Raw genomic sequence first — 57,671 nt, 5'->3', positions numbered from 1 at the left:
TGAAACAGAGGTTAAAAAGGCAAATCGAAAAATGTGACTTACTTATTTTAGATGAATTAGGGTATGTTCCATTTCAAAAGGAAGGCTCAGAACTACTTTTTCACATTATAGCAGACTGTTATGAACGAAAAAGCGTAATTGTCACTTCAAATCTTGAATTTGGTCAGTGGAATCGTATATTTGGGGATAATCGTCTAACATCTGCGTTGGTGGACAGACTTGTTCACCACGCTCACGTAATAGCATTTACTGGGGAAAGCTATAGGCTGAAAAATGCCCTTTCTTCTGTAAAGTTACACAACGAAAATTAGATTAAAAGAGAGCTTGCAGGTCTCTGCATTTTTCGCTGCAATTCTCTGTATTTACTGCTTGCAAAAAACAACCATTGATTGTGACATTGCTTAACCCTGTAGGTGAGGGTTGTGTTAGAAAAGCGAATGCTGTTCCTGTCGCTGAATCAAATTGACCTGCTTTCAGTACATAATCTTCTAATGAAGAATCCCACTTAGAAGTAGCAGTAGAATAATTTACAGTTGGATTAGCACTTGAAACAAATGCGTCAGATGAATTAGTAACAGATGTTGTTGGATCGATATAAATAGGAAATACTCGATCTGTACTTTCTAACCAATCTTTATCCGCATTAACTGTTAGTTTATAACCATTTTCAATCTTTTCGATTTCAAACTTAACTTTATCAGAGGTGACTGTATCACCAGTCTGCTCATCAATCTTAGAATCTGACATATAAGGCTTTGGTAATTCAAATACCTTTTTCCCTTGTTCGTCTTTCATTTGGATATTACCATTTTCATCAATTGAAGCAGTTAAATCTGTTAAGAGTTTAAATATAAAAATATGATAACCATCATATTGGCTTATAACGATATCTTCTTTAATATTTTCATTAAAAGTGTGGTTTTGAAGATCGATGTGAGGAAAAATGTCTTTATGGACAATTTTATTTGTATTTTCAACAAACTCGGCATCAACATCATTTGCTTCTACTGTTGTTCTATTTTCTCCTGCTGCTTGCAATATTGATAATGACATCGAATGTCCTTCATATGTAAAATCAGCATATTTACCATTTGACATTTTTTTGAGGAATTCTGTATCAATAGCAGTATTTTCGGTTTTTACAATGTTTGATTGAGATTGTACTTCTGTTAACTCGGGAGAGATTTCTACATATTGTTCCTCTCCTTCTTCTTTTATATGGACAGGTTCAGAATAAATTTTTTCCGTATATTGTCCATTACCGTTATAAAACGTTTTCGTATTTTCTGTTCGTTTATCAATCAGTTCTCCCGTTTCCGGCTCAGATTCCATAGTAGACAATACTTGTCTATTTGTTGTTTTCTTTTTTACAGGAATCAAATCTGCATTTGCATCTTCTGCGGGAATAATTTCACTTGCTAAAATTTTCGAAGGAACTAAACTGAAAATAAGAAAAAGGACAAGTATCCTTATTAAAAAGCTTCTTAAAATATGCTTGCTCATGATATAGTCGACCCCTAAGTATTTAGTTATTCTTTAAAAGTTACCGGTCATTATTTTTTATTACACCTCCATTAAAATTTCATTACTTTTAAAGACTTTTATATTATAGTTTCGTTATAAAAATATTACAATTGTAAATTTTGTTAATTTTAATTATATTATTTTTATTTATTATTTTCCGATAAATCAAATTAATACGAATACAACTAATTAAGTCCGCAATAATTGCAAGTTTTATTTTGCCACTAGTTGTAGTGTAATTATTTATTATTTAATGAGAAATAATGGAAGATATTTTTACGAGTTATGCATAATCTGTTTTGCAAACTGTTCTCACAAAGGTACAAACAAAAGATTAGTAGCAAAAATATAAATAACTCTTTATCACCAGCCATAATAAATACAACGAATAAGCGACTAATGTGAAAAAAGCATAGTTAACTTAAAAAAGTCGGATTCTATCTAGTTGAATCTGATTTTTTTATAATATAGAAACCCTTATTAATAAATTTCAGTTAATTTGTCGGTAACAATGTTTAATTCTTTTGTAAGTTCGTAATGTTGGTTTGATAACACCATAAACTCAATATCTAGTTTATCTAGTTCGTTTTGTTCTTTAGATAATGACCTCAACATTACAGCCCTCTTTGTTGTTGTAAATCTACTAGTCTCTTTACTGATAACATTTCAAAATCAGTTAAATTTAAGGCACTGCAGCCATCTAAAATCCTAATTTCATAATGAAGTGTCAGTGGTAGCTCATTTCTTTCTAGCTTAGCCAATACCCCTTGGTCTATCTTGCATATAGCCCGAAATTGAGTCTGAGTTAAGTTCCTACACAATCGAATGTATCTAATCGCTTTGTAAGTAATTTTCTGTTGGTACGGTAGGCTAGTCACATCTACCCCTATCATTTGTTCCACCACTTTATTAAAGTTCATAATTTATGAAGTTAACGGTAAATAAAAGAGACGCAGCTTTTAAAAGCTACGCCTTAAAGAAAAGGGAATATTCCAATGTCAGTCATTACCGTAGAGAAGTTATTTACTTCCCCTATAGCTTGTAGTCTACAAAAAGGGTAGCTAGTACAGGCTATTCCTTAATAAATTATTGTCTTTTAAACAGTCGTGCCCAGAAAGATAACTTTAGCTTTTCAGCAGCAGCCACTTCAATACGTGCTTGTTTTTCATTCTAATAATTGGACCAAAATTGAAAATAAGTGATAATCCTAATTCCTGTAACAAACTACTTTGCGGTCTATGACAGTAACCCTGTCACTATGTCTTTTTGGAGGTAATGATTTGCCCTAGATTGAAGGGCACTCAGCAGATCCCCTAAATAAGAAATTTAGTTTTTTACGCGTTCAGATGATCTTTTATTTCACTTCTTAGCAGTTTACGGAATTTTAGAAAAGATACAATTCTCCAAGGTAAAACATACCCAATTACTACGGTAACAAATAATGCTCCTTCTGTTTCTGGGCCAAGCCATTTTAAATAATCACGAAGTAAGAATCGAATGATAAATACCACAAGAAAAGAAATAACAAAGCCTTTGTTTTTTTACGGCTTAAATATGCTTATCTGATCGTAGTTCGTAGTTTGTCGTCCTAATAAGTGGGACGGATAACAAAAATCCGAATGTAAATGCGCAGAACCATTCCCAACTAACAGCATTGACCTTTGGGTTCATGATCACAGGGAGACTAATGATTAACAAGTATAGTATTGGCAGGAGTAAACGAACTCCTTTTCCTTTGATTGGGCGATACATAGCTCTGGTCCTACGCCATAAAACCAACGCTGCAATTACAACGACAATCATGTAAAACAATGAAGAATTCATTTTCCCACCCATTAAATTGTTTTATTTTTACTATATAGAATTTAAGGATTTTGAATAGTGCTATTAGTTCTATAAGGAATCGAATTTGAGGATTTCTTTAACAAACAAGCATTTTATTGTTTTGGGTGACATTTTTTCTTAGCTTGATGGCTATGTGGCTGTACCCCTGTTTGAGGTGTGGTTTAGGGTAACTTAAAAAAATGATATCTTCAAAATTATTACTCCTTAACATATCAAATATATATTAGCACTTTTTATTCTATGATTATTAGATTAGAATAAACAGTATATTTTTCAGCTAAGAATAAACAATTGAAGAAATACGAAAATAGCACTCAGGAGGAATATTAATATGCCAACCTTAAAAACCTATGATTTATTTATCAGTCACGTATGGAGAAAGGAAGAAAATTCCGAATACTATCGTCTTGTTAACCTTCTTCAAAGTACTAACAATCTAAAGATGCGTAATTATTCCGTACCAGAGCACGATCCTTTAGGAACCAAAACGAATAAAGAACTCCTCGAAGCATTAAATAGACAAATTAAATCTGTGAACTGTGTACTGGTTGTGTCTGGTATGTATGTAAATCACCGTAGATGGATTCAAGAAGAAATTAAAATTGCTCAAAGTTATAACAAACCGATAATTGGAATTGTCCCATGGGGACAGGAAAGGATTCCGCAAGAGGTTCAAAATATTGCAAAAGAAATGGTTGGATGGCAAACGAGTTCTATTGTTGAAGCGATAAGAAAACATTCATTGTGATAGCTGTTACACGAAGGAAAAATTATTATGACACAACAATCTAATGAGGAAAATCAATTTAATTTATTAGCTGCTAATCGTGATAATTACGGAAACAGCTATGACAATCACTTTTTTGAACAATATAAGCTTTACGTTGAAATGGCCGATAGAATTAGCTTTCTAGGAGTAAATACTACTCTAATTACAGTACTCACAACGCTTGCTCCTAAATTTAAAATGGCAGCAATTTGGATTACGCCCCCTTTTATTGCAGTATTACTTTTTTGCTTTGTATGGTGGCGTATAGTGAAGTCATACCGTCAACTTAATTCAGGAAAATATAAAATAATTGGTGAGATAGAAAACTATCTACCTTTAAAACCATATGCTGCTGAATGGAAGGCATTAGGAGAGGGTTCAAACCCTAAACTTTATCAGCCTTTAACTCATGTAGAAAATTGGATACCTATTCTATTTGCTCTTCTTTATACGATTCTTTTAGTAATATTTTTGGGAGTTAAGTGTTTTAACTAAATAATAAAAAAGAAATTTAACAATTATCGGTAATGAAAAAAGCCCCTTTAATGAGGATGTTTTTTCATTGCCGATAATTGTTTTTATGTAAACTAGTTTTGCATATCAACTGAAAGTTCAAAATAGGCTTATTTTCAATATAATTACATATTGAAGAAATCATCAGCTTTGAATCGGCTACACTTTGTTAGACAATTAGTAGACTAGAGTTAAACTACTAGGTGAGATACATATAACCGGTAATGAAAACAGAAATATTAAATTTTTTTAATTTTTTCAACTTTATTTAACCCGCTATCCATTGATATTGGTGCTTTTACCTACTTCATTTACTCGGTAACACCTTTGGCAGCAAGGACTTTTTTTGAGAGGCGAACTTATCCAATTTTACCTAGCCTTGTATGAAGTTCTTGTTCCTTAGGTCGGAGTAAACGAACATATATAGAAAAAAATGCACTATCTATTTTGCAAATAAATACATAAACAATTACATAAAGGTACACCTAAACATATACAACAATATATACATCATCATGAGCAAACACATCTACAGACCTGTATATAGAATAATGTATGAAAAGGGAAATGAATTTGTGGTTGCAAAGGTAATTGTAATTTGAATCTAAAAAGATGGTTATAAGCGTAGGATAATAAATGAATTTTGTCACTCCCTCATGAAATTATTCCATTATTCCTTCTAAAGTTCCATGTAAGGACCATTACTCCGCTAAGAAGCTGATTAAAATTATTTGGAAATACTCAAACCTGTTACAAATTCTCTAAAACTATCATTGCTACCTTACTTAAAACATACCCAAGTTCCCATAAATATAATGCCTGCAACGGCAGATGTACCGAGAATAAAACCAGCATACCAAACTGCTGCCGTGATTTCTCCCATGGCAATGGCTAAAGGCGTAAATATATAATACATAGAGGAGCCAGCAATCATTTTAGTAATAACGCCCAATGTAATCCCCGAACCTATCATAGCTTTACTTGCAATAGAATAACGATAATATAGATTTTTCAAACTTTTACCTAATATCTTAAAACTAAACATCCCATATGTATCAATATTCATTACTGGGTTGTTATTAGCATATGTATATCGTTTTGACTAAGTGGTTCAATTGCATTGCCTGGATGCAGATCTAGCGCTTGGAAATTTCCGTTTTCTGGATTATAGTATCGTGCTTGTAAGTAATAATGGTTAGATTCAGTATCATAATAATATACTGCATATCGAATCGAGTTTTCTTGTGCAATAACTCCTGTCTCACTTAATACATTTCCATATGCATCATAGGTATATGAACCTATTTTATTCCCATTGTTATCTAATATAGATACTACGTCGCCTTTATGGTTTGTCAAAAAATGATAGACTTTTTCTTGCCAATTTCCACTTCCATCTTTATCACGTATAACCATGCCAAGCGGTGTTCCTGCAGAATCCCATTGGTAGTATCTGTACTGCTTAATACCATTCTCATCACGAATAATTTCTAATGAAAGATTATTAGATTCATAGAAATATTCATGTGTTTCATTTCCAATGATTTTCTTCGTACGTAAGTTGTTCTCGTCATATTCATAACGAGCGACTTCTACACCTTGGAGTGTCGTAATGCGAGTTTGTTGCCCAAGAACGTTGTATTCGTATTTGTAATTTTCATCTTGCGTTAGGTTTCCGTCTTTGTCATAGCTATACGCCGTTCCGTTTTTAGTTGAGATTTGGTTTGCGGCATTATAGGTAAAGTTGTCGGTTACCCCATTGCGAGTCTCAGACGTGCGATTTCCAACAGCGTCATAGCTGTAACTATTGGTAGTACCATCTGGCAAGGTCTCATTAGTTAACTGATTATTCTCATCGTACAGATACGAGGATGTTCCGTTTGACGTCGTTTCACTTTTAATATTTCGCTTTGCTTTTGTATCACTAATAGCGTTTACTTAATTATACTTTGTTTATAGCATGGAGCTGACAAGATTATTGATTATTTTGCAACAATAGTCAAAACAAACTTTAAGCTGAAGCTATTACAATATTTGCTAGTAAAGAACATGTAGTTGATATTTACTGCGAATGCGATGAGTATTCGGAACAGGAACTTTACTAGCATGGACAAATAGATTTAAGGTAATCTGAGACAAGAATATTATCCTATTAATTATAAAACTGTATTATTCTATTTTAACAACAAATAATAATCTAAACTGTATAAAAAACCTACGATTATAATTCGTTTGTAAGAATGAGTACTTACTAGTAAGAATTAATCGTAGGTAGAGTAAAACTATTTTATTTATTTTTTATCTAAGTTATTAATCACTTCAATTTTTCGAATCTCTAAATCATGAAATATTTTCTGCTCTTTTTTTGTCATTGCACTAATTTCTTTGTATTTAATAAATGAATCGTTATTTATATTGTACACCACATAATCCAAAGCTAAATAAAAAATTTGCGTTGATGTTTCCTTGAATGCAAATACTGGAGCGAGAACAATTTTATCTTCATGAGTATTCTTCAATTTAAAAATTTGGTCTGAAAAGTTTCCATTATAATCATACCCAATTATTAATTCAAATTTGTGTTTATTTTTCAAATAATTCATTATTTGAGAAAACATTGGTTGATCAAAACGCAACTTATTTTTTAAATAAATTACGTAAATTATTCCTAAAATACAAATATACATCCCTAATACTTCTGTAAGTGTTAAAATTTGAGGATATACTAGTCCTAATAATATAAGAATAATTAAAGCGATAAAGAAATGTGTAAAGATTCTTTTTAATGAAGCTTTAAAAAAAATGGTCATTAACCATTGATAAAAAAAACATCCTAATATTAATAAAGCATCTAAACTTTCCACAAGAATAACCTCTTTATTTAATTTTAAATTTTTTAAAAATTAATATTTAATCGTAATTTTTTTATCATATTTTCCGTCTACATAGTCTAATCCCATCGCCAACAAGTCTCCAATGGAACTTCCAGTAATCTCAAATACTATATTTACAACGGTACTAATTGTGGTTGCAGCAATTTTATAACCAATATGTTTTAAAGCATCCTTTAATGTAATCTCTAATTGACGTTTACCCATTTGCAACATTTTTTTCAATAATGCTCTTTCAGAATAAATAGCATAGTAAGGAGCGATTACAATTATTGCTATATTAAGAGCTGTTGCCATGTGTCCTCTTGTTATACTTATTGATGAAGCTCCTAATGGATCAAAATTTATCACAGGATTATTATTCGCATAAGTATATCCATTTTGAGTAAGAGGTTCATTATTTTTTCCCGAATAAGGATCCAGTGCTAAGAAATTACCATTCTCAGGATTATAATAACGTGCCTGTAAATAATAATGTTTCGTCTCATTATCATAATAATATCCTGCATAACGAATAGAATTATCTATCGCAATTTGTCCTGTTTCACTTAACACATTCCCATAGGCATCATATGAGTATGAACCTATATTATTCCCATTGTTATCTAAAATAGATACTACGTCGCCTCTATGGTTTGTCAAAAAATGATAGACTTTTTCTTGCCAATTTCCACTTCCATCTTTATCACGTATAACCATTCCAAGCGGTGTTCCTGCAGGTTCCCATTGGTAGTATCTGTACTGCTTAATACCATTCTCATCACGAATAATTTCTAATGAAAGATTATTAGATTCATAGTAATATTCATGTGTTTCATTTCCAATGATTTTCTTCGTACGTAAGTTGTTCTCATCATATTCATAACGAGCGACTTCTACACCTTGGAGTGTCGTAATGCGAGTCTGTTGTCCAAGAACGTTGTATTCGTATTTGTAATTTTCGTCTTTAGTCACATTTCCGTCACTGTCATAAGAATACGAAACACCATTTTTGGTCGCTATTTGGTTACCAGCATTATAAGTATAGGAATGTGTTACACCATTGTGAGTGTCAGATGTGCGATTTCCAACAGCGTCATAGCTATAACTATTAGTAGTGCCATCTGGTAGAGTTTCATCTGTCAACTGATTATTCTCATCGTATTGATATGAGGATGTTCCGTTTGACGTCGTTTCACTTTTAATATTACCGGCATTGTCATACAAATATGAGATACTTTGATTCACGGCACCTGCATATGTGATGGTGTCAAGTTTATTTACTGTATTTAGAGTGGATGTCCTCGAAAACAACTCACTGTTAGACGTTGGATTGACGCGAAGGATCGTCTTCTTATTCGCTATGTCATAACTGTAAGCATACGACATGAGCTGACTGAGCCCCGTTGTCGAAAGTGTCTTTAAATTACCATCTGAGTAATAACTCAATGTTTGTGCAAGGCTCCAATTTTCTGTACCTGAACCATTTTTATAGTCTATCGACTTGTTGGTTGCACTGTTTATATTTTTTGAATCATTGTACTGATAACCTAACGAGAAATTGTCCCCTTGCGTATTGGTATCAAGGTTTCCGGTACCGCTGTTAAAATCGAATGTCTTGCTAGAGATCACATTGCCAGATTGGTCTTTAAGCGTAATACCTGTGACATTGTTGCTACTATCATAATCGTTGTGCTGAGTTAGGCTGTTCCCTGAACCATTGCTTGTCACAATGTCTTGTACATTTTTATTGTCGTCGTACGTGTTAGTTTGTGTAATACCAGAGAACTTCGTCAACGTATCCAAAGATCGGTCACTATTATAATGGTAATGCATGGATCCAAGAACCGGCAAAGTGGCCGTAAACGGTTGATTATTCACATCATACGTATAGCTCTTCTCGCGACCAAGTGCATCCTTCGAGAATGTCAGATTGCCGTTATTGTCATATTCATATGATGTCGTTTTACCCTTAGCGTCTGTAATCGTAAGCAAGGTATCATTTAACGGATTGTACTCATATGAGGTTTTGTGCCCATTTGCATCTGTTTCATCCGCCGGATTGCCATAAATATCACTTGTTGTTGACGTTACTGAGATCGGTGTGGTGTCATTTAGATTTGCATATTTCTTTTGTACCGTAACTAAACCGTCAGGCTCATAGGTGTATTTTGATAAGTCCGGATTGATCACAGTTCTGACACGCCCCATGTCATCATAGGTATAGCTTGTGTTCTCTGAATCAGTTGTAGTTCCATTCTCTGTTGTTGTTGATTTTTTGGATGTGACATTTCCTTTGTTATCAATGTTTGTTGTGCTGAAAGTTACAATCCCATTTTTATCCTCATTACGAATTGATGAACCGTCATAATCTCCTAACGCGAAAAAGCCTAATTGGTCAATTCCATCATTAAAACCATAAGTATAATTAGTTGTATATTCGATCTCTGGCTCGCCCGGTACCCCATTTTCATATGTTATTGTTTGCTCTTGCTCTTCAGAAAGATAGTATGGAGAGTCAAATACCCTGGTAAGGATAGTTTGTCCAGTCGTAATGCCGTCGTTATCCTTTGTCGTTGTAGTTTCTGAAGTGCAATTTAAGTCATCATTATACTGGTATGATGTAATAGAGCCGTCACTGGTAACTATTGTATCGACCGGTCGTCTATAATCACTTGTATTTAGATAATAAGTGTCTGTTTTGTTTCCAGAAGTGACCGTCGTTGTGTCATCACTATAGTTATAAGCTGTTACTTTTCCGTCAGGATCCGTAACTTGGATGTTTCCATCTCCAAAAGTAAACTGAGTGGTATGACCATTAGGATCTGTAAAACTTTTTATTGAACCGTTAGCATCATAAGTATAATCAGTTGAATAGGTCAAGGTTTGTCCTGAACTTCGCTTGTACTGATAACTAACTTTTTTCAAGTAACCATTTAAGAAAGTGTAATCAATTGTAATATCACCGTATTTTACACTGGATACAGTCTGACCCTGATAAGAAAATATTATTGGTGTGCCTACTTGAGTTCCTGAAGAATTTTTTTCGTATATCTTTACTAATTTAGAACTATTATATTCGAATTGAATTTTATTGTGATTCAGGTCTTCATAAGAGTCTATATTATAAGTGTAACTACCGTATGAACCTACGAAATTCTTCTTTAATCCTGTAGAATCTGTTATTTGAAACTTCACCGTTTGTCCGTCAAAATCACTAATCGAAAATTTTAATTTAGAACCACTTAAATCAGTATAGTTATTACCATCCTCAGAATAAAACTGATGAAGCGCTCCGTTTTGATCATAATAATCTATACTTTGCTTATCCTCGTCTGTTTCAATTCTTTCACTACCAGTAAATGTCCACCCTTGTCCAAAGGGAGACCAAGACTCTGATCCAATTTCTGAACTATTAAGAGTTCTCACTAATTGGTAACTAAGTGAACCTTCCGTATGCATTTTAATATCCGGAATTTGGACGACTCCATTTTCCGCTTGAAGGTTAATATTTAAAGCACCATTACCAAGTTTCAGTGTGTCATATTTGTAGAAATTCTCAATTCCCTGGTAACCAAATTGTTTATAATACTCATCCCCAATTATGACACGATTTGAATCATAGCTTGTGTTCCCTGCTACGTCGGTTACCTTTAAATAGATCGTGTAAAATCCTTTCAAAACATTAGGTGTCCAATAACCTAAAACCCCATCATTTACTTGGTCTGTTGTAGTGCTAATGTCAACCGGATCCATATTAGTTTCATCTTGAACATATTGTAGTTGATAATGATCGAAATTGTTGTCGGTCGCTGTTCCACTTATCTCAAGATGACTAGTCGTATCCGTATTTAGGCTAATTGGTTCCAATTCTGCTTTTGGCATTGTTTCGTCTAAGTATATTGTCTTATAACCTAAATCACTAATATTTCCGAATTCTCCACGTATTCTTACATAAACATTTTTCAGACCGTCTCCAGGTGGAGTTCTCCATGTTAGACCTTCACTTGATAAGCCTACATATGGTTGGTAATTGATACCGTCAAAAGAAACGGATTCATAAATAGTACCACTATAGCCATTTGTAATGGTTGTTTCAATATGTATATCTCGAGAGTTAGTAAAACTAGCGCCATTATCTATTGTAAAATATCCAGTAGGAGCGACAGTTAATGGTGATACTGAAGGAGTGTCTGCGTTCTGAGTCGTTGTACTTGCATCATTATCTGTTTTTTTAACTGCAACTGCTTGTTCAGCATTTATACTGATTTTATCTGAATTTCTAACCATGTGCCACTTCGAAGTTTTGGTGGTCTCCTTTTTTCCAGAGTAAAATGGTAAATCGAACGTTTTCGATTCATTTGTCTTTATGAGATCACCACTATCTAATTGAATTTCGTCATTCCCAGTAAAATAATCTGTTTCGGAACTGGCTAGACGATATCCTTTTTCTTTTGTCCAACTTTCAAGACCATCGTTTTTAACTGTAATTGACGCGGTTTGATGGCTATCTATATCTATTGAATCAGGAATCTTACTTGATACAAGAGATGCGGAGTAAACTTTTCGAGCAAAAGCACTGTCAGTTGCAATTTCAGTTGATTCTCCTTGTTTATTAATACCAGAAATTGATAAGTAGTAAGTTAACAATGATGGAACAGACTTATAATACTTAAACTGACTAGTGTTTGATACTACAGTGTTAACAATCTCTGCCCCTCCCGGTTTAAGTCCAATTTTAATTCGATAGTTAGTAAATTCTGAATTTGGTGTCCAAGAGACAACCAGTTTATCAGCATTGAAATCGTTTGGATGTTCAGAATCATAACGTTGAATTTTTGCATTTTCAATTTGAACTGGTGATGCCGCTTTGACGATTCCAGTGAATTTCTGAAATGGAATCATACAGATTAATAGCGTAAAAGTAATTAAACATATCAAACTTTTTTGGATTAATGTATTTCTAAATAATTTCACTACTACTCTCCTTATTTATCAATAGATTTAATCATTACAAAAACTATAAAAAATGTGTGAAAATACTGTCCTATAAGACCGGTGCATTAATAATCACTCCAAATATATAGAAATAAGAAACAACAGTTAAATGTACTTGAACTCTTCTTAAAGGAACTGTTCATTATATAATACTAACTATGTTTAACCTATCTTATTTTGAAGAACACATTTTTTAAATTTTTATAAAATTATGACATTATAGATTTTATTGGTAATTTTACACATGGTCAATTGGGGGAATTTGATGAAAACAATGAAAAAAATTGCAGTTTATGATTTTCATTTGTTGAAAAACGTTACTATTTGGTAATTTAAATATCTCAATAATAAAATGGAACTCGGATCAATTATTCAGATTAATTAAATAAAAGAAGAGGAGAATAGTATTTTCTTACTTTCTTACTTACTTTCTTACTTACTTATGACCATTCCCCGTTTTTGATACTACGGAAATTACTAAACATATCAGCCTGTATAATTAAAAATTCTTTTAATTGCATCTTTTGAATAAAGATTCTTTGTTTCTCATTTTGAAAAATAGCTAATAGAAGCTGTTCTTTTTGTAAAAGGATTCATTTGCTTTAACCGACCGATTCCCTGAAAGTTTAGTCAGTCTATGTTGTAAAAAAATCTGAGAGTACTGTTAAACTTTCTCAATTTGAAAATTTATGCTACTTTTTTTGAGAAAAGGTTTTCTAATCGTTGAATTCAAACTCAATCTTACCATCTTGATTCAGTTTTAGATAAGCGTCAAACTCTTTCGATTTTCCTCTTAATCCTTTAATAAGTGCTGTCTTATTCCCCTTCAACAATTTTTGAGCAATTGAGGGACTAATAGATTTACCCAAAAATGTTCCAGAAATCGAAAATTTACAGCCATCTTTATATGTTGTGCAGCCATAGAATGTTTTTCGGTGAACAATTGAACCTTTTTTGAATTTAGGACATTGTCCAATCTGTTCAGCATTGTCAAGCCTTACAATACCTTTATTAATTGATTCAGAATTTAATTGACCTGGCACTTCATCAATTAAATTCGTTAGAAACTTTTCAATGTTTGATAAGAATACATATTGTGAACCTTCACCACTACCGATTTTATGTAGATACCTTTCCCATTTCGCAGTCATGGAGGGACTTGATAACAAATTCCCTTCAATTGATTGGCATAGAATTTTCCCTTTTTCGGTGACACTAACAATATTCTTTTTCACTTCAATATAACCATGTTTCTTGATTGTTTCGATGATCCCAGAACGAGTTGCTTCCGTTCCAAGCCCTTCCACTTCTTTTAAAATCTCCATTTCTTCTTCATTTTCAACTGATTTACCGCATGTTTTCATCATTGAAATCAATTGACCTTCTGTATAAGGTTTAGGTGCGGTTGTAGTTCCTTCTTTTAATTTCACAATACTTACTACTCTTTCGTTTATTTGAAATACTGGTAAGGCTTGTGAGCCTTCATTTTTCGTTTGATTCTCATTTTTTTCATTATTTTTAAATAATTCTTTCCAACCTTTACTTATTTCTGTGTTGCCAGTCGTCTGAAATTCAAGACCTTTGACATTTGTCACGACTTTTGTCTCCTCATAAATGTAATCCGAATGGAACATTGCAAGTGTTGTTCTTAATATTTCAAGGTATATATTCTTTTCGTCTCTTGTTAAGTCTTGTAAATTACTTTCAGAAGGAATAGTTTTAGTTGGAATGATGGCGTAATGCTCCTGGACTTTCGAACCGTCAACATAACGTTTGTTTGGTACTTTTGAATAATCAAATTGTTGTCCAACAATCTTTTGATAGTTTTCTACATTGGAGACCAGATAATTGTATTCATTCTCTGTGATGAGTTGCATATCCGTTCTAGGATAAGTGACTAATTTCTTTTCATATAAAGATTGCATTGTTTTTAGAACATTCGCAGTGCTCGTTTTCCACTTTTTATTCGCAGATGCTTGTAATGTTGAAAGTGAATGTAATTTTGGTGACTTAGTGCGCTTTTTATTTTTTGTGATAGACTTTACAAATCCTTCGTTTTGTCCTGAAATATGATGTTGATTTAATATTGCTTGTACTACTTCTTTTTTCTCACTTTTAATCTTTGCCTTTCCCCTATAATTACCGTTGGCAACGGTAAAATCCCCTTCAATCTCATAGAAAGGCTTTGGTTTGAAGTTATCTATTTCTAACTGTCGTTGATAGATTAGATATACTGTTGGACTTTGAACCCGTCCAATCGAAAAGCTATCTTTTAAACCTTTTTGTTGAAGTAATAACGTATATAAACGGCTGCCATTGATGCCAACCAACCAATCAGCAATTTGTCTTGTTTTTGCTTCATTGTATAGTAGTAGATCCTTTTGATTATCATGTAAATTCGCAAACCCTTTTCTTACTTCATCAACTTCTAATGAATTGATCCATAACCGTTTGATTTGTTTGTTTTTAACACCTGTTAAGTTAAAAATTGAATTGAAAATGTTTGCTCCTTCGCGGTCTATGTCGCAAGAATTTATGATAGTATCTGCTTCTTTAAATAACTTTTTAACGGCGTTGAATTGTTCTGATTTTCCGTAAGCTATTTTAAATTCATATTGTCCTGGAAGAATCGGTAAGGAGGATAAACACCACTTTTTCCACTCCTGGTTATATTCTTCAGGTTGTTTTAGCTCAACTAAATGTCCAATTCCCCATGTAATAGTTGCTCCGTTTGGAAATGTGCTGCATGAATTTAATTCGATGGATGTTTTCGTTCTATTTTTTACTGAAAAGGCCTCGGCGTAGGCTTTTGCTTGTGATGGTTTTTCGGCTAAAATGACCACTCTGCTCATTTATATTACCCCTTTTTTTATTAACCCTTACGGTACGTGATATTTTCTTCTAATAAGATAAAGAAAGACTAATTATAAAATGAAATCAGTCTTTCTATTTTCATCTTTCTAATACTAATTCGGTATTATTTTTCATGTTTAATTGCTTCATATTGGCTATTTTCATTTGCTTTTTTAATTGGTCATTCCAATCTTTCTCACTTGGAAGATCCACTTCAAGTACAGATGGCTTTACTAATTTCTTAATGGTTTCTATAAAGTTCCAACCAGCTTCATCATTATCAACCGCAAGTACCCATTTCTCAATGGCATGTCCTTCTTTTTTGGCATCAATATGCGATTGAACGATGGTTTTAGGCTTTAATCCATCCATACTCACTAATCGTACATTCGTTAAGTTGTTTTGTTTAATGGACCAATAGGACAAGAGGTCAATTGGGCTTTCAAACGCAATAACCTTTGTTGGTTTACCAATATCAATCGTAAATCCACTATGCTCTTTTCCATTCGGAAGTATTTGTTTGAAACTGCCTCTCCTATTATCCATTTTGATTGTTCCTTGACGGTTAGCCCCTACTACTTCGCCTTTACCACCCTGTTCTTTCCACTTAAAGACGACATTTTTCCGTTGATCCTGGACGATAAATTCATTCATTATTAACCAATCCACCAAGCGAGGATTGATTTTACGTTCATTTACTAAGTAGTTTTGTATTGCGTCTGTCTCTTTGACATCTAAAAAAGCAGGATACCGAAATGGTCCCTGCTTTTTGTTTAGTTCAATTTGACGTTGTTCTCTATTTTTTTCGTTATATTTTAGGTCATTAATTTCTTTCACTGCTTCTGGAAAGGTTAATCGATAATACATCATCGCAAAAGAGATAGCTCCTACGCCCTTTTCTTGCTTACTATTCCAATAATAGAGATTATCCTTAAAGACAAGCGAATCATGTTCCTGGTGGCGATAATAACTGGCTCCACTCTCTTTCTTTAGATGTTCGCCTTTTGCTTCTAAATAATCGATTAAATGAATCTGTTTTGCGCTTAAAATCTCATCTGATGAGACATATTTTGACGTTGCCACCAACTAATCCACTACCTTTCCATTTCATGTGCGAATGGTTTCGCAAATGATGTTTGTAGGCTATGATCCTTTAAAAGAGCTGATACCTTTTCTTCCATCTTTCCAACTGTAGTTTTTGTCATGACACCAGTAGACAGTAACGTTTCTTTTGACTGATAGTACACGTTTTCGGCATTTAAACGGTCAAGAATCACCTCTTCTGTCAAAGGGCCTTTTTTTTCTTTTTGAAGCAAGATAAGATACGTTATGTAGTCTGTTTCTAACGTATGGATTTTCTCTTGATCTTTTTTGTGCAATTCATTATAAAAATTAGAAGTTGTTCTTTCACGAATATCATTTACGTCTTCTTTCGTGTAAAATTCTTCTTTCATCGCAATATGAGTAAACTTATCAACCATCCATTCATTTTCTTCAGAACGAGTACTTCCATATGCACGAAGTCCTCTATTTATCTCAGTTGCTTGTAAACTTTCAACTACATACTGTTCAATTTGTTTTTTTACATGTTCTTTTGTTAAGACTGGACCAGCTTCTCTATTTGCTTGTATATCCCATTTAGACTGCATATACTCAAGATCTTTTTTGTGTGAAGGATGGTTCTTTAACTCATCAACAATCGATTTGAAAGATCCATCTCCGAAATCAATTCTGTCCATTGCTCTTACGATCATTTCACCAGTTTCATTAGGGTATAGATAATGGACTCTTGTTTTTTCATACCCAAGATGATGTTTTGCTTCAAACTCAGCTTCTTGTAAGACCTTATCTAATTCTTTCAATGGCATTAATTGCTTCGTAATGACTGCTTCACTCCAAACAACATATCCCATTGGCTCTGTGATGTGTTTATCAGTGATGATAACTTTATCAGAACCGAGCATTCTTCCATCAAACTGATTAATTTGTTTAAGAATTTCCTTGTCATCTGTTAATTCGTACATACCTGGTTGATTAAAGAGATTGAGATAGTTTTGATCTGTAAACACTCGTTGGATCTGTTCATCCGTCATATCCTTAATAGGAACTAACTCAGCTTTGGACATGTTATTTTGAACATAATAAAAATGACCATAACGTTCTCGAATTTCTTCAAGAGATAGGTCATTTTCATTTTGTACTTTATGGACTACTTTTTCTCCACCATACAGTAAGTAGGTTTCACAAAGCTCTTTATATAGTTTTGGTTCTTGAATGTAAATTTGTTTTGCGATGGATGAAAACGGCTGGTTCTCTTCCATTTTTGACATCATAAACGTTTGAGGTGTATAGATATTTCCCTCAACGTCGATCACTTTATATTTTACTGATACATCAAAACATTCATTATTTTTCAGTCTAAGGGTACCATCTTCATTAATCGTTTTCTGTAGCTCCTGGTTAAACTGAAATAAGAAGTCATTCGCTTCTTTAAAGGTCATTTCTGTTAAGGTCATTTCTGTTCCTTGTTTTACTTCATTTATGTCTGAGTACTCAAAAACGACTTTCGGTTCTAGCGTTTCCTCTATTTCCTGTCCTTGATTTCTTTCTTGTACTAACTCTGATTCGATTGTTTCAATAAACGAATGTGCAGTTTCCTTTACTTCATCTAACAAACGAATTTTTTCTTCGAATTTTGATTCATCTTGAGTGTAGTAGTGAATGTATTTTAAGCTATATTCAGATGTATCTAGCCCTAGGTATGAAGCTACTGTGAATGCAGTTAATTCTGCCTGGAACTCTCGTTCATGTTGATTATAGTCATTTCGCTTTTCCAAGGTATGAAGAACAGCATGGACTAGTTCATGTATCAAAGTCTTTACATTTTGTAGTTCACTGTTTCTAGGATTTAAGGCGACTTGTTTTAATTCGGAGTAACAAACACCCTTTGCTGCACCTAACTCTTCATATGGTGCTACAATTTTGATTCCGTTAGTTTCAGCAATTTTTTCTAATGCTTGATAGACTAAATCATAATCCTTTACTTTGCTCTCTAACCATCTATTTGGAAAAAGCTTTGGTAAATCCTCAGCCCTCGCATTTGTTTGCGCGATATCGAACACATGCGTAATAGTATAATTTAATTCTGTATAGACTTTGATTTTCTTTTCTTGAATCAATCGTTTTTCTTCTTCTGTTGCTTTACTAATTGGGATCTTCGGTCCATTTTTCTCACGTCTTAAATAGTCAAATTTCATTGGTTTGAATATCTTAATGCCTTTTTCACCTTTGTTGACTGTGAATCCACTTTTCTTCCAAAATTGAAAATTCCCAACAGCTTCTGCCCCTGGGAATTGATTTTCGATTAACGCTGCATTTCGATTCGAAAAATTGTAGAATTTCGATTTAAATAGTAGGTACTCTTTTAATTGTTCAGATGAATGAAAATAGAAATCTACTTTTTGGTTCAATTGTTCTGTTAGATCATGTATCTCTTTTTGTCGTTCTTCAGAGGTTTTAGGTTGATACGCTTTTATCGCCATTTTTAACCATCCTTTCCATCTATTTTAGATTACGCTACCCTCTTCATCAACTTCATAACTATCGTCGCCCTGTAATTCTTCTAAGTTCCATTCAGAAGGTATTGGTAAATCCTCTACTAATGTTTTTGAATTTTCATCAAATGGAATAATTAACTCATCTTCACTTAATAGTTTAAAATGTAACCATTTCACTTCATCTGGCGTTAATGGAATCACAAAATCTTCCTTTTCATTTGATAAGATTACCTCAGTTTCCCCTACCATTTTGACAATTCCTAATGATACTGTCATGTTATTACCCCTCCTTTTTTTGATATTTTTCTTCCCAATCAATTTTTCTTTGTCGTTTATTTTCTATTCTCTCTTGAACGATATTTTCAGCTGTTTTAATTGCAGCCATTTTTATATCTTCAGTTGTGATAATGTCAGGAATATCCTGATGATAGATTAATCCATTGAATAGTTCGATTAAGATTTGAGTATTTCGATCTGTATTGTTTGTCCCTAGTCTGACTCGCTTTAACTCTTCTCGTATATTTTGATTAATCGAATCCGTTAATATCGTCATGACAGATTTAGAAATATGATTAAGTGACCATTGTTCTCTTCTTAGCCGTTGATGATCTTTAATCAAAAATGCAACTGCATCTCCGTTAAATCCAATATTTTGTTCTCTTTTTATTTCTTCAATATAATCAATTGCATCTTCATTGAGTGATACTCTAAATTGTTTTTTTTCCTCTTTCATTCAATTACACTACCTTTCAAATTCAATTTCTTGTTGTAGACGTTGATATGCCATTTGATTCTTCCAATTTTTATATTCACTATTTAACATGCGTTCAATGCCATACTTCAATTGATTTAAACCAGCATTTCTTTTCAAATTCTCTCTCTTTGAAGAACCTTTTTTAAGCGATTCTTCTAATTTTTTTTGTGCCCTATCATACTCTTTTATCTCTTGTAAAAAATCATTTCCTAATCGTTTATATAGTTCATTTACCTTATTCTCCTTATAATTCTTATATCGTTTTGCATTTCCTTCTCCGTAAGTTTTTTTATAGACTTCAACTTCTTTATCTAATTTTTTGAGAAGATCTTGAAAGTCTTTCTTGTGATATTTCCCGATATATTCTTTTGATAATTTGTCTAACATTGGTTTCACTTCTGATATCGATTGATAGCCATATGACCACTGTCTACGATCATTGGGAAGTCTTTTATAGATTGCGAGAAAATCTTTTTTAAAGGAACGATTCTTAAATGAAAAAGTACTGTCTTTCTTTTTTGAATCGACAATACTTTTTCGAATGATGTCATTAATTTTCGTTTGTTGATGAGAACGATCCATTATATTGTTAATGACTTTTGATTTCATCGCGTCTAATGATTTTAATTTCCGTTTCCCTCTTTCTTTCGTAGGTTCAGGTTGAACTGTTGCGATATGAACATGAAGATTTTGCGTGTTGTAATGAATGGCTGCTGACCAATATGATTTATCCTCCATGTTCTCTTTTTTTAACATCTCATTCATCGCTAGACGAACAACATCTTTCATTTTTTCTTCATCAACAACATGCGTCTTTGAATCATACAATCCATGTTCTTCTAACCATTTGTTGTCAAAACTAATAACATCTTGCCACATGATACTTCCTTTATCATGTGCATTTTGAAAAATATTTTTAACTTCGAGTTTCTCTTTATCATCTAAATGATTTGTGTTACTCGTAAACAATGAAGACGTCTTTTCTGGGCTGCCCATATAGTCCATATAGGAATCAAAATCTTTTAAACGTTCGTTTGTTTGATCTACCACATTTACTTCTTTTTCAATTCGTTTTTCCAAGTAAAGAAGATAGTTTTGTTTCCGTTCGATTGTTTCATCTATTTTTACTTGTTTTGGTTTAACAAGCAGTCTAATCTGTTTTGTGGTTAACTCTAAAATTTTTTCATCAATCGCAAAATCTTGTTCATACGATTTATGATTTTGAACTAATTGATTAAAGGTATCTTGTAGTTCTTTTTTCTCTCTAAAACTAAAAATTTCAGACTGAAAAGCAAATAGTTTTTGTACCGAGTTTAGATCATCCAAGTAGTCTTGATACTCATTGTATTGTTCTTTTTTAGCTGACAGTTTATTGATTTTTTCTTTTTCACTTTTAACATTTTCTTTCAATCGCTCAATTAAAAGTTCTTTCTCTTGAATAAATTTTTTTTGATTACTTTTTTGAAGAACAAGACTCTTTTGACTATAGCTCGAATAGTCTTCATACATTTCATTTCGCTTTGCTTCATCACGATCTACGTAATCAATATAGGTTTGAAAGGTGGTATTACTAGGTAACACAAATTTTGATTTCACGATTACACTTGCTGCACGATTCGTTGTTGCCATGTAGTCATCACTCTTCCATCAATTCTGTAATGATATTTCGTAAATGCCCAACTTCAAGACTCATCAATTCCATCATCTCAATATTTTTCACAATTAGTTGTTCATATCTTTTTTCACGTTCATCTACTTCAGGTGTTACTGCAATTTTAGTTAAGATTGAACATAATAATTTATCTCGTGAGATTGAACTTTTCTTTGCCATCTCATCAAACTTTTTCACAATCACTGGATCTAGATTTCTAATTTTTATTTCCATTTCTATACTCCTTTTCTGTTAATGAACTGAATTTGGCCAAACACTAAAATCGAAGAGAAAGAGCATAAGGAAAAACTGCCCCCAACATGGTTGTGGGACTAGGCAAAGCCTAGTGTTTTCTTGGGTACTCAAAAAATCGCTAAATAGGCGCTTTGTAGGCGCATTTTTTTGCCCGATAGTCGCTTTATAGGCTCTTTCAAAATGCGAAATAGGCGCTTTATAGGCTTTTTTGAATTTTAGAAATTAAAGAGAAGAGAAGTTAAAATCACTTCTCATCTTACAATTCCCCACTTAAATTGCTCTCTCTTTTTTTCAATTCTAGCTTCTCAATTTTTTCATTTAATAACGTTATTTTTTCTTCAAACTGTTTCTTTTTTTCACTTGATTCATTGATTAATTGTTGGTATCCATCAATGATACTTTGTGTTTCTGCCTTCTCATCTTCTGTTTGATAGATGAGTTTCTCTTCATTGTTTTTGATTTCATTTTGAATCGTTTGTTGCTTTGTTTCTTCATTTTGGATATCATTTTTAGCCCTTTTAATTTGAAGATTTGTTTCTTCAATAAGCACATCAGATAGATAAACTTCATACTCTTTATCTGTTTTTACGTCAATTTTTTCTAGTTTTACTTTTCGTTGATCTGCGTAAAGTGTTGTTAAAACTTGTTTATGTTTCTCCGATTTTTGATGACTCGTTTGTTCCATTTCATTAAACTCTTCATCCGTTTGTTTGATGACATCTAATGCTACTTGTTGAAATTCATTTGATAGTCCATAGATTTTTAAGACGTAAATTTCATCATCATTAAACACCGTTTTTACTTGTAAACCATTCGAATTTCCGTTTCGTTGGAAGACATTAAATAGCACATCGTTCTCCAGATTTTTGATATCTTTCGTCAGAAGTGTGACTTCCATTTCGTTCTTAGACGGATCATACAACCATGATTGAATGATGACCGAACCACTACCTGGAATCGATAATTCTTCATTGATTGTTGTATTTCTAATTGGTATTTTTTCAGTAAAAATGAATTTTGAAGATAAAAAAAATGAGAATCCTAATGTCACAAAAAGTAGGATTCCCATAAAAAAAACAGATGATTTTTTTCGCAAGTTCACTCGATCTCGTTTAAACATCTACCTCTTCCTTTTCAGTTTATTTTGTTGAATCACTGACATCTTTAATGTTTGTCGCTATCCACTTCTCACCCATTTTTTGAAAAGAAACAACGACAATTAAATTTGTTTTATCGACATTTCCAATCGCAACAACTTTCAATTGATGTGTAAACGCAACCATCACATCGACTTGATTTTGATTCGGTTTTAGTTCTTGAACATAGTATTGTTCGTTTGAAATACTTGTCTGAATTTGGTCCTGGTACGTTGTATCTGATGGGAAAAATCTCTCCCATAATTCATTTGTCATGATATTTTTTGCAGCTATTCGGCGCTCTGAGTATCCTTCTTTTTGTTGAACATAAGCTGAGTGAACAAATAATTTTGCATCTTCGATTATCGTTTGATAATGCTTTACTCGATTAGTAGGAGAAAATAAATGTACCGTTACTTTCATTTTCATGTTTTCATTTTGAAGGGAAATATTCTGTTCTTTTAGTTTAGATAGATTGCTATTTTCTTTCTGTTGATGAACAAAAAAGTATAAATTTATAGCTGTTAGAAATATAAGTAAATAGACTCCTAGCCATTTTATTAGTTTAATAGTATCCATATTTCACATCCTAATTATCAAAATTGGCCACTCGACCATAAGCATATAAATGTGATTTCCAGTACGAATTAGTTAAATCAGTTTCACCTACTCCTACGCTATGAGTATCATACATTTTTCCATTTCCAATATAAATGCCGACGTGTGTTACCGTTACACCGGCGTTATATGTTCCACTAAAAAAGACTAAGTCACCAGGTTTTAATTGCGCTTGTGTGATCTTAGTTGCAGCTTTATATTGTTCATTTGCGGTACGTGGAAGATTCACATTAGCTTCTTTAAAAATCCATTGCATAAGAGATGAACAATCAAATCCTTCTTCCGGATTGTTACCTCCAAAGACATAAGGCATGCCTTCATATTTGTATGCTTCTGTTAAAACTAGCTTTAATTTTCCACTCGCATTTGCAAGTGCACTTCCATCATGTAAAGGTAAACTATCAAGTGCTGCAACACTCTTTGGATGATAATATTTTAATACTGCATCTACATATAAGGGATCTCCATAACAGGCTCCCGTTGGGACTGAATCACCTCGGATACAAGAATACTTCCCTGTGTATGCTAACTGACTATACATCATTTGCGAGAACTCAATCGCTAGTTCTTTCGAGTATTTACCACCGTTTTTTTCTTTTGCATAGTCAATAAAACCTCCGCCAAAGTTGTAAGACTGAAGCCCTAGCAATACGTCTTGTCCTGCACTTTCCATTACATTTTTGAAATGTTTTACACCTTGTGTGATGGACGCTTGTGGTGAAGTAATACAGCCAATATAACCACACAAGCTCTCTGAAGATTTCATTGGATCACTTCCTCTACCAGCACTTTCTTGCATTATTAAGGCAAGAATTAGGTCTGTATATTGAGTGATTCCGTTGGCCATTGCTTCTCGGTAAATATCATCGCGATAACCTTCTACTAATTCATTTAATGGCGCACTTCCAATCTCGAATCCTGTTGTATCGAATGTTATTCCGAAATCTGTTCCTTGTTGTGAAGTGTTGTTGACGAGTACAATAAAAATCCCCATAATTAGCACGAGCAGGCTAACAATGAGGATCGTGGCACCATATACATAAAACTTTTTAGGAATTAAATTTAATATAAAGTGCATAGCATTATGCACCCCCACCAAACAAGTCTAATTCTTCTTTTGACACATCTACTTTTAATTTGATGTTCTTTACACCTGAGATACTTAAGAAGATTTCTCCTCTACTTAAATAAGGAATTTGAGCTAATTCACTCTCTGTTAATTGGTTCGCAAAGACTTCTTGTAGCTTCTTCAATGATTCGGAATCTTGTTCCGCAATGATTTTATATTGTGTTAAACGAAATAGATTTTTTACTTTTTCTGCTGCACCTATATCCGCATTTTCAGGTACAAAGTCAGTGATTAAGTGACTCGCAAAGAAGATGCCACCGAAATATTTACGTGCTTCCCTCATAAATCGTTCAATGTACTCCACACCATGTTCAGACCCTTTTCGAGTATTGATGATGTGATGAGATTCATCAATTAAGATCAAATAACGAATGGCATCTTCGAAGCGTAATTGCTTCTTATTAAATGCTCGAAACTGAGGAGAACCATTGTATAACATCCCTTCCCACAACATGTTCATGAGATTAAACAACTGCGCTTGAAAGATTTCCGGCTTCATCGCAGACAAGTGTCGAAGTGGAAATGAAGCGACTTTTTCTTTGTTAATATTTTCGATACTGGAATGACCATTAAATAGTTGGGCATAAGTCGTTACCATGTTATCAATGTTTAATTCAATATCACCTAATCGCTTAATTCGATCTTCACTTAAGTTCGTTCGAAAGACTTTTTTATCAAAATCACTGTATAATTCGTCTCGTACATACGAAAGAAAATCTGAAAAAATCGGATACTCAATTGCTTTTTTCTTTGTAATGTCAATCGGCCCATCTTCACTCCATAAATCTTTTAACACATATAAATTTCGTAAAAGATTTTCATATTCTTTAAGCTCTGTATCAGGAGCATTTGGATTTAAAAATCGATAAAAGACGTTTAATTTACTTAAATGCTGTCTAAAACTACCTTCTTCATTGACTTCACCATCTTCATCGATTGCAGTCGCATACACTTGAAGAGGATTAATTAACCCTTCACTACCATCTAATGCGACTATTTTACCTCCTAATTGTTTAACTAGCCCTTCAAATTCACCAGTAATGTCTAAAATGCGTGTATAGTAGCCTTTAATCGCATTATCTAATGCAACTTTCTTTAGTAATGTCGATTTCCCAGAACCCATTTTACCAATCATTAACGCATTGTAATGCTTTCTTCGATTGTCACTATGAAATAAATCCCAAATGACATTACCTTTTGTAGCTGTTGTCCCGTAATGAGTGCCGTAAGGATCATCTAATGATGTGAAATGAAAAGGATATCCACCTGCAAGAGAAAGAGATGGAATCTCTTTTCCTTTTCGTTTATTCGTATACTTCAACTGTGTCGAGTAACTTGTAAAAAGTCCCTCCCATTCATATTCTTGTTCATTTAAGAAGATACTTCCACGGAAGTTCTGAGCTTCTAAGTTTTCAATAACATCCTTTGTGTTTCTCTCAATTTCATCGAGTGTTTTTGCGCTAATATAGAGACGTAGATGAATTCGTTTCATGACTTCACCTTGTGTAATGGCATCATACATCTCACTTAACTCCTGGAAACTTTCCCTGGCATCGATACGATCAATATTATCTTTTGCAGTGGCGTGTCGAACGTTTTGTTCAGCCATCGACTTATTAATCGAGTCGACAATTTCTTTTCGATTAGGTGTTGAAATATCAATGGTCGCAACAACATTTGGCATGTTTAAAATCGGCTCTAACCACATATCACTGACTAATGTATTGTAATCATATACATGGATGCATGTTTCATAACCATCACCTTTTCGAATGAACGCTTCTTCAAATTTGATTCCACCTTGCGGTTGTATTTCAGCTACTAGATACGGATTGTAACCATTCCTTTCTTTATCTGTCAGATTTGTTTCCCTTTGTTTAAACCGTGAAAACACTGTTGTTAAAAATTTCATTTCATCCTCACCCTTACTTAGTCTTTGAATTTAAATTGTTCAGCTTGTACAAAATCGCTATCTTCTTCTCCTCACTTAAAAGACTAATTGGTGTTGTCCGTTGTAACAATCGTTCAACTTGAATGGCTTTATTCTTTAAAGTAAATTCACTTTCTGAATAAAGAAACAAGTAATATTCTCGATTCGTGCGATTTTTTTCAATAAATCGTAATTCCTCTAGCTTTTTCTTTAAAAAAGGAACATACAGTTGGTTATCTGTACGTTCTAGTTTTCGTTGGATATGTTGTTGTTGAATGGTTGTGTCGACAGGAAAGTTTAACGGTACAATCTTCATATCTTCTAAATACGACTGTAAGAAAAAGGCAAATGAATAGATGTTTAGATTTTTATCTTCTTCATTTAACGAATACACATCTTTTGTGGTTAACTGTAGAATCTCCATGAATTCGCCATTTCTCAGTTCAATAAATCCATTAGCTGTTAGATCAATCACTGGAATGATGTCTGCAATACTCTTTTTAATGATTGGTTTATCTTCTTTCTGTTCTTTCTTCATAATTATTTGACTTTCATCAAATATAGCTGGTGTACTCGTTACTGGATTATTTTTTTCAACGAGTGAAAGATTAACGGTCTTTTCATTCAAACTCACTGGTTCTCATTCCTTTCGTTCGTAGTTTCATCGATCGCACAATACGTCTCTTTTTTTCTTGAAGCAGCGATTAACACAGCTTGATACATCCGTTTTTGAGGGTTTGTGTATGGACGTAGTATAAAAACAAGTCCGACAATACCAACAAAGACATAAAAAAATTGTTTTAAGGAAGTTATAACGAGATTCCCCAAAACCATTGCCCCTAGTAATAAACCCATGATGAAAAATAGATCAAATAGGTAAATTGCTTTATTAATTTTTAATTCAGAAGTAACCTCTTTCGGAATCCGATAATTCGCCATATTATCTCTCCTCATTTCGACTATTTCGATGTTTATCTCGATAATTTGCGATGCTATTACGAAGCGCTGATCCAGTATTTTCACCTATCTTATATGAACGTTGAACACTTTGAACAGGTTTCGCTTGAGTGAATCGATCTCTTATCACTTGGCCAACATGTCTAGTTTCTTGCATAGGTTTACGACTATTGGCACTGCCTGGACTTATTTGTTGACCGTTTTGGTTTGATGAAACAGATGAATTTTTCATTGGCTCGTTTGTACGAACACTCGATGAAAGGTGATTATTTGTCGTTTGCGCTGGTTGACTATTATTCATTTCTTTCTGTAATCCACTTTGGACATTGGATTGTTCATCTGACCTTACACTTGCGATTGAATTTTCTTTATCCATTTCTTGATGTAGGCCATTAATTGAGGCATTTTCAACTGACCCTACTTGGCTTTCCATTTGAGAAGTTAAAGAATTATCACCACTTGCATTCATTTCTTCGTGTAAGCCAGTTGGTGAAGATTCGCCTCCCAATTGTCCTGGTTCGTTCGCCATTTCTGAAGATAATGAATTTACATCACTAGCATTCATTTCTTCATGTAAACCAATTGGTGTAGATTCCCCTAACTGCCCTGGTTGGTTTTCCATTTCAGAAGATGGTCTATTTACACCACTTGCATTCATTTCTTCATGTAGACCGATTGGCTGATTTGGATTATCATGTGCCTGTTGTTGATCCATTTCTTGTTCGAGGGATGAAGCAATTTGTCCCATTCCTGCATTCGCTTCTAAGCTAGCCTGTTCGTTATTTGTTTCATTTATTTGTTTGTCATCTTTACTATTTTGAGTTAAATCATTTTGATTGTTCATCGTACCATTAGAATCTTCATTAGTTGATAAATTCATTTGATTCGATGATAGTCCTTTCGCAGCACCAGCCATACTTGCAACTGTATTAGCACCACCTTGTGCCAAAGACTTTGTTAAACTTGTAATACCTTTAACTCCTTTACTCATACCTTTCGCAGCACCATATGCACCTGCAAGTGCTCCCCAACCTGATTTGAGACCTGCATCAATTCCAAATAATCGCTCAACGATATTTGGCCCATCAACCACAGCTAAAGAGAATGAGAATAATGCAATTACATAGGCAATTCCATCAAGTTTTTGCGTAATAAAACCAGTTCCGATTGTATAAATCTTAAGCGACATAAATATCATGATGGTTGTAATAAAGATATTAAGGATATTTTGAATAACTTGTTTCGTCTTTTGGCCTGAATGGATATCGGCTGGCGCAATGATGGTAGCCAGTACATAATTGAATGTTAATTCAAAAAATAACTTAGCTAACTTAATCGCAATTGTCAGCATGGTAAACGCCATAACCCCTAACGTGATCGCAATCGTCCAAAAGTTCCAATCCCAACGGTAATAATTTTCATCGAACGTGAACAATCCTTTATCTAATTCGACTTCTTTTGGTGTACCACTGTCTCCGTAACTAAGTTTATTTTCAAAAACATACTGCCCGTTTTGACTCAATTCTTTATTATTATCAAATTGAAAATCTTTATCAATTGGTTCTGTTATCGAAATGTTTAATATATTATCTTTTGGAATCTTATTTGGTTTATCTAAATTCACTATTTCCCAATTAGTTAAATCGTATTGTGAAACATCCGTTATGTTGTCCTTTACAATTTGTTTCGCAATGGATTGAGTACCTGAAATTCCAAAACCTTCAATTGCCTGGTCTGTAAATTTATTTGTCTTTTCCATCCCTGTTCCTAAAATTGTAAAAACAACAAGAGACATAAAGATATTCACTACAATGGCTTCTCGATTCACTTTTTTTTGAAACATTATTAAATAACCTAAATATAAAAGAGAAAAAGCCATTAACGTAATCGATAATGGCTTTAAGAGATCAATTAGATCGTGTATTTGATTGTCTGTGAAAAATAATTTTAACTTTAAAATGGAATCCGTTACATTCGATAGTGAATCAACTAACCAAACTAAACCATTAATAATTAACCATCCAATAATTCTAAACATATAATTAATTGGATTTGAAATTTCTAGATGGTCTGAGAATTTTAATAGAATTTGGACCGTTTCATTCATTACTCATTCTCCTTCACATCTTGAAGAAATTGATTGATAGCTAAATCTACTTGTTCTTTTTCAAATTTCTCAAGATCTACAGTAGATTTTACGGTACCTTCTTTATAGTAAACAATCGTTCTAGATATTTGATGAATATATTTGCTATAAAGATCTAAACCACCATCAATAACATAAACATTAAAATGTTTTTCCTTCCCCATTTTAGTTAATTGATCTAAATATCGTTTTTCTTGTTCAGGAAACGGACGCTTTACATAAACAAATCCGTCTTTTTTACCATCTACAAACTGTTGATACTCTTTTACATCAATATTAATGATTTTTCCCTCTCCATTAAAAGGGGGCTTCCCGCAAGCTGTTAAAATGATGGTTAGTAAACAGAGTCCTATCATCGCTGTTAGTAGCTTGCTAATCTTTTTTTTCACTTTTCCTTACCTCCAGTAGTTAACTATTTTCATATTCATTAATTAAAGCTTTGTATTTATCAATCACTGCCGTATAGATATTCATCTTGATTTGATTCGTTTCTCGTAAATTGACTAGTAAATCATTAAAATCAAGAATATTCATAGTCCGAATATCACTTTCATGTTTTTCAATGAAAGAAATTAAGCTATCACCTTTGAAAAACGTTTGAATATCCATTTGTCGCCAATCTGTTAGTTTAGGCTCTTCAGGATCTGACGTATCAGGTTGGTGGGGTTCTTCTTGGTTCGATTTAACATATTGGCCAAGTTTCTCATCTAAAGCTTGAAATACTTCCTCAACAGGGTTTCGATTACTTCCGTTAAAATTAATGATTAATTTCTTTAAATTCACATCTGCATGCAAGCAACGAATATCAATGTCATTGATTGATTTGTTCGTATCAAAGTCCTCAGATAGGTACTCCCATCTATACTTCATTGCCGTTTCTTTCGAATTAAAGATTGGATAAGGTGTAATACGGTTTCGATTTAAATCTTGCCGTTTGATAATCCGAATAATAACGGTTTCAGCTTCTTGAAGTTGCATTAACTCTACTGATGTCAATAATCTTCTTCCATCTACACTCTCTGTTTTACTTTTATCGAACGATAACGTATGACCACTACGGCTCTTTGTAGTAATCGTTCTTTCTCCTAATTTTTTCGAGATCCGTTCTGCAGTCGTTTCGTCTGTTGTTAGAATGTAGATGGTATTATTACAGTTACCATCAATTGTTTCCGAGGCATCTCCATATTTCGTTTTTAATTGACTATATGCTTGTATAATTAAGTTAAATCGAATACCACGACCTAAACAAACTGTTAAGTTCGTATCCATATTTGGAATTGTCGGCATATTACCGAATTCGTCTAATATGAAAACTACTTCTCTCAAACATTTTCCACCCTTTGTGACAGAGGCATTAATGGATAACTCTGTATAAAGTTGAGTAACAAATAGAGAAGCAATGACATGAAGTGAAGGATCTGAGTCGGGTGTTATCATAAATACAGCAATCGGTTTTTGATAGGAGTCGATTTTTTGAATTCGAATGACTTCACTCGCACCTTCATAAGTAAATTCTACTATTCCTTCTTTATCAATTGATGTAACCATTACATCTAATGAACGATCCTTTTCCTTTTCTCTAAATACAATTGTCTCTCCATTTTCGATAGTGTTCGTGTAGTTCAATTCAAAGTTACCATTTGCATCGGTCCGTATCGATTCGATTTCACCATTTGGAAACTCCATATTAATACGTGTTAATGGTTTTGAAGTTCCAACAACTGTTCGACCAAATCCCACCTTCTTTAAATCAAAGCTACTCTTAGTTGTCATCTTTGCAACGTTATCAATTGTAAAGATACTTAATTTTGAGGATGTATTTGAGAAAATTCCTCCCCTTGTATTACCAGAAGCGAAATTTGATGTAGCATACTGCATTTTGGCAGCACTATCATTTGGTAAGTTTCTAAAATATAAATCTAGTGCATTGTCTTCTGAACCATCATTATATTTGATTGTTTTACCACCTAACGTATTTAACATGTTCGCAACGGAATACATTGTAATTTGATCTTCCCTTCCTTCTTTAATACATTTATCACAAATTGCTAATATTAAGGAATTACAAAGTGAAATAGATGAGTTTTGCCAAAATGGATCTTTCGAATTCGGATCATTAAACAACATAAAACTAACTGAGTTTGCACTTTGTTGTGCTTGAGCATAGTTACCTTGTTTATAGTGTTTAATCACTAGCTGAAGAATTTGGTAAGACATACTCTGTAGAGGATCTAATAGATTAAGTGCTTCGACATGATAACCTCGTTTTTCTAAAGTATCTTTTGAAGCTGCAAGCAATTCTCCTTTTGGATCATTTAGTATCATTGACGCCTGTTTTTCGGCGCGGCTATATAGATCTATTGTTGAAAAAACAAAGGTCTCCCCTTTACCAGAACGAGTTGTCCCGATTATTAAATTATTTACTGGTGAATCATCTATAAAAATTTTATCCTGGTACCGAGAAACTGGAATCCCTCCTCCACCTGGGAACTTTTCTTCTTTCTCAGGTACTGCTCGATACTGTTTTTGTAATTCATCTAAAGTTGTAAACCGTGATGTCCCTTTCTGCCCTTTTTCTAACGAAGCAAAGTTCGAACGAATCTTGTAAACTACAATACTTGCACAAAAAATTGCAAGACACATCAATAAAAAATAGAAAAAGATATTTAACTGAAACGAAAAAAAGTCTTTTACTTCAAGATGGGGTGTATGGGGATGACCGAAGTCAGTTAAAGACTGTAAAAGTGAAACGACAGCATTACCAACCATTGTTGATAAAAATAAGACAATTAAACAAGTCCCTATCCAAATACCAATTAATGTATTTTTTTTTTCAAAATATTTTAACATAGGCTCTCCTTCTGTAAATGTCAAAATGGAAACTATAATATCAAGTTTCTTAAGTTTTTGTTTTATACTGATGATACAATTCAATATAGAAATTGTTAGTAATAGCCAATAAACAAAGAAAGGAGCAGTGTGATAACATTTGGTTACCCAGAATTTAACGACTATATAAATTATAAAATCTTGAATTATGAAAATTTATATTTCTCTCAATACCTTCGTATATTCCAAACGATTTTATCTGCACTTTCTTTATTAATCATCAGACCAAGGATCGAGTTTGTGACATCAATTATTGCTACATGCGAATTTATTGGGTCGATGTAATTTGACGTAATATATCTACTTGCCTCGTCCACCGAATTTGCGTGAAATATGAATACTAAATTTTTACATATAACCATAAACACCTTGTCAGTCATTGCATATTCATCTTTAATAATTGATGTTGAGAAATTAAACGGAACTTTCATATAACAGTCACAATCTTTATTACTTAAATTGACACTAATTGTTTTTGCAATCCATTTTTCCTATCTGTTAGTTTCTTGACGTCATCATTCTTTTTACTTTCCTTTGATATGGAAATTGCCTTATCTATATCTTTTAATTGCTTTGTTAAGTCTTCATATTTGGTAATTTTTTGTTTTAATTCTTCATTATTATTGTTCGATAACTCGGTTTTTGCTCCTTGAATGTTACTGGTTTTGAGATAAGCATGTGTTTTCATCTCACTTCTTTTTACAGTCATTTCAACCTTTGTTAGCTTAAGTAAATCCGTATATTTCTTATCTGCAAACAATAAATCGAATTTCCCTTCATCTGTAGGAAAACTAGCATTATATTCTCTCAGTTGATTGATACTGCATTTGGTTGAGATCAATGTTTCTACGAAACCAAAATCATTTTTATAGAGATCTACTACATCTTTGTATTTTTTTTGATCTAACAGTAATTTGGCATACAACTGAGTTTGCTCTTTTGTTAAATCTTTTTTAAGTTTATCAAAATAATTTAGTATACTCGCATTATCACCGAGTAGCGCATGTTCATACTGATTTATTATTTTCGTTTGTTCTTTTACTAGATTGGTTTGTTTCTGTACATCATGTTTACCATTGCTAATTACTAAACTCATAAACGTAGCTGTTCCAACTAAAGTTAGTGATACAATCCCTGCAATTGAATAGATTGTACGTCTTTGCCACTTTTTTAGTTTTGATATTCTACTTTGATCCAGACCAATTAAATGAACATGCTCATTTTTTTCTGCTAATTTAAAGATATCTGGAAGACAATCTTCCATTTTAGACAAAAGGATTAACTTATCTTGTTCGTGCTGTTTATTGATTTTCATTTGTTCAAGATTTTGTTTAATATGTTGGTAAAGATTTGGGGCTTTATAGGATCCAAACTGAAACGTTCCTGTGTAGATTGGCGAACCATCACTATCTTTTTCAATTAAATAGAAATGGCCGGCTAATTCCTTTTTTTCTTCTCGACAGACTTTTTCGAGTTCTGCAGATTTCTGTACGGCTTCAATAAAATCGATTTTCTCAGATTTTTGAAACATCTTATGATTCAATTGGGTAAATACTACTTGTAGCATTTAGTTCACATCCTTTTCATTAAAAAGAATAGATACACAAAATTTTGTGTATCTATCAGATTTGATTTTTACTATTGATCTTAGAATCGAATGTTGCTGTTGATACCTTGCGCTAGTGCATAAGCACCCATAACAACAATCAAACCAACCGTAGCACCAATAAACCAACCCTTGGCCTTCGGTCGTCCACTATCTCCACCTAACATAAGGTAATACCCCCCGACACATAGTGCAATCGCAGCACCTATGATTCCACCACCTTGTAACCATTTTAAAATTGCTAAACCAGTTGTATTTAATAAATCCATACAAATTCCCTCCTACAAATAATCTTTTTGTCCCATTTGAATGACAAGTGGTTAATGGAATAATCGGGTCATCCTTCTTATCTTCTTAGCCTCAATATAATCTGACGAAATAACAGGTCTTTCAATTACTTGATAGATGAAAGTCTTTTCTTCATTTGAGAGATAAACAAAATCCCCTATTTTACCCGATCAAGTGGGCTAAATAAGAGATCTGGATATTTCATATGATGTAAAGCTAAAGTATAGTTTCCTTTTCCCTTTGTTTAATTCGGTTTTAGGGTACCAGCTCCTGCCAAAACACCTTTAATAACTGGCAGTCTCAACTTCACTCTCTGTATGTCAACTGCCCAATAACGGGTAAAGTCTTTCTTGAGGCAGTTATAACATCTTTTGTTGTAATATTTTTAATTTCATCAAAATTATAGGTTACCTTAGCCTGATCATTTTTGGCTTTTACTTTAGTCTGAATGAATATAAGATTCCTATAATAATTAAATAGGAACCAAACCTAATTTACTTTTTATCCATTTTCTCTTACTTCATACTGTTTATTTTCTAATACATCCACTTCTTGTTTAGTTGAAGAAAATTTTTCTTTTAACACCAATAATTGTTCAAATGCTTTTTCACTATTTTCCACAATATAGTTTTGATGTTGCTGGTATAACCATTCGTTATATTCTTCCCCTAATACTGACATCAACTTTTCCATTTTTTCTTTTTGTTTCTTTAGTTCTTTCAAATTAATTGTTTCCGACATCAAAATTCTCCTTTCTAACTTAAATAGCAAAATAAATAAGCACCGATGAAACGCTGCTATAATTACAAGTATTCAATTTATGAGGTCATGAATTGTATTAAGCGACTTGTTTCTTGTTTCGATAATAACAAGATTCGATCATTAATACCTTGTGTACTATATGGTTTTACATCAAGGTATTGAACTTGATCCGCAGTAAAGGCTGTAGCGTTATCATCACTAGCATTTGTTACAATGAAAGTCTTATTCGGTTCTCTTTTCATCCACTCAGAAAACCCTATTAATAACTGTGTTGCTGTAAATTGACCATTCAGTTCGAGGACGACATTAAGTGGTTTTATCATTCCTTTCGCAGATGTCGCTTTTCGAATAAAACGTAATCGATATTTTTTATTTGTTACTTCTTTTGGTATTGCCATTTTATTATTTCTCCTTTCATTTATTTTGTATTTGCGTGAAACTGACTTTCAATTTCAACAAATGCATACTTTGTATAACTTCCCATTGGCCCAGGATCAATACCTCACCCTCTTTTAGACAAAAATAATAGCCCTGCTTTTTCAGTGGACTGAGTTTCATACTCATCTTCATAACGCCTTTCCAGTTTTGAAGTTTTTCTTGATGAATGAGATCCTTGTATTAATCCCTCTAAAAGTATGGGAAACTTATACAAAAATCTAATAAATGGTTGTCTTTTAATCGATCGAATGTGCAAACAGGCATTGTCATCGCGTTTCTAACCAATCATTATCAAACAAAATCACGTTCAAATTATTGAAATTAAATGAAAAAACCTATAGAATTAAGTTTCCTAAGTTTAATTTTATAGAGTTTTTTGTTTAATCAATTAATCACGTAACATAACCATTCGTTATAGAATACTGGTTAATTGTGCGGGCATCTAACCCAACCTCACATCATGCCCTTGACGACTTGCGTCTAAGGTTAATTTTTAGTTGTTGGTTTTCAGGGACCAACAACTCAAAACAACCCACAGCGTAACCGAGTGCCTTCATTGATAAAGGTGAGAAGACATTACCTTTAGCTCTTCTTATTCTTTTATGAATGAACTGATATGAAAAAAAAGATAGCGCATTTTCCTATTTCTAGGAAAAAGCGCTATCTTCATTCCTACTGAGTACACAAAATGTATATATTTCACCATAAAAAGATTAATCACTTTTATGAAAAAATATACTACTTTCCCCCATAATCTAACTAAATAGACTATGATAATCTAGGGTTATCATGTACAATTTTGGAATGAGACAAAGTTACCTAGCAACTCTTATTTGCTATGGAAACTATAAGATTGAGTGCTTCCAACACTTATTCTTACTGTCTCATTTTTTATATTTCACAGGTTCACTGTTTGTTTCACATCTTTATGGAAATCACTACATATATTTTCCAATATTGTAAGTTCTAAAAACGAGAAATCTGCACAACTATATTTTCTAAAATAATCGAACAAACATTCTTATTTGTATATTTCTTTTCATTAGGTAAAAGTATCCAAGTCTTTATTTTTCAATAAAGTTTGCAACTTATACTACCTATTTTAAACTATGTATATAGAATGTTAGTTCTAGAATTATTATACAACCGTTTATAATTCAGATAATTCCGGAATTTAAATTTGAAATTTATTTATAAACCCATTTTTTCCCATGAAAAATCTTAATTTCCATGCGAAAGTGAACATATTATAATTTTTTTAGAACTACATATACCTAATCTTATACTTCACCTCATTTCTATAAATAAGGTTAGCATGTAGAAAATAATTTGGGGAGGGTTAAAAAATTAACCCTCCCCAATCAGCTACAAATATTGTATAATAAAATGCTTATTTTTCTATTTTTTTTCTAATATTCTTAATTTGAAGTTTTATCGTCTCCACTGATTTATATAAAATCGAAGCAATCTCATTTTTCTTTAAACCTTTTTCTTGCAATTCGTACACTTCTCGTTCACTTTTAGTTAATTTCTTAATTCTTCTTTCTTTCAATAATTCAGATAAAACAATGTTTGTAGCGTCAGAATGAAGACTAAGATTATTTTGATAAGCTTCTTTTATTGCGTTTGGTATATCTCGAAAAGACTTTTTTGCAACATAGTTCATTATACCTTTATCAAATGCATTGAGGATGGTATCTTTATCTTCCCACGAAGTTAACATAATGATTTTACAAAAATTCTTGCTTCTTAAATAATCAGCAATTTCAATTCCTTCGAATTTCTTAACATTATCTGTCAACGAAAGATCTAATAATGCAACATCAAATTTCGTACAATCAACATTTAAGGCAGCTTCTTTAGTTGTTACTTTCTCAACAACAACTATATCATTTTCTCTTTCTACTAATTTGCATAAACAATCCATCCAAACAGGATCATCTTCTACAATTAACAATCCAATTTTATTCATTACTAACACCCCTAGCCTATGCTATACTCCGAAATTCAATTTTTCTTTTAATCGGAAATTTAAGCATTACAGCAGTTCCATTGTGTAGATTACTTCTAATCAGTAGCTTTCCATTAAGGCGCTGCATTACATTAAAACAATACGTTAATCCTAGCCCATAACTATCAACTTTACCTTTTGTAGAGAAAAATGGATTTAACACAAGGGACATGTTTTCTTTGCTAATACCAGTTCCTGTGTCAATAATATCAACGTATATATATTTTTTATCACGATAGACATTAATCGTTATTTTTCCAGATTCTTTAATTGCTTCAATTGCATTTTTTAGAATATTTAACAGCATTTCTCTAAAATGAACTGAATCACCTTTCAATTTATAATCCAGTTTGTAATCTTTATGAATGATTATTTCTTTTAGCAACGGTGTTAAGAGTAAGATACTTTCTTCAATAACATCGTTTATCCAGAAGAAATCTATTTTATAATCAACAACATCTAACTGAGATTGAACTCGTGTAGATAAATCCATAATATGATTAATTGATTTTTTCGTTAAATTCATATTATTAAGTGCTTCTTTATCGTTCTCTACTATTTTTCCTTCTAATTGTTCGATCAAGTAATCAATTTTGGCAATTTCATTTTTAATTGTATGATTGAAAACTGCTGTACCTGAAACAGCGCTTTTAACCATTAATTCACTTCGATCACTCTCAATTCTAATTTTAACACCTAGAATACCATAGCGTATGCCATAATAAACGAATAATAGAAATTGGACTCCAATGATTAAAGGATTAAAAAAATCCCAAGTTCCTGATATACCGAATGCCTCCAAAATAAAATTTGTAATCATAGACATGGAAATCATCGGTATCACATAAATACAAGTCAACATTTTTTTCTGCTTAAGTATTGGATTATTTTCTTTCAATACTGTATAGACCAATAAACTAATACATGTAAACATATATGGAACAGCCCATGTCGATATAATTTTAAAATTCACTTTAAAATCAGGATAGTATTCGATGTGGAAATACATATATATTACTGGAAGAAAGCATAAAATTTTGCAGATTCTTTTTAGTTTTTTTTGTTTAATGATACCCGAATACAGCAAACCAAATATCAAACTGGTATACGGAACCAAAAAATGTGAAGTAGATGTAAAAAAAGCATCTGCATATTTGATCCATTCTGGACGATTCATCCCTCTGCCCATCAATGCCCCTATTCCACCAAACATACCAACAAACGCTAAATAACTAGCCCAACGAATCACTTCATTTTGATAATTCTTCCAAAATAAAGTGATTCCCATAATTACAAGTACAATTACGAGCATGAACATTAGCTCACCTCATTGATCTATTTTGCAAGAAAGCCATAACATCTTTCGCAATCTTATTTCGCTTAAGAACAATACCTGAATGACCGCAATTGTATATAATTCTTGCTGGTTTATTCCAAGCATTCCACAATACATTTGCATCTTCAATATCTACATATTGATCGTTTTTAGCAGAAAGTAATAAAATATGATCCTGCTTTAATTTCGGAGAAACTAAACTTGGTTCAATAATTTTTAAGTGTTCAGCTATTTCTTGATATCGAACTCTATTTTCTAACAGTTCTTTTTTGATAAATTTTCCTGGATCCGTATTCCATATCGTATGTGCAAGAGAGTTAACATAAAATATAGACACCATTGCATCTACCTGCTCTTCAACAGTAACAAGCAAATTTGTAATAAATCCGCCTAGACTAAGACCCACTACAAAGATTGGTCCTTGTTGTCTTTCCTTGATTGCGTGAATAAAAGACCTTAAATCTACAACTGCTTGTCTAACTGCTTGCAATGTGCGTTCAATATCTGCACTCACCATATATTCACCACTAAATGATGACTCAAATGGCTTTCTTTGCAAATGATAAGGTAAAGTATAATAATACATATTCCACTGATGTTTCTTCATGTGTTGTTGAAACATTTTTATTAGACGATCATTCGATTTCATTCTCCATCCATGTACAAAAATAACATTTGGTTGTTCTTTATTCTCCTGTTGTACAAATTCCCCAGTAACAAAGTCGTTACAGGTATCACCTACCGGAATAGTACTCTGAAATTCAAAAAATCCCGTATTATACCCTTCCTCGATTTTATGTGTAGTAAAAGTTACATTTGGAACTGAATAAGTATTATAAAACTCGTTTCTATTCCTTTCTTCAACATGCTCCTGAAAAGGAGTATATTGTGAAACGTTACTTATGTTTTTATGAAAATTTCGTAGTGCATAACGATCAATCATTTTTGAAAACAAATCCATACCTCCTAGCTGGCGTTTATATTCCCATATAGTAAGATTCAATATATATAATATATCGCTTTCAGATTTTAAAATAATCTTTATTTTAAAAAATTACTAATCATTTTTTTGAAAACTACTAATATAAAATAAACTTAATAAAATATATTTCATAAATGTATGTTCTTAAATATTTCCTGAGCCCACAGATTCATACGAAAGCGCTACATCTAGTGTAAAAGAATCTTGTTTTGTGTATTAAATGAAATCTAGTAAATAAGCCACTATTTACTATTGAAGTTACCTTAAAATTCAAATTCCTCTTCCTTACGCAAATCCCACTAAAGTTCAGCAGAAAAACCCCTACAATCACTATCTATTTTTATTTTGGTAACACCAATCACTTTTTCACAATTAAATTATTGTTATTTAAACTAACTATTTAACAGAATGAATAAAATTATACAATTTCATTTACCGAACTTCATCTACCAAGTAATAAACCACTAACACTACCTTCAAGTATATATCACACAATACAATCTAACTAAGCATAAGTTCCACAGCTAGAATTGTACAAAAGAAATAACAAGTAAGCAATAAAACCCAACCAAAGGAGAATATAGATATGTAAGGGCAGACTGGCTTATTAATTCTAACCTGTATTTTGCGCAGGTGGAGATGTACCAGCGCGATAAATGAGATCTAGTTCATCCCAAAGTAACTTAGCTTCCACAAATGGACTGACAAGTTGGTGTTTAAATAGATTTAATTCAGGAAAAAGTTCAGCAAATGTTAATTGGGCATTTCTAACTTGTTCCTTACGTAGTAGTAACAGTCTTTTAAAGAGCATAGATCGGCTAGCTACTTTCGTGATCGCTCCACGCCCTTGACCAATTGTATATTTTTTTAGTTTACTAGCGCGCTTTAGAACTTCTTTTAGAGATGATACTGCCATTCCAAAGGTTTCAGCAAGCATCTTAAATGAGCCCTCTAAAAATGGCTTTTCGGGGCTTGTCCTAGCATCTAAAAAGGCAACGATATCTTCTTCCCATTCGTTATAATGAGAACGTACTCGCTCCTCGCGGGGTTTTTTAAACTTATACCAACCTTCTCTTCCAGAAAATTGAGCTTGTCCATCTGTCCATAATTCAAGTAACCCCTCAACATAAGAACGTTTTGCACCTTTATACTTCCCAGAATACGCACTTTTTAATGTACGCTCAAATTCACTTTTTGATAAAGGTTGCTCTAAATTACTATTAAATTGGTCCAGTTCATCATATGCCTCTTCAAACTCTCTTTCACTAGCATAATTGGCAATTGCCATCGTCAGAAGAGCATTATTACGGCTGGCTCCATGATGCCCTTTTTCAATATCCGTTGCACGGATAAGTGCATGATACCAGTCTGAAGACGTTTGATCGAATGCAGATGTATACTTATTGTAAACAACACGCAAGAAGGACCTATTTTCTTGTTCATCAAACTTTTTTGACCATGAAAGCAATTGATTCGTGCTTGTCGGTACTTCGTAAAAATCAAGTGTATTATCCTCTCTTGGTATACGATAAAAACCAAACGGTACACACGCTGTATCAATTGGGACATACTTACTTAATGCTTTCCGTATATTTTCTGATAAACGCTCTGCTATTCGGATTGCCTTGTAATCTTTGTTTATATGGATATAAAATGGTGTGTCCAGGACAAAAAAAGCTTGAAATCCCCTTGGAGTTTCCAATAAGAGATTTGGGCGTGGTAGTCCTAATTCTTCACAGCCTAAATAAAGGGCATACAAATCGACGTTTTTAGTGTCGATGTCAAACCCAATCACATTAATCTGTTTAAGATTTTCACGTGTGTGCCCCTTAATCACTCGATTTTTGAAATCGTAATATGAACCACCTCGGTAGGTGTTCGGTGTCCAGTGTGACAATTGCTGATAACGGTCCTGCAACGCTTCATAAGAAGTGACAACATAGCCTTTACCATTAATAAGGTCTTCTTTAGAAGGCGACACGAATACTGCCCCTTTACGGTACGGATTATTCTTTTCAACTTTCTCGTAAGCTACAACTCTATCAAATGGTGCACGAGATCCTTTTACCTTATATAAATGCAGGCTGTTATGGGTCATGAATTGCATGATTTCAACTGGTGAAATGACACCGCTTATTTTGTGATCTATCTCATGTACTTCCATTTCGTACACCTCCTTTATATGGATATAAGAATGCTAGAATAATTTGTTGAAATAAGTATATCGAAATCGATTTTTGAAAAAGGGTGCTCTCTAAGCAAAATGCACCAAAAAAATAAGCCCCTTGAAGCTTAGAGCCCCAAGGGGTTTTGAAAATGTTGGAAATTTTTTTCTATGCAGGTTCCGCTGATATTTTGCACCAAAAAAGCAGAAAATGAACCAATTTTGATAAAAGATAATTTTTATCAAAATAGAAGAAACCCTCTCCTATCAATCGTTTCAAGGATTCTCTCTAAAAAATTACTAAACAGGTTCCGCTGATACAACTGTGTCAGTGGTGCATTTCTCGTACACAGGTTCCGCTGTTTATTCAACAATATCACTGAGAGAACGATGTATTATTTTATTAAATTAGCTCATGAAAAGTAAAAAACTGTCGATGTACCAATGTTTCCCTAGGTATACAGGTTCCGCTGACTTTCTTTTTAAATGCACCAAAAATGGAGCAATCCATTAGAAATTAGTACACAGGTTCCGCTGACTCTCTAAATAATGCACCACTAATGGACCTATTCTACAGAAATTAGTACACAGGTTCCGCTGATAGACTTTAAAATGGTGCATTTTAAATGGTTAAATGAAATAATACTTAAGCTAACCTGCATTAGCCATCCATGAACCCTCAGATTCACAACTACTATGGAAGTTTATATCGCACTTCCATAGTAGTTGTAGAAAAAAACACTTCCCTTTATTTCTTCGCCAATTTTCTGTGTAAAATGCATTATTCTGATTAACGGACTTGCCAACTTGGTATAAAATTTTCCTAATTGTTCAATTAAACATTCTTCAAATTTTCAGTGACATTGAAACGATAGACCATGCTACCTGATCATTCACTATGTATTTCCGAGACTTTTTCAAAGCACAGGACACCGTGAAAGCTACTACTTACTCTGGACGATTTAAAGATTCCTTTGTAGCCTCTAAGTTCCCACTCTTTCCTTAAGGGCGAATTTAAAGCGTAAAAAGTAAAATGAATAGATCAATAGAATAAATTTTTCTAGGTGACTTGTTGTAGCAAGGCACTCTCAAAAATGCTAATCAGTGGGCAGGACACCCACTTCTTTCCCATTACTAATCTATTTTTAAACAAAAATCAGCCCTTGTAAGAACCTAATCACACTATCCTCCTTTTAATTTCACTATTTGTATCAACGTAGAAACCCTTGCGTACCATATTTCATCTTAAATTACTCCGTTAATATGACGCTAAGATTTGACACCGTTCATTATTAAGGAACAAAAAAGTCGATTCCCCCGTATGGAAATCGACCTTTAAAGTGCTATTGAATTCTTCTTGATTTGCCCTAATTGTGCCTTTGTACTGATACCTGATTCCTTTTGAAAGTAAAATCCAATCAAAATGCGTTTGATAACTTTCTTAGCATGTCAAAAAAGATCACTCATAAATCAATGAGCAATCTTTTGAGGAATATGTATTAAAGATTTTATCAATGTGTTACGTGCCAAGGTCTCTGACACCGGAGAGGCTTTACCCTTCTTTCCTTAAAGAAAGGTAAATATTACTTTCTGCTATGCGTAAGGCATCAGCCCTCTCGATTTAATAACATTTCGAAGCTCAATCCCTTCAACCATTTGGCTTTTGGCCCGCAACCTACAGATGTCACAAATATTCCAAATTGATTATTAATGAAAAGACTTTTTTATTACTTTTTCTTATTGAATTTTACTGTTAAATAGTGTAACAGGAGCTAATCCTTGAACATACCCCTGTCCTACTGTTCTAGTGACCACAGCCCCAGTTGCCGTTTACTTAGTCCTAGTTCAACAGCGAATTCCCCTACACTATGCTCATGATAATGAGTTTACACAAAAAAATCGGTAACGATATTTGATTGTCACCGATTTTTAATATACAACTATTGTTCAATTACTCCAAACCAAGATCCGTTAAAACATCATCTAAAGTTTCACCTTTAAATTTCTTAACAGGCTTCCCAGCATTGTCATTCCATGGATTTTGCATAAAGTAATTATTAATTACATACTGCATATCTTGCTCATCAACTACACCATCATAGTTGATATCTGCGTCACGCTTATTTGTGCCCCAATACGTTTGGATGTATAGAGCATCTTTCACGTCGATTACATTATTTTTATCTACATCTCCACCAGGGATATAATCATACTCAACTGGTTTAGATCCCGCTGTTACCTTACCTTCTTCTTTTAAGCCAACTGTAAAATCTTTCTTGAATGTGAAATGTCCTGGAACGTCAATTGATAATGTAAATGGCTTATCTGTGATCGGTACTCTAGTCGTAAAGCCATTTGGAGCACTTGAGCTATATCCAAGAGGATCAGATACTCCATATTCTTTTCCATTTGAATCTTTTACACTAATTTTTGTTCCGGCTTTGTTAAAGTCAATCTTTTTCGCAACAATTACTCCTGCAGTGCCAATTCCTGTAACTAATCCTTCCGGCTGAACTGATCCCCTCATTAGAGAATAAGTAGGAGCAATATAGAAATAAGGTTGAATTCCTTGAGTTGTTACTATACTATTATCCACATTCGTATAAACAGCAGTAAAGAATCTAGATGCACCTGTTGGATCTTCAAACGTAATTGGACCCTTGTAGTATTGGTCTTTTGCTTTAAATGTCAAGTCTACTAAAGAAGTGTCTCCAGTAATGCCCGTAGTCGCAAGGTCATCAAGCGCAGTTGCTGTGATTGTCATTTTATTGAATGAACCATTATAAGGTGTAGATGTGTATTGAACATCAAGTTTCCCATTATATGATCCATGTGGTTTGACACTCTTAACATCTAGGAAACTAGCTGGATATAAGAATGAGTATTCAGCTTTTTTCACTTTTGTATTTATATTTTTTGTTGAGAACGTTACTGTATTTGAATCTCCCATATTGATTCTTTGTTTATCTGAAATAGCTGTAGAATAAGCAGTACCTTTTTTCACGAAGTATACGTCTCTAAAGCTTCCATAATTTTCTACAGTTGATTTATCTCGATCATAGAAGTCATACTGTGAAATTGATGCCGTTATTGGTCCAGCTGTAGCCAATGGGATTGTCGAATTGAAATGACCATTTTCGTCTACTGGAATGTTTATTTCACTCGCATTATTTGGATTATAATAATACATTTTATTATCGCCTTGTGAAGCACTCATACCTGCTGCTTGCATTTCAGCGATATCTTTATCAAATGCAGCACCTGTTACTGAAACTGTTTTGTCAGTAGCATTTGCTGTTTCAACGATTTGGCCAGCTTCATAGTTCATCGTAACCTTTGGCTCTTTCTCACCATAATAAACAGGTGCATCACTAGAGAAGGTTTCACCATTATCATTTGTACCTACTAATCTAATTTTCCATAATCCTGGGTCAACTTCCTTATAATCAAATGCAATTGGGTTATCCGGATTTCCAGTTAAGGGATAATACTGACCATTATTCAATACACCTTGGAAATAGTATTCAATATTTTCATCGGCACCCATTCCATCAGATGAACCAAGGTAACCGATCTCTTCGTTTGTTTTTGGATCTACAAGGAAGAAATCAAAGTTACGCATATGAGAGTTTAGCTTAAAGTTTACGCCAATCGACCATCTTGTTGCATTACTTCCTGCTTCATATGGTAGGGTAAAAGCAGCTGGAGCTCCATTAACATAGTCGATTCCTTCTTTTACTGTATGAATAGCGAACGGAATTTTATATGTTTCATCAGGATTCTTTTGATTCGTGTATACTAAATAGCCTTCGTATGTTCCAAGTTTAGCAGTTTTAGGAACGTTGATTGTAGCATCCATATTCGCACTGCTGTATCGTTTCACTTTTACAGACGATTTCACATCTAATGTAACGCTGTTAGCAGCAGCATCTTGGTCTGCTCTAGAGTCATTTGTAAATCGACCATCCAATGTCTGGAATTGAACTTTTACATCAAAAGTTTTATCTTCTGAACTTTTATTAAAGAAAGTCATTGAACGTGAATCTGTAAGATTTTTGCCATCAATAGCTTGTTCACCAAAGCTTAATGCTCCAGTAATATTTTTAATTGTTTTGATTCCTTTACTTGCAAGCGTAATAGTACTATCTGAGTTATTAGCTTTACCGTTAAATGTTTTAGTCTTGTCCTTAACTTCAATTTCCATTTGTGCATGAACAGCTTTGTATGGATTTACAAGACCCGCCCCTACTTCATATACACTATATTTATCATTTAAAGGATCAGCTGTATTCATAAGAGATGACTTAATATCTGCTGGTGTCATGTCTGGATGAGCTTGCTTTAACAATGCTGCTACTCCAGATACATTTGGCGTAGCCATTGAAGTGCCAGATAAGCGCTCATATGCATCTTTATAATCAGTTAAAACATTACCATTATCATCTTTATGCATATAAGAAGGTACGGTTGAGAATACAGAGACACCTGGTGCTGTTACTTCTGGTTTAATATCATATAGGACACGTGATGGACCTCGCGAACTAAAGTCTGCTAGTTTATTACCTGTTGTTACATTTTGACTCATATTACCGAATGTAAAGTCGATTGAATTTCCTTTCATAGCTTCTGTTAGAAGTAGTTTACTTGTAATAGCAGTACCTTGAGTGTTGTTTAGTAAAAACGTTGGAATATATCCATACGTGTTACCTAAAAATACATCTTGTAATGTATCTCCAGGGGTATTTGTTAAAAATACAGCCTTTGCTCCGTGTTTTTTAGCTGTAGTAACGATATCATTAATGGCTAGGTTACCACGTTGTGCGATAACAATTTTTCCATTTACATCTATTGGTATAGTATAACCACCATTCGCGTCACGTTTATAATAAGCAGTATCTGAACCAGGTCCTACGTTTACTACTTTCAATGTTTGACCTTGAAAATCCGCAATATTATCAGAATATCCTTGGGCAGCTAGCTTCAGATCAGTTGGTGAATCCCCAGTTGATAGATGCGCTGTTGCTGTATATTGTGGAATCGTAACAGAAGTATCACTTGCTCCAACTGTGATTGCTAATGGAGCATTTCCTGGAGAACCTAATGTATACATTTTATTACCAGAATTTCCTGCTGCCACTACTGCTGTTACTCCTGAAAGTACGGCATTATTAACTGCAATTGCGGTAGGATATAGTGGATCATTGTAGTTTGCACCAAGTGACATGCTAATAATGTCCATTCCGTCTGAAATTGCTTTATCAATCCCTGCTAATATTGCTGAAGTTGAACCAGATCCATATTGACCTAGAACACGATAAGAATAAATATCAGCATCCGGTGCAACACCTGTTACCGAATAGTCTGCATTGTTTTTTCCTTGTCCGGCAATAATTCCAGCCACATGCGTTCCATGTTCAGTATAAAAAGCTTCTCCATTAGCCGTTTCAGGTAACCCAGACTTCTTCCAATCTGCATATGTTGTTTCCATCGGGTCATTATCATTATCAACGAAGTCGTAACCACCTTTAAACGCGCCTTTTAAGTCTGGGTGATTGTAATCAATTCCTGTATCAAGAATACCAATTTTTACGCCCTTACCTGTATAACCTTCTTGATGAAGTTTTTCAATACCAGGGAATGTTACCATATTATGATTTGAACCTTGTTCCCCGGATGCCAGTTCTTTAGTAGTTGGATCATCTAGCTGAACTTTCAAATCACTCCATACTGTTTGAACGGCACTAGATTTAAGCAATGCTTTTACTTTATTAGCAGGAAGTGTCATCGAAACCCCATTAAATGCTTTTTTGTATGAGCGTTTAATTTTAAATAGGTTTTTCTTTTCTTTTAATTCTTTACTGAAAATCGTTTTTAGATCTTGATCAAACGTTTCGTGTGAAGCTTCTACTTTTGCTTGTGCATCTGATGCAGAAAGAGTTGTTCCTGCTGTCTCAGCTACCATTACCGCTGTTTGTGCAGGCTTGTCCTTAAATTCAACAATGATAGAAGTTGGAGCATCACTTGTTAGATCTAAATCATGAGATACTTGAAGTCCTTCTTTGTCATTTATTTTTAATTGTTTAATCGCTTCGCGTTGAGCTGGTGTAAGTGCTGATAATACTTGCTCCACTCTTGAAACTGGTTGTGCATGAACATTGTGTGTAATCGACATCGGATTAAATACGCTAGCTACAAGACCTGTTGTAAGTGCCACATTTGTAATATTTTTTTTGATCTTTTTCATCTTTCCCCATCTTCCTCTCTCTCTTGATAATTTCATTATATGGAAACTTGACACAATTTTATTTTTTAAAAATTGCATCAAGTTCGAATTTTGTAAAATTTTATTGAATTTTATTTTTAAAAAAACAAAAGAGTCACAGCTTTTAAGTCTCTTTATCTTTCATCCTTAATCGACAGGAATATATAGAAAAATAGATTAGCAAATTTACTGTGCAATACTGTATGAGGAGGTCTCCTTGTATTTTTATATACTTAATAATTGTATATATTTGTTACTTTGGTCAGAAGTCGCATAGAGCCTATATTTCCAGTAAACGAGAAGACATTTTTTAAATCTCTCTACATTACCTATTTGATTTGCAATATACGCCACATCCAATAGTTCATTTAATCCCTCCGGCAACAGCTTGCTTTTACACTGATACAAAGCATATGCGTATCGAAAATCTAAATTCATCTTCTGGTTTAGCCACGAATCTTTACTTGCAGCCATGTCATAAATGGTATGTTGATACCAATCCAATAGGTTTTTAGCATCCTCTATTCGATTCAAGTGGACATATGCCTCGAGTACCTTTGGTAAACCAACATATACATCCTCTCTATCTTTTAACCAAGCAAGATACTCATCTGCATACTCCAGTTGTCCAAAAACTAAAAAAACGGCGAATCGATTTCCAATGGCTATCTCAGCAAAAAATTCGTTAACTTGAGCATATCGATCCGTAAGAGATAATATTTTTTCCAGTGAACCGCCCAGGTGTGCCAGTGCAAAGCTTTTATACATAAGAGCTCTTGCAAAATACTCGCCTACCTTGACCATGTACTCTAATCTCTCAGCGTAATATAAAACTTTTTCCCATTGCTCACGTCTATAGTAAAACTCTAAAATACATAAATACGCTTCCACTCTAACTTTTCTTGGCATGTACACCAAATTCTCCAACACATATATCAATGCATGTTGCCCATTCTCAGACATTCTTACAATATAAAATCGTCTAAAGTAACTGATTGCCAGTTGTTCTGAAAAGATATTCGATACATTTTCAATGATTAACTCATACAAGTGCAATGCTTTCTCTTCTTTTCCAGCTTTAAACAACTTCTCTGCAACGAAAAAAATATAAGTCAAATAATTGGTACGGATCTCGTCTGATTTTTCTGCTATCATGTGATTTAATAGACTTTGGCATTGTTTCTCGTATCCATAAGTCACACATTTAAATAAGAATAGAATACTTCTGCGCTTGTCCAACAGTTTGTTTTCGTTAAAACATTCATCTGCATAATACAAATATAGCGTACCTCCCTTCAACCCAAACGCTTCGGTAATGGCATCTAGATGTTTTAAGATAGCAATTTCTTGTGATTGAAAATACGGCTTATATCACTGATATGAATACCCGACTTTTTTGCTAAGTCTTTTTTTTTCCAGTTTTTCTCTTTGCATATTTGTTGAATTTTATGAAATAGAGCTAAATTCATTCTTCTCACCTGTTATTTATTTTCTTATTCCATGATTTTTCTGAAAGGAATATATCACAATATAATTTTAATTTCTTTCTAACCAGTTAGCTAACACTTCTATTATATTGTAACTTGATATAAATTTATTTTTGAAAAATTTCATCAAATTTATTTAGTCCCATCTAAAAAGTGCAGTCCCACGTCCTGAACCCCTATCGTCGGTAAAAGTATTTTTATGCAATCCAAATCTGCTTAATCCATTATTTCTAATAAGTCTGTGCAATTTTTGTGCGAATAATAGTGTACTTGGTGGTAGGGTGTTGTATTAATCAATTCAATTAATAATTATGAAGATTAAATAATAGAAAACTATAGATGAGGAAATTAGCTTAATTACTATGAAGTATACAGTTCTAAATCATTCTTTAATAAAAAAGAGCAACTACATATTTGTAGTTGCTCTTTGCAAAGATTAGTTTAATCCTAATGCACTCTTAATACTTTCTAGTGATTGTGATTTATATTTCTTTTTAGGTGTAGGTGCATAATTAATAGTTGGATTTTGCATTAAGTAATTTTCTTCAACAAATGCCATATCTTTTGCGTCTACAACTCCGTCAAAGTTAATATCTGCTTCACGCTTGTTTGTTCCCCAATATGTTTGGATATATAATGCATCTATAAGACTTCTAACCGCAGGGACTGCGGGGATCGCCTAATCAATAACTGGTGGATACACTGGTGTTTTTAGGAATCTCCTTCTTCAAACAACCCATAAGGCTGTTAAGGAGGGGTAGTTCAACAAACATAGAAAAATAGAAAAAAAGCTATCGAATTCCTATTTTTTAGGAAAGATAGCTTTTTAGTTAATCAAATTGAACTATATAAGGGCGTTTTACAGTTATTGTTTTACCGTTACCGTTTTAGTCGTTGTTGTAATTTTGAAACCGTCTTTTGTAACTATATCAGCTGAGATATAGTACGTTCCATTTGGAAGGTCAAGTTCAGGTAACCATTCTGCTCTGAGTGTATGTTCATTGTCCACTTTCCACGAATCCACCAGTTTCCCACTTGCATCTTTAACATTAATCGTCCAGTTTACTCTGTTATGTGCAAAGCTTACAATTTTTGCCGGATTTTTTTCGTTAATATTTGTAGAATTTAAAAGAGCGATTGTTTGAATGACCATACCTTGAGTATTATAGCTTTGATCTCCCCAAGGAGTCCAAGATATATTTCCTGCATAATCAAGGGCTAAAATAACAATACCTTTCGGTTCTGTAGGAACAAGTACAGATTTTTGCTCAAGTCCTAATACGTAAGATTTTCCATTAACATAAACAACTGCAGAATTAAAGTCACTTGCATTATCTGATGCATTGAAGGAAACTTCATATTTTCCGTCCTTTGGCGTAACTTTAATATCTGAAACTTTCGGAGCCATAGAATCTACTAACATTGGCATTTTAACAGTCTGTGGTTTAGCGTTTGGATAATCCAATGTTGTTTTGATTACGTAATTGTATAAACCGTCAGGAACATAATTTCCAGACTGGTCTTTCATATCCCATTGATATAAGTTTGTTCCATAATCACCGACCATCATAATGTTTTTACTAAATTTCCATGGTTGCCCATTTCCATTATATTCACTATAGTCACCTAAATATTTAAGTTGTTTTCCAGATGAATCTTCAATAGACATTTCAGCTTTTGCTAAATTACGTAAGACTTGCATTGAACCATAAATACCGACATCTACATAGTTTGGCGAGTAAGCAATATGGTTAAGGTCGAATCCATTTCCATTGAATCCTAAAGGAGATCCTTCTGAATCATCATTCCAAAGTGCCGTATATCCGACAAATGCATCTTTATCCCATGCTGGAGCATCGATATTTCGAGGCTCATCCCATTTTCCATAGAAGCCCATATAAGGAATAGATAATGGTACAGCAGAATCACTATCCTCTCCTGTTGGTACAAGGCGTACAAAACCTTCAACAAACTCATTTTTCTTTAATGTTCTTGGCAGGCGAATTTCTACATTCAGGTTTTTCTTTTGGCCTGTTTTAATTTTTAATGTTGCGCCATCCACATCAGTTAATTTTTCTCCATTCACATAGATGGAGGCACCTTCAATACGTTTACTTTTTAAAGATAAGTAATCTTTTGTATCTAAAGCTCCATCGTTATCAAAGTCAAATTGTTTCGTTTCAATCCCATCCGTTAATAAATCTACATTAACTGTGTACTCGTATTCTTTTTTCGTTTTATTTGTTTCAAGTGATTCTACATTTAAATTAAAAATCGCTCTGTCGTTTTTAATTTCTTTTAATGCAACTGCTCCCGCTTGCTCAAGAGGTGTATTTTTTCTTGTCACAATAACAGGTGTTTTAATTGCATTTTGAATTTGCATTAAACCGGATCCCTGTATACGAGGAGAATATGGAATCGCATTGTTAGTTTTAGGATCCATTACTACTTTAGCTGTATTCATTAACGCAATCTTTGCTTTTAAAACTGTATCTTCTGAATGTGTTAAACCTTTTTGATAAAGTGACTGCAATAACAATGCTGAACCGCCTGCAACATGTGGAGTTGCCATGGATGTACCGCTCATCACTTCATAATCATTTCCTGGTATAGTAGAATAAATATTTCCTCCAGGAGCTGAAATTTCCGGTTTAAAATCTAATGTAGGCGTAGTACCCATTGATGAAAAATAGGACATCGTGTCTTTATCTGGATTATCTACCCAATAATCACCTACATTTTTCATACTTAAGTATTGTCCGCTTGGCATACTATTCATTTTGTTTAATAATGTTTCACCAATAGCTTTACTTGTTGAAGCCGTTGGTGTTGCAACTGGCGTTGCAGGAAGAGGAGCATAATCATAATTTATAGATCCTGTAGGTGGTATCATAATAATAGCCTTAGCCCCTGCACTCTTTGCCGTAAATTGAATGCTTGAAACAGTACTATACCAATTTAGTAATTTAACAACGGCAATGTAGCCAGTTTTGCCTTTAGGATAATCCGTAGCCTTCACACCTTCGCCTACGTAAACGAGATCATAGTTTGTATCAGGTAATAGATTCTTAGAAACTTTAAAATTATAAGATGGTGCAAATTGATCTTGGTCTTTGAATGGTATCGATAGACCATTTCCATCTGATATTGCATTCATATGAATTTTAGTATTTTCATAGGAAGCAACTGATACAGCAAAAGGACTTACTCCTGGAGAACCAACTGTTCCAATATCAGGATCTTCTGCATATGGTTTTAAAGAAGATTTAGAGAGATTATTCATTGTACTGTATCCTGCATTTCCAGCTGCTACAACAACAAGTGTCCCCCGTTCTGTCGCCAATCGAATCTCTTTTTGAATCGGATCATAATCTTCGTCTACATTACCTGCATCGGTACCTAAACTCATGTTAATAACATCTGCACCCATTGTGACAGCATGCTCCATACCTGCGATAATATCATCTTCCATAGCGCCGCCGCCTTTATCTGAAAATACCTTTTCAGCTAAAAGTTGAACACCTGGTGCAATACCGGCAACTCCACCCTTCGTTTCGTCACCATTTGCTCCAACTATTCCAGAAACGTGTGTACCATGTGGACTACCAGTTGCACCTGGAATAACATCTGTGTCATTGTCTGCCCAGTCGTACCCTGTTGGAACTTTATCAGAATACCATTTTTCATTTACGCTTGTCTCTGCAAATTTTTGCTGAATATTATTTTGATTCCACTTTTCTTTTGCTTTGGCTTCATCAGATAATGTCAAATCTTTATGCGTATAATCAATCCCTGAATCAACAACCCCTACAAGTAATCCTTCGCCTTTATAACCGTATTGTTCCCATACCTTTTGAGCTTGTACTAATTCCTTACTTGCTGCCATCGATTCCGTGTATGTTCTAGCAATATGAACATGTTTCACCCCAGGAATAGATTCGATGTCTTTCATATTTTTATATTGAGTTTCAACACTGAATCCGTTAAACCCTTGATAATAGCGATGCTTTAATTTGACAGAATCATTGGATTTAGATTTTTTTTCTTTTGAGATCTGTTCGATTACGTTGTCCTGCTTTTGTTTAAATGAAGCTATTTTACTTTCAGGTGTTGTTTGTACATTTTTTGCCGGTTGATCAACCTCTACAATTAAATGAACAAGGTCATCTGGTTTAAAGCTTTTTATTTGATTATCTTTTTTAACATCTTTATAAATTGGTTTTACTTGCTCTGTTGCGACATTATGCTGAACTAATACTGGTGCAGCTTGATCTGTTGGTTCACTTGGATTGTCAATACTTTCAGCGAAAACTGTAAGAGATGTAAATAATAATGAGGTTAAAGCTGCAGTGCTCATTACCTTAAAAGGATTAATTTTACTTTTCTTCATTAAGATAGCCCCTTTTTCTATTTTTTTATTAAATAAAACTTTCGAGCATTAAACCCCTAAGTTTTTATTTTCTACTATCAATCTAGTAATCGTGTTTGAGAGATTAACGGTTATTTATTTAGAATAGTCAGAAAAATATTTCTATTTCACATTTTACAGCTAAAGAACTTTGTTGTGTATTGGGGTAATAAGGAAGTATTTACCTAACAAATTTCGACTCTATTTTATCTAATCCTGTCGAATATTTATTTGAATTTTAAAAAATATACAGATTTTTTAGTGCTTACACTCGAAAAATGTATTATTTTATGTCCGAAACACTTAAACTAAAAAAAATTGCTCAAAAAATTTGGGGAAATTTGTAATATATAAAAAATTTAATAAATTATTTCTAGTAATCTACTTTTAAAAGAATAATATTAAGTTCTACTAAAACTAACAAAACAAAACACCTGCCCTATCAATATCCTCCTGAAGTCTTCATTTAGGGAAATTTTTTGTGTATTGGTTCATGTGCTTATTGAGTTGTTAATAGTAAAATAAAATATTGACATTCTATTAGCTGGTTTAGTTGAATAAGAAAAACTTCCGAGACAAAAATTGCTATTTATAACCTATAACTGCGGATGTATGCAATTGTCTAGAGATAGGTCCATTCAATGTATTTCATTAATAAATCTTCTTTCTCCATAATCGGATATAGCTGTTGTTCCACCATACTTTTCACATCGCTCTATGTCTCATCTTTGCCATCGCACAGAGTAATAATTAAATTCCCATTAGGTTTTAAAATCCTATATATCTAGATTGTTTCAGGTAAGTAGTCCAAAAACATATTGAATGAATGCAAAATACTTTATTAAATTCTTCATCTTGAAAGGGCAAATTTTTCACATTTTCTTGTACTATCCTTGCTCTACCAGTATTGATTGCTTTTCTATTTCGTATTGTTGCTGATCGAACAACGGTTGGAGAAACATCCAACCCTACTACCTGTCTTGCTGTTGATTATTCAAGCAGAAGTTTTATTGCGTAACCAGCACCACATCCTAATTCTAATATTTTTTCGTCATAAAGATTTTCCAATAGCTCATAAAAGATGCTACGCAATTGTTAATTGTAATAAGGTATTAATAATTTGCTTTTTCTGCGCCTACATGAGTATATTCTCTAACCACTTTCATTATATGTATGTCAATCTCACCTTTGGCCAAACTAATAATTGGTAATTAGTTTTATTGAGTGACTAGAGGTGAAAGAGAATGAACGATCATGATCCGGCTAATTTTACAATAAGTCTTCATAAAAATATTGAAACAATTAAAGAGCAATTGCACCATACAGCTGAATTAGTTGTCCGGACGATTCGTATCGGTGAAAGCAAATACAATGTAGCACTCATCTATCTAGATGAACTCGTTAACGCAGATGTGATTCGAGACTTTATCATTACTCCATTATTCTTATTTAAGGGAATGAAAAAAAGCGATACAGGACCATTTATCGACCACTTAGCCTCTGAACATATTCGAGCTTCTTCCGTTGAAATGGTTTCATCGTTCGAGGATGCACTGAACGGAATTGTTCGAGGTCGAACCCTGATCTTAGTCGAGGGATATGACGGTGGAATCATCGCAGAAACGACTCAATGGCAACAACGTTCGGTTGAACAAAGTAGTCGACAACGGTCACCTGGTGGACCAATGATTGGGCTGTCAGAACAATTAAAAGTGAACTTGAATTTAATTCGTAGTTTTATTAAGTCACCTGATTTAGTTGTGGAAATGAAACAAATAGGAAGATTTGCAAAAACAGATCTTTCAATTGTCTACTTAAACCATAAAGTGGATAAACAAGCATTAGAAAAAGTAAGAACGCGAATCGAAACATTGGATGTCGAATATGTTTTGGAATCAAGAGTTGTTGAAGATGCGTTGGAAGGAAGGAAGAAAACCATTTTCCCCCTTATTTTCAATTCGGAGATGCCGGATATTGTGGCTGCTGCTTTATATGAAGGACGAATTGCCATCTTAGTTGATGGTACACCACAAGCTTCCATCGTGCCAGCTTTATTCGTCCAGTTTATGGCGCAACCGATTGAATACTACTCAAAAACCGGTAAACTCTCTAATCGATTAATCTTATTCTTTAGTTACTTTATATCTGTCTTCATACCAGGAATTTACGTTGCATTCGCTAACTTTCACAAAGATTGGATTCCGGCAAAATATGCTAAAAAATTTTTTAAGGAATCCGAAACCCTACTCCCATTATTTTTAGAAGTTTTTTTACTGCTGTTAATTTTATATATATTGGGATTAGCATCTTTCCGGATTCAAACCGATTTGATTGTTTTGGCATCTTTGGTGGGTACAATGGTGATTAGCACGACGCTTGTTGATGCCAAACTAGTACATCCTTTTAGTATGATTATTGTAGGGATTTCGTTCCTAACAAATTTTTTATTTCTCACAGGTGGGATGGCTAGTGCCGCTTTAACATTACGCATTTTGTTTTTAATCATAGGTAGTTTTTTTGGTTTAACGGCGATGGGAATCGGATTAATCTTGTTGATATTTTATATGGCTCTATTACGCTCGGTTGGTGTTCCGTACTTAGCGCCGATCATTCCGTTTCGACCACAAGAGTTCAAAGATGTCTTTTATCGTGGCGATACAAAGAAACTGATTAACAGTGAACACAATTATCCTCATGATGATAAAGAGTAATACATAGTAACCTAGGTTATGATTGCCAATAGAAAAGAAATCTCAATTGGTCTTATCCCTGTCAAGTAGACGATAAACAAAAGGTACGCTAATTAAGCAGCCATAGCCCTATATTCAGTGGGGCTATGGTTGCTTAAATTCTTTTGAAAACGTTTATTACTATAAAATTTCATGTATTTTTTAACTGCTTCTGTTACTTCTTTTGAAGTTTTGAATCGATATCGGTAAAAACATTCCGTTTTAAAATGGCTAAAAAAACTCTCTATACAGGCATTATCTAAACAATTTCCTTTTCTAGACATACTTCCTTTAATATTGAATCTTAATAATAGTTGGTTATATCTTATTGAGGTGTACTGGAATCCTTGATCGCTATGAAGTAGGAGTCCTTTTACATCTCTTTTTTTTATGGCTGATTTTAAAGTATCAGCTACAAGTTTTAAATCATTTCTTTCACTTATCTTGTATGAAACAACTTCATTGTTATATAAGTTTACCCCTTAATATATTGATAAAGTAGAAATTCTATTTGGGTTAGGATTAATCCTTGTTCAACTATCGCATTCGTTCGTATTATAAGGTCAACCAGTTAAATTTTCTGGTTGACTATTTTTTATAGGGTCTTATGATTAAAGTAGACGGGGCAGAACGAAGCTTGCGTGGGACTTAGACCCCGTCAACTAAACAGTTCACCCCCTACTTATAGAAACATGCTTTGGGCTGGTTGGGACAAGAATCCCGCATAACAAGCGAACCTATGACACTATAAGGGAGTTTTAGGGGAACCGATATATTTATTAGCTTTAGGAGGAGATAGTTTAT

The 57,671-nt window shown here is 33.4% G+C and carries 43 protein-coding genes and 2 pseudogenes (1 of these 45 running past the window's edge); 4 read left to right on the top strand and 41 right to left on the bottom strand.

Features of this window, described 5'->3' with window-relative positions:
* Positions 1–311, top strand: partial view of an IS21-like element helper ATPase IstB gene (gene istB, locus CN692_RS10815; protein WP_098119172.1) — the end only. 421 nt of this gene lie to the left of the window's left edge; only the last 311 of its 732 coding nucleotides appear in the window; the start codon falls outside the window, past its left edge; the stop codon is at positions 309–311.
* A 1-nt stretch (position 312) separates the two neighbouring features.
* Here the strand turns inward: istB and CN692_RS10810 are convergent, their stop codons facing one another.
* The 5 genes from CN692_RS10810 to CN692_RS26670 form a co-directional block, all read right to left on the bottom strand.
* Positions 313–1,503, bottom strand: a complete 1,191-nt coding sequence (locus CN692_RS10810) for a hypothetical protein (protein WP_098119171.1) — start codon at positions 1,501–1,503, stop codon at positions 313–315.
* 501 nt (positions 1,504–2,004) lie between these two features.
* Complete coding sequence (locus CN692_RS26680) at positions 2,005–2,139, bottom strand: hypothetical protein (RefSeq protein WP_257144010.1); 135 nt, start codon at positions 2,137–2,139, stop codon at positions 2,005–2,007.
* Entirely contained in the window at positions 2,139–2,417 is a 279-nt protein-coding gene (locus tag CN692_RS10805) for a transcriptional regulator (RefSeq protein WP_098119170.1), read from the bottom strand. The genes CN692_RS26680 and CN692_RS10805 overlap by 1 nt, the downstream gene beginning before the upstream one ends.
* A 441-nt stretch (positions 2,418–2,858) precedes the next feature.
* Positions 2,859–3,035, bottom strand: a complete 177-nt coding sequence (locus CN692_RS26675) for a cytochrome c biogenesis protein CcdC (protein ID WP_257144009.1) — start codon at positions 3,033–3,035, stop codon at positions 2,859–2,861.
* Between the two features lie 37 nt (positions 3,036–3,072).
* Positions 3,073–3,348, bottom strand: coding sequence for a cytochrome c biogenesis protein CcdC (locus CN692_RS26670; protein ID WP_257144008.1), 276 nt, complete (start codon positions 3,346–3,348; stop codon positions 3,073–3,075).
* A gap of 352 nt (positions 3,349–3,700) precedes the next feature.
* Between CN692_RS26670 and CN692_RS10795 the strand changes: the two genes are divergently transcribed.
* Entirely contained in the window at positions 3,701–4,117 is a 417-nt protein-coding gene (locus tag CN692_RS10795; protein WP_098119169.1) for a TIR domain-containing protein, read from the top strand.
* Between the two features lie 27 nt (positions 4,118–4,144).
* Positions 4,145–4,633: a RipA family octameric membrane protein gene (locus CN692_RS10790; RefSeq protein WP_098119168.1), complete on the top strand. Its 489-nt coding sequence runs from the start codon at positions 4,145–4,147 to the stop codon at positions 4,631–4,633.
* 799 nt (positions 4,634–5,432) lie between these two features.
* Here the strand turns inward: CN692_RS10790 and CN692_RS10785 are convergent.
* From CN692_RS10785 to CN692_RS27155, 35 genes and pseudogenes are all read right to left on the bottom strand, one after another.
* Positions 5,433–5,717, bottom strand: coding sequence for a hypothetical protein (locus tag CN692_RS10785; protein ID WP_098119167.1), 285 nt, complete (start codon positions 5,715–5,717; stop codon positions 5,433–5,435).
* Positions 5,717–6,478 carry an RHS repeat domain-containing protein gene (locus CN692_RS26460; protein WP_098119166.1) on the bottom strand — a complete coding sequence of 254 codons (762 nt, stop codon included), beginning with the start codon at positions 6,476–6,478 and terminating at the stop codon, positions 5,717–5,719. Before CN692_RS26460 ends, CN692_RS10785 begins: the two co-directional genes overlap by 1 nt.
* 464 nt (positions 6,479–6,942) lie before the next feature.
* A complete protein-coding gene (locus CN692_RS10775; protein ID WP_098119165.1) occupies positions 6,943–7,515 on the bottom strand; it encodes a hypothetical protein in 573 nt (190 codons plus the stop codon).
* A gap of 39 nt (positions 7,516–7,554) precedes the next feature.
* Complete coding sequence (locus CN692_RS10770) at positions 7,555–12,498, bottom strand: RHS repeat domain-containing protein (protein ID WP_098119164.1); 4,944 nt, start codon at positions 12,496–12,498, stop codon at positions 7,555–7,557.
* Positions 12,499–13,235: 737 nt separating this feature from the next.
* Complete coding sequence (gene topB, locus CN692_RS10765) at positions 13,236–15,371, bottom strand: type IA DNA topoisomerase (RefSeq protein WP_098119163.1); 2,136 nt, start codon at positions 15,369–15,371, stop codon at positions 13,236–13,238.
* 100 nt (positions 15,372–15,471) lie between these two features.
* Positions 15,472–16,455: a toprim domain-containing protein gene (locus tag CN692_RS10760; protein WP_098119194.1), complete on the bottom strand. Its 984-nt coding sequence runs from the start codon at positions 16,453–16,455 to the stop codon at positions 15,472–15,474.
* 11 nt (positions 16,456–16,466) lie between these two features.
* On the bottom strand, positions 16,467–18,914 hold the full coding sequence (locus CN692_RS10755) for a SprT-like domain-containing protein (RefSeq protein ID WP_098119162.1): 2,448 nt from the start codon (positions 18,912–18,914) through the stop codon (positions 16,467–16,469).
* 24 nt (positions 18,915–18,938) lie between these two features.
* On the bottom strand, positions 18,939–19,205 hold the full coding sequence (locus CN692_RS10750; protein WP_098119161.1) for a hypothetical protein: 267 nt from the start codon (positions 19,203–19,205) through the stop codon (positions 18,939–18,941).
* A gap of 4 nt (positions 19,206–19,209) precedes the next feature.
* Positions 19,210–19,662 (bottom strand): hypothetical protein, encoded by a 453-nt coding sequence (locus CN692_RS10745; protein ID WP_098119160.1) that lies wholly within the window; start codon positions 19,660–19,662, stop codon positions 19,210–19,212.
* A 9-nt stretch (positions 19,663–19,671) separates the two neighbouring features.
* Positions 19,672–21,312, bottom strand: coding sequence for a MobP2 family relaxase (mobP2, locus tag CN692_RS10740; RefSeq protein ID WP_098119159.1), 1,641 nt, complete (start codon positions 21,310–21,312; stop codon positions 19,672–19,674).
* A gap of 7 nt (positions 21,313–21,319) precedes the next feature.
* Positions 21,320–21,568 (bottom strand): hypothetical protein, encoded by a 249-nt coding sequence (locus CN692_RS10735; RefSeq protein ID WP_091024467.1) that lies wholly within the window; start codon positions 21,566–21,568, stop codon positions 21,320–21,322.
* Positions 21,569–21,845: 277 nt separating this feature from the next.
* Entirely contained in the window at positions 21,846–22,709 is an 864-nt protein-coding gene (locus tag CN692_RS10730; protein WP_098119158.1) for a hypothetical protein, read from the bottom strand.
* Between the two features lie 19 nt (positions 22,710–22,728).
* Positions 22,729–23,304, bottom strand: coding sequence for a hypothetical protein (locus tag CN692_RS10725; RefSeq protein ID WP_098119157.1), 576 nt, complete (start codon positions 23,302–23,304; stop codon positions 22,729–22,731).
* Positions 23,305–23,314: 10 nt separating this feature from the next.
* Positions 23,315–24,421, bottom strand: a complete 1,107-nt coding sequence (locus CN692_RS10720) for a bifunctional lytic transglycosylase/C40 family peptidase (protein WP_098119156.1) — start codon at positions 24,419–24,421, stop codon at positions 23,315–23,317.
* A 4-nt stretch (positions 24,422–24,425) separates the two neighbouring features.
* A complete protein-coding gene (locus tag CN692_RS10715; protein ID WP_179874414.1) occupies positions 24,426–26,384 on the bottom strand; it encodes a VirB4 family type IV secretion system protein in 1,959 nt (652 codons plus the stop codon).
* Between the two features lie 13 nt (positions 26,385–26,397).
* Positions 26,398–27,036 (bottom strand): hypothetical protein, encoded by a 639-nt coding sequence (locus CN692_RS10710; RefSeq protein ID WP_098119155.1) that lies wholly within the window; start codon positions 27,034–27,036, stop codon positions 26,398–26,400.
* Positions 27,033–27,341, bottom strand: coding sequence for a DUF5592 family protein (locus tag CN692_RS10705; protein WP_098119154.1), 309 nt, complete (start codon positions 27,339–27,341; stop codon positions 27,033–27,035). Before CN692_RS10705 ends, CN692_RS10710 begins: the two co-directional genes overlap by 4 nt.
* A gap of 1 nt (position 27,342) precedes the next feature.
* Complete coding sequence (locus CN692_RS10700; protein WP_098119153.1) at positions 27,343–29,466, bottom strand: pLS20_p028 family conjugation system transmembrane protein; 2,124 nt, start codon at positions 29,464–29,466, stop codon at positions 27,343–27,345.
* Entirely contained in the window at positions 29,466–29,894 is a 429-nt protein-coding gene (locus tag CN692_RS10695; RefSeq protein WP_098119152.1) for a hypothetical protein, read from the bottom strand. Before CN692_RS10695 ends, CN692_RS10700 begins: the two co-directional genes overlap by 1 nt.
* Positions 29,895–29,913: 19 nt before the next feature.
* Positions 29,914–32,355: a VirD4-like conjugal transfer protein, CD1115 family gene (locus CN692_RS10690; RefSeq protein ID WP_098119151.1), complete on the bottom strand. Its 2,442-nt coding sequence runs from the start codon at positions 32,353–32,355 to the stop codon at positions 29,914–29,916.
* A gap of 206 nt (positions 32,356–32,561) precedes the next feature.
* On the bottom strand, positions 32,562–32,825 hold the full coding sequence (locus tag CN692_RS10685; protein WP_098119150.1) for a hypothetical protein: 264 nt from the start codon (positions 32,823–32,825) through the stop codon (positions 32,562–32,564).
* 23 nt (positions 32,826–32,848) lie between these two features.
* The gene (locus tag CN692_RS10680; protein WP_098119149.1) at positions 32,849–33,961 is read right to left on the bottom strand and encodes a hypothetical protein; all 1,113 of its coding nucleotides are present in this window, start codon (positions 33,959–33,961) and stop codon (positions 32,849–32,851) included.
* A gap of 80 nt (positions 33,962–34,041) precedes the next feature.
* Positions 34,042–34,269, bottom strand: coding sequence for a hypothetical protein (locus CN692_RS10675; RefSeq protein ID WP_098119148.1), 228 nt, complete (start codon positions 34,267–34,269; stop codon positions 34,042–34,044).
* A 520-nt stretch (positions 34,270–34,789) separates the two neighbouring features.
* Positions 34,790–35,029, bottom strand: coding sequence for a hypothetical protein (locus CN692_RS10670; protein WP_098119147.1), 240 nt, complete (start codon positions 35,027–35,029; stop codon positions 34,790–34,792).
* Positions 35,030–35,106: 77 nt separating this feature from the next.
* Positions 35,107–35,448: a hypothetical protein gene (locus tag CN692_RS10665; RefSeq protein ID WP_098119146.1), complete on the bottom strand. Its 342-nt coding sequence runs from the start codon at positions 35,446–35,448 to the stop codon at positions 35,107–35,109.
* A 1,430-nt stretch (positions 35,449–36,878) separates the two neighbouring features.
* Entirely contained in the window at positions 36,879–37,460 is a 582-nt protein-coding gene (locus CN692_RS10660) for a response regulator transcription factor (protein WP_098119145.1), read from the bottom strand.
* A 16-nt stretch (positions 37,461–37,476) separates the two neighbouring features.
* A complete protein-coding gene (locus tag CN692_RS10655) occupies positions 37,477–38,817 on the bottom strand; it encodes a sensor histidine kinase (RefSeq protein ID WP_098119144.1) in 1,341 nt (446 codons plus the stop codon).
* 4 nt (positions 38,818–38,821) lie between these two features.
* Entirely contained in the window at positions 38,822–39,796 is a 975-nt protein-coding gene (locus CN692_RS10650) for an alpha/beta hydrolase (protein WP_098119143.1), read from the bottom strand.
* A gap of 634 nt (positions 39,797–40,430) precedes the next feature.
* The gene (locus CN692_RS10645; RefSeq protein WP_098119142.1) at positions 40,431–41,981 is read right to left on the bottom strand and encodes a primase C-terminal domain-containing protein; all 1,551 of its coding nucleotides are present in this window, start codon (positions 41,979–41,981) and stop codon (positions 40,431–40,433) included.
* A gap of 1,951 nt (positions 41,982–43,932) precedes the next feature.
* Complete coding sequence (locus CN692_RS10640) at positions 43,933–48,225, bottom strand: S8 family serine peptidase (protein ID WP_179874413.1); 4,293 nt, start codon at positions 48,223–48,225, stop codon at positions 43,933–43,935.
* Between the two features lie 243 nt (positions 48,226–48,468).
* On the bottom strand, positions 48,469–49,521 hold the full coding sequence (locus tag CN692_RS10635) for a hypothetical protein (protein WP_098119140.1): 1,053 nt from the start codon (positions 49,519–49,521) through the stop codon (positions 48,469–48,471).
* A gap of 53 nt (positions 49,522–49,574) precedes the next feature.
* Complete coding sequence (locus CN692_RS27160) at positions 49,575–49,712, bottom strand: helix-turn-helix domain-containing protein (protein ID WP_142317518.1); 138 nt, start codon at positions 49,710–49,712, stop codon at positions 49,575–49,577.
* Positions 49,713–50,166: 454 nt separating this feature from the next.
* On the bottom strand, positions 50,167–50,376 hold the full coding sequence (locus tag CN692_RS26125) for a dockerin type I domain-containing protein (RefSeq protein ID WP_257144013.1): 210 nt from the start codon (positions 50,374–50,376) through the stop codon (positions 50,167–50,169).
* A gap of 219 nt (positions 50,377–50,595) precedes the next feature.
* Complete coding sequence (locus CN692_RS27015; RefSeq protein WP_098119139.1) at positions 50,596–54,120, bottom strand: S8 family serine peptidase; 3,525 nt, start codon at positions 54,118–54,120, stop codon at positions 50,596–50,598.
* A gap of 786 nt (positions 54,121–54,906) precedes the next feature.
* Positions 54,907–55,107 (bottom strand): annotated as a pseudogene (locus tag CN692_RS27155) (class I SAM-dependent methyltransferase); the annotation flags it as partial.
* Between the two features lie 275 nt (positions 55,108–55,382).
* On the opposite strand from CN692_RS27155, the gene CN692_RS10620 reads away from it, so the two are divergent.
* A complete protein-coding gene (locus CN692_RS10620; protein WP_098119137.1) occupies positions 55,383–56,849 on the top strand; it encodes a spore germination protein in 1,467 nt (488 codons plus the stop codon).
* Between the two features lie 92 nt (positions 56,850–56,941).
* Here CN692_RS10620 and CN692_RS27150 read toward each other — a convergent pair.
* A pseudogene (locus tag CN692_RS27150) lies at positions 56,942–57,331 on the bottom strand (transposase); the annotation flags it as partial.
* Between the last annotated feature and the right edge of the window lie 340 nt (positions 57,332–57,671).

The sequence above is a fragment of the Bacillus sp. AFS002410 genome (assembly GCF_002556365.1).
Lineage (GTDB): Bacteria > Bacillota > Bacilli > Bacillales > Bacillaceae_G > Gottfriedia.
Note: the sequence above shows the minus strand (reverse complement) of the source record. Positions and strands in the feature narration are given on the sequence as shown.

Bases quoted from the DNA above. Each gene is read 5' to 3' on its own strand.
- CN692_RS10810 (WP_098119171.1), bottom strand. From the start codon at position 1,503: ATGAGCAAGCATATTTTAAGAAGCTTTTTAATAAGGATACTTGTCCTT.
- CN692_RS26680 (WP_257144010.1), bottom strand. From the start codon at position 2,139: ATGTTGAGGTCATTATCTAAAGAACAAAACGAACTAGATAAACTAGAT.
- CN692_RS10805 (WP_098119170.1), bottom strand. From the start codon at position 2,417: ATGATAGGGGTAGATGTGACTAGCCTACCGTACCAACAGAAAATTACT.
- CN692_RS26670 (WP_257144008.1), bottom strand. From the start codon at position 3,348: ATGAATTCTTCATTGTTTTACATGATTGTCGTTGTAATTGCAGCGTTG.
- CN692_RS10795 (WP_098119169.1), top strand. From the start codon at position 3,701: ATGCCAACCTTAAAAACCTATGATTTATTTATCAGTCACGTATGGAGA.
- CN692_RS10790 (WP_098119168.1), top strand. From the start codon at position 4,145: ATGACACAACAATCTAATGAGGAAAATCAATTTAATTTATTAGCTGCT.
- CN692_RS10785 (WP_098119167.1), bottom strand. From the start codon at position 5,717: ATGAATATTGATACATATGGGATGTTTAGTTTTAAGATATTAGGTAAA.
- topB (WP_098119163.1), bottom strand. From the start codon at position 15,371: ATGAGCAGAGTGGTCATTTTAGCCGAAAAACCATCACAAGCAAAAGCC.
- CN692_RS10755 (WP_098119162.1), bottom strand. From the start codon at position 18,914: ATGGCGATAAAAGCGTATCAACCTAAAACCTCTGAAGAACGACAAAAA.
- CN692_RS10750 (WP_098119161.1), bottom strand. From the start codon at position 19,205: ATGACAGTATCATTAGGAATTGTCAAAATGGTAGGGGAAACTGAGGTA.
- CN692_RS10745 (WP_098119160.1), bottom strand. From the start codon at position 19,662: ATGAAAGAGGAAAAAAAACAATTTAGAGTATCACTCAATGAAGATGCA.
- mobP2 (WP_098119159.1), bottom strand. From the start codon at position 21,312: ATGGCAACAACGAATCGTGCAGCAAGTGTAATCGTGAAATCAAAATTT.
- CN692_RS10735 (WP_091024467.1), bottom strand. From the start codon at position 21,568: ATGGAAATAAAAATTAGAAATCTAGATCCAGTGATTGTGAAAAAGTTT.
- CN692_RS10730 (WP_098119158.1), bottom strand. From the start codon at position 22,709: ATGTTTAAACGAGATCGAGTGAACTTGCGAAAAAAATCATCTGTTTTT.
- CN692_RS10725 (WP_098119157.1), bottom strand. From the start codon at position 23,304: ATGGATACTATTAAACTAATAAAATGGCTAGGAGTCTATTTACTTATA.
- CN692_RS10720 (WP_098119156.1), bottom strand. From the start codon at position 24,421: ATGCACTTTATATTAAATTTAATTCCTAAAAAGTTTTATGTATATGGT.
- CN692_RS10715 (WP_179874414.1), bottom strand. From the start codon at position 26,384: ATGAAATTTTTAACAACAGTGTTTTCACGGTTTAAACAAAGGGAAACA.
- CN692_RS10705 (WP_098119154.1), bottom strand. From the start codon at position 27,341: ATGGCGAATTATCGGATTCCGAAAGAGGTTACTTCTGAATTAAAAATT.
- CN692_RS10700 (WP_098119153.1), bottom strand. From the start codon at position 29,466: ATGAATGAAACGGTCCAAATTCTATTAAAATTCTCAGACCATCTAGAA.
- CN692_RS10690 (WP_098119151.1), bottom strand. From the start codon at position 32,355: ATGTTAAAATATTTTGAAAAAAAAAATACATTAATTGGTATTTGGATA.
- CN692_RS10685 (WP_098119150.1), bottom strand. From the start codon at position 32,825: ATGAAAGTTCCGTTTAATTTCTCAACATCAATTATTAAAGATGAATAT.
- CN692_RS10680 (WP_098119149.1), bottom strand. From the start codon at position 33,961: ATGCTACAAGTAGTATTTACCCAATTGAATCATAAGATGTTTCAAAAA.
- CN692_RS10675 (WP_098119148.1), bottom strand. From the start codon at position 34,269: ATGGATTTATTAAATACAACTGGTTTAGCAATTTTAAAATGGTTACAA.
- CN692_RS10670 (WP_098119147.1), bottom strand. From the start codon at position 35,029: ATGTCGGAAACAATTAATTTGAAAGAACTAAAGAAACAAAAAGAAAAA.
- CN692_RS10665 (WP_098119146.1), bottom strand. From the start codon at position 35,448: ATGGCAATACCAAAAGAAGTAACAAATAAAAAATATCGATTACGTTTT.
- CN692_RS10660 (WP_098119145.1), bottom strand. From the start codon at position 37,460: ATGAATAAAATTGGATTGTTAATTGTAGAAGATGATCCTGTTTGGATG.
- CN692_RS10655 (WP_098119144.1), bottom strand. From the start codon at position 38,817: ATGTTCATGCTCGTAATTGTACTTGTAATTATGGGAATCACTTTATTT.
- CN692_RS10650 (WP_098119143.1), bottom strand. From the start codon at position 39,796: ATGGATTTGTTTTCAAAAATGATTGATCGTTATGCACTACGAAATTTT.
- CN692_RS10645 (WP_098119142.1), bottom strand. From the start codon at position 41,981: ATGGAAGTACATGAGATAGATCACAAAATAAGCGGTGTCATTTCACCA.
- CN692_RS10640 (WP_179874413.1), bottom strand. From the start codon at position 48,225: ATGAAAAAGATCAAAAAAAATATTACAAATGTGGCACTTACAACAGGT.
- CN692_RS27160 (WP_142317518.1), bottom strand. From the start codon at position 49,712: ATGAATTTAGCTCTATTTCATAAAATTCAACAAATATGCAAAGAGAAA.
- CN692_RS27015 (WP_098119139.1), bottom strand. From the start codon at position 54,120: ATGAAGAAAAGTAAAATTAATCCTTTTAAGGTAATGAGCACTGCAGCT.
- CN692_RS10620 (WP_098119137.1), top strand. From the start codon at position 55,383: ATGAACGATCATGATCCGGCTAATTTTACAATAAGTCTTCATAAAAAT.